Origin of the sequence: Acinetobacter sp. YH18001, assembly GCF_013416975.1 — a bacterium.
GTDB lineage: Bacteria > Pseudomonadota > Gammaproteobacteria > Pseudomonadales > Moraxellaceae > Acinetobacter > Acinetobacter pseudolwoffii.
The window spans coordinates 1-57,671 of the sequence record NZ_VPEU01000011.1 but is presented as its reverse complement, the minus strand read 5'-3'; the positions used below and the strand labels follow the sequence as shown (position 1 = coordinate 57,671).

The 57,671-nt window shown below is 45.4% G+C and carries 49 protein-coding genes and 5 tRNA genes (1 of these 54 running past the window's edge); 28 read left to right on the top strand and 26 right to left on the bottom strand.

All coding sequences use genetic code 11. The features are described 5' to 3' along the window. The 4 genes in view from mnmC to FTV48_RS05785 are tightly spaced (at most 39 nt apart) and all read right to left on the bottom strand, a layout consistent with a single transcriptional unit that may run on beyond the window. On the bottom strand, window positions 1–1,834 hold the 5' portion of the coding sequence (gene mnmC, locus FTV48_RS05800) for an FAD-dependent 5-carboxymethylaminomethyl-2-thiouridine(34) oxidoreductase MnmC (RefSeq protein WP_179999661.1). The gene continues 77 nt to the left of window position 1, outside the view; 1,834 of the gene's 1,911 nt are visible here — the first part of the coding sequence; its start codon is at window positions 1,832–1,834; its stop codon lies off the left edge, out of view. 39 nt (window positions 1,835–1,873) lie between these two features. Next, complete coding sequence (locus FTV48_RS05795; protein ID WP_074383532.1) at window positions 1,874–2,380, bottom strand: hypothetical protein; 507 nt, start codon at window positions 2,378–2,380, stop codon at window positions 1,874–1,876. Window positions 2,381–2,385: 5 nt separating this feature from the next. Continuing rightward, window positions 2,386–2,688 carry a YciI family protein gene (locus tag FTV48_RS05790; RefSeq protein ID WP_005098111.1) on the bottom strand — a complete coding sequence of 101 codons (303 nt, stop codon included), beginning with the start codon at window positions 2,686–2,688 and terminating at the stop codon, window positions 2,386–2,388. 28 nt (window positions 2,689–2,716) lie between these two features. Then, window positions 2,717–3,328 (bottom strand): septation protein IspZ, encoded by a 612-nt coding sequence (locus FTV48_RS05785; protein ID WP_005168649.1) that lies wholly within the window; start codon window positions 3,326–3,328, stop codon window positions 2,717–2,719. 44 nt (window positions 3,329–3,372) lie between these two features. Between FTV48_RS05785 and FTV48_RS05780 the strand changes: the two genes are divergently transcribed. Continuing rightward, window positions 3,373–4,227, top strand: coding sequence for a PHP domain-containing protein (locus FTV48_RS05780; protein WP_005098107.1), 855 nt, complete (start codon window positions 3,373–3,375; stop codon window positions 4,225–4,227). Between the two features lie 74 nt (window positions 4,228–4,301). On the opposite strand, the gene FTV48_RS05775 is transcribed toward FTV48_RS05780, so the two are convergent. Together FTV48_RS05775 and radC are read right to left on the bottom strand one after the other, a co-directional pair. Beyond that, entirely contained in the window at window positions 4,302–5,213 is a 912-nt protein-coding gene (locus FTV48_RS05775; RefSeq protein ID WP_004281608.1) for a bestrophin family protein, read from the bottom strand. A 65-nt stretch (window positions 5,214–5,278) separates the two neighbouring features. Then, complete coding sequence (radC, locus tag FTV48_RS05770) at window positions 5,279–5,980, bottom strand: DNA repair protein RadC (protein ID WP_159516650.1); 702 nt, start codon at window positions 5,978–5,980, stop codon at window positions 5,279–5,281. Window positions 5,981–6,093: 113 nt separating this feature from the next. Here radC and coaBC point away from each other — a divergent pair, with 113 nt between their 5' ends. Together coaBC and FTV48_RS05760 are read left to right on the top strand one after the other, a co-directional pair. Further along, window positions 6,094–7,368 (top strand): bifunctional phosphopantothenoylcysteine decarboxylase/phosphopantothenate--cysteine ligase CoaBC, encoded by a 1,275-nt coding sequence (gene coaBC, locus FTV48_RS05765; RefSeq protein ID WP_179999659.1) that lies wholly within the window; start codon window positions 6,094–6,096, stop codon window positions 7,366–7,368. A gap of 231 nt (window positions 7,369–7,599) precedes the next feature. Continuing rightward, entirely contained in the window at window positions 7,600–8,112 is a 513-nt protein-coding gene (locus FTV48_RS05760) for a hypothetical protein (protein WP_179999658.1), read from the top strand. A gap of 75 nt (window positions 8,113–8,187) precedes the next feature. Here the strand turns inward: FTV48_RS05760 and dusA are convergent, their stop codons facing one another. Further along, the gene (gene dusA / locus FTV48_RS05755) at window positions 8,188–9,213 is read right to left on the bottom strand and encodes a tRNA dihydrouridine(20/20a) synthase DusA (protein ID WP_100535415.1); all 1,026 of its coding nucleotides are present in this window, start codon (window positions 9,211–9,213) and stop codon (window positions 8,188–8,190) included. A gap of 271 nt (window positions 9,214–9,484) precedes the next feature. Here dusA and FTV48_RS05750 point away from each other — a divergent pair, with 271 nt between their 5' ends. Further along, entirely contained in the window at window positions 9,485–10,129 is a 645-nt protein-coding gene (locus FTV48_RS05750; protein ID WP_179999656.1) for a hypothetical protein, read from the top strand. Between the two features lie 14 nt (window positions 10,130–10,143). On the opposite strand, the gene FTV48_RS05745 is transcribed toward FTV48_RS05750, so the two are convergent. Together FTV48_RS05745 and FTV48_RS05740 are read right to left on the bottom strand one after the other, a co-directional pair. Then, window positions 10,144–11,331: an MFS transporter gene (locus FTV48_RS05745; protein WP_005098097.1), complete on the bottom strand. Its 1,188-nt coding sequence runs from the start codon at window positions 11,329–11,331 to the stop codon at window positions 10,144–10,146. 759 nt (window positions 11,332–12,090) lie between these two features. Continuing rightward, window positions 12,091–12,234 (bottom strand): hypothetical protein, encoded by a 144-nt coding sequence (locus FTV48_RS05740; protein WP_228127723.1) that lies wholly within the window; start codon window positions 12,232–12,234, stop codon window positions 12,091–12,093. A gap of 69 nt (window positions 12,235–12,303) precedes the next feature. Here FTV48_RS05740 and FTV48_RS05735 point away from each other — a divergent pair, with 69 nt between their 5' ends. From FTV48_RS05735 to FTV48_RS05725, 3 genes are read left to right on the top strand one after another with little or no spacing between them, the layout of a single operon-like run. Further along, window positions 12,304–13,431, top strand: coding sequence for a Re/Si-specific NAD(P)(+) transhydrogenase subunit alpha (locus FTV48_RS05735; RefSeq protein ID WP_179999655.1), 1,128 nt, complete (start codon window positions 12,304–12,306; stop codon window positions 13,429–13,431). Between the two features lie 11 nt (window positions 13,432–13,442). After that, window positions 13,443–13,766 (top strand): proton-translocating transhydrogenase family protein, encoded by a 324-nt coding sequence (locus FTV48_RS05730; protein ID WP_004281642.1) that lies wholly within the window; start codon window positions 13,443–13,445, stop codon window positions 13,764–13,766. Between the two features lie 3 nt (window positions 13,767–13,769). After that, window positions 13,770–15,215: an NAD(P)(+) transhydrogenase (Re/Si-specific) subunit beta gene (locus FTV48_RS05725; RefSeq protein ID WP_005098093.1), complete on the top strand. Its 1,446-nt coding sequence runs from the start codon at window positions 13,770–13,772 to the stop codon at window positions 15,213–15,215. Between the two features lie 272 nt (window positions 15,216–15,487). On the opposite strand, the gene rsfS is transcribed toward FTV48_RS05725, so the two are convergent. From rsfS to FTV48_RS05700, 5 genes are all read right to left on the bottom strand, one after another. After that, a complete protein-coding gene (gene rsfS / locus FTV48_RS05720; protein WP_071851619.1) occupies window positions 15,488–15,895 on the bottom strand; it encodes a ribosome silencing factor in 408 nt (135 codons plus the stop codon). Window positions 15,896–15,976: 81 nt separating this feature from the next. Continuing rightward, window positions 15,977–16,765 (bottom strand): hydroxypyruvate isomerase family protein, encoded by a 789-nt coding sequence (locus tag FTV48_RS05715; protein WP_159138804.1) that lies wholly within the window; start codon window positions 16,763–16,765, stop codon window positions 15,977–15,979. 40 nt (window positions 16,766–16,805) lie between these two features. Further along, window positions 16,806–17,675, bottom strand: a complete 870-nt coding sequence (locus FTV48_RS05710; protein WP_179999653.1) for an NAD(P)-dependent oxidoreductase — start codon at window positions 17,673–17,675, stop codon at window positions 16,806–16,808. 36 nt (window positions 17,676–17,711) lie between these two features. Beyond that, window positions 17,712–18,500: a crotonase/enoyl-CoA hydratase family protein gene (locus tag FTV48_RS05705; protein ID WP_179999651.1), complete on the bottom strand. Its 789-nt coding sequence runs from the start codon at window positions 18,498–18,500 to the stop codon at window positions 17,712–17,714. 105 nt (window positions 18,501–18,605) lie between these two features. Beyond that, a complete protein-coding gene (locus FTV48_RS05700; RefSeq protein WP_179999649.1) occupies window positions 18,606–21,413 on the bottom strand; it encodes an ATP-binding protein in 2,808 nt (935 codons plus the stop codon). A 366-nt stretch (window positions 21,414–21,779) separates the two neighbouring features. On the opposite strand from FTV48_RS05700, the gene cysM reads away from it, so the two are divergent. The 5 genes from cysM to FTV48_RS05675 all read left to right on the top strand — a co-directional run bounded on the left by cysM (window position 21,780) and on the right by FTV48_RS05675 (window position 28,037). Further along, window positions 21,780–22,709: a cysteine synthase CysM gene (gene cysM, locus FTV48_RS05695; protein WP_005098086.1), complete on the top strand. Its 930-nt coding sequence runs from the start codon at window positions 21,780–21,782 to the stop codon at window positions 22,707–22,709. An 18-nt stretch (window positions 22,710–22,727) separates the two neighbouring features. Beyond that, complete coding sequence (locus tag FTV48_RS05690) at window positions 22,728–23,546, top strand: 3'-5' exonuclease (RefSeq protein ID WP_005098085.1); 819 nt, start codon at window positions 22,728–22,730, stop codon at window positions 23,544–23,546. Between the two features lie 6 nt (window positions 23,547–23,552). Further along, entirely contained in the window at window positions 23,553–24,929 is a 1,377-nt protein-coding gene (gene rlmD, locus FTV48_RS05685) for a 23S rRNA (uracil(1939)-C(5))-methyltransferase RlmD (protein ID WP_005098083.1), read from the top strand. Window positions 24,930–24,973: 44 nt separating this feature from the next. After that, window positions 24,974–27,283 carry a bifunctional (p)ppGpp synthetase/guanosine-3',5'-bis(diphosphate) 3'-pyrophosphohydrolase gene (locus FTV48_RS05680; protein WP_005098082.1) on the top strand — a complete coding sequence of 770 codons (2,310 nt, stop codon included), beginning with the start codon at window positions 24,974–24,976 and terminating at the stop codon, window positions 27,281–27,283. Window positions 27,284–27,383: 100 nt separating this feature from the next. Further along, window positions 27,384–28,037 (top strand): hypothetical protein, encoded by a 654-nt coding sequence (locus FTV48_RS05675; protein ID WP_179999647.1) that lies wholly within the window; start codon window positions 27,384–27,386, stop codon window positions 28,035–28,037. Between the two features lie 47 nt (window positions 28,038–28,084). On the opposite strand, the gene secF is transcribed toward FTV48_RS05675, so the two are convergent. The 8 genes from secF to queA all read right to left on the bottom strand — a co-directional run bounded on the left by secF (window position 28,085) and on the right by queA (window position 36,367). After that, window positions 28,085–29,059, bottom strand: a complete 975-nt coding sequence (gene secF, locus FTV48_RS05670) for a protein translocase subunit SecF (RefSeq protein WP_171255744.1) — start codon at window positions 29,057–29,059, stop codon at window positions 28,085–28,087. Window positions 29,060–29,067: 8 nt separating this feature from the next. After that, a complete protein-coding gene (gene secD / locus FTV48_RS05665; RefSeq protein WP_005168609.1) occupies window positions 29,068–30,966 on the bottom strand; it encodes a protein translocase subunit SecD in 1,899 nt (632 codons plus the stop codon). A 51-nt stretch (window positions 30,967–31,017) separates the two neighbouring features. Next, a complete protein-coding gene (gene yajC, locus FTV48_RS05660; RefSeq protein ID WP_005098077.1) occupies window positions 31,018–31,347 on the bottom strand; it encodes a preprotein translocase subunit YajC in 330 nt (109 codons plus the stop codon). A gap of 101 nt (window positions 31,348–31,448) precedes the next feature. Further along, window positions 31,449–32,579, bottom strand: a complete 1,131-nt coding sequence (gene tgt, locus FTV48_RS05655; protein ID WP_005098076.1) for a tRNA guanosine(34) transglycosylase Tgt — start codon at window positions 32,577–32,579, stop codon at window positions 31,449–31,451. Window positions 32,580–32,698: 119 nt separating this feature from the next. Further along, window positions 32,699–33,550, bottom strand: coding sequence for a DUF4303 domain-containing protein (locus FTV48_RS05650; RefSeq protein ID WP_179999645.1), 852 nt, complete (start codon window positions 33,548–33,550; stop codon window positions 32,699–32,701). Window positions 33,551–33,661: 111 nt separating this feature from the next. Then, the gene (locus tag FTV48_RS05645) at window positions 33,662–34,231 is read right to left on the bottom strand and encodes a LemA family protein (protein ID WP_005098074.1); all 570 of its coding nucleotides are present in this window, start codon (window positions 34,229–34,231) and stop codon (window positions 33,662–33,664) included. 57 nt (window positions 34,232–34,288) lie between these two features. After that, entirely contained in the window at window positions 34,289–35,317 is a 1,029-nt protein-coding gene (locus tag FTV48_RS05640; RefSeq protein ID WP_179999643.1) for a hypothetical protein, read from the bottom strand. A 15-nt stretch (window positions 35,318–35,332) separates the two neighbouring features. Next, a complete protein-coding gene (gene queA, locus FTV48_RS05635; RefSeq protein WP_179999641.1) occupies window positions 35,333–36,367 on the bottom strand; it encodes a tRNA preQ1(34) S-adenosylmethionine ribosyltransferase-isomerase QueA in 1,035 nt (344 codons plus the stop codon). Between the two features lie 167 nt (window positions 36,368–36,534). Between queA and FTV48_RS05630 the strand changes: the two genes are divergently transcribed. Next, window positions 36,535–36,621 (top strand) — tRNA-Leu (locus FTV48_RS05630). A gap of 252 nt (window positions 36,622–36,873) precedes the next feature. Here the strand turns inward: FTV48_RS05630 and FTV48_RS05625 are convergent. Then, window positions 36,874–39,105, bottom strand: a complete 2,232-nt coding sequence (locus tag FTV48_RS05625; protein WP_005168597.1) for an NADP-dependent isocitrate dehydrogenase — start codon at window positions 39,103–39,105, stop codon at window positions 36,874–36,876. 486 nt (window positions 39,106–39,591) lie between these two features. On the opposite strand from FTV48_RS05625, the gene FTV48_RS05620 reads away from it, so the two are divergent. Together FTV48_RS05620 and FTV48_RS05615 are read left to right on the top strand one after the other, a co-directional pair. Beyond that, on the top strand, window positions 39,592–40,101 hold the full coding sequence (locus tag FTV48_RS05620) for a DUF1543 domain-containing protein (RefSeq protein WP_005098068.1): 510 nt from the start codon (window positions 39,592–39,594) through the stop codon (window positions 40,099–40,101). A gap of 136 nt (window positions 40,102–40,237) precedes the next feature. After that, a complete protein-coding gene (locus FTV48_RS05615; protein WP_005168593.1) occupies window positions 40,238–41,230 on the top strand; it encodes a DUF2804 domain-containing protein in 993 nt (330 codons plus the stop codon). Window positions 41,231–41,291: 61 nt separating this feature from the next. Here the strand turns inward: FTV48_RS05615 and FTV48_RS05610 are convergent, their stop codons facing one another. Next, window positions 41,292–42,170: a metal-dependent hydrolase gene (locus tag FTV48_RS05610; RefSeq protein ID WP_100329829.1), complete on the bottom strand. Its 879-nt coding sequence runs from the start codon at window positions 42,168–42,170 to the stop codon at window positions 41,292–41,294. 142 nt (window positions 42,171–42,312) lie between these two features. Here FTV48_RS05610 and FTV48_RS05605 point away from each other — a divergent pair, with 142 nt between their 5' ends. Beyond that, on the top strand, window positions 42,313–43,350 hold the full coding sequence (locus tag FTV48_RS05605) for an AraC family transcriptional regulator (protein WP_179999640.1): 1,038 nt from the start codon (window positions 42,313–42,315) through the stop codon (window positions 43,348–43,350). A gap of 48 nt (window positions 43,351–43,398) precedes the next feature. On the opposite strand, the gene FTV48_RS05600 is transcribed toward FTV48_RS05605, so the two are convergent. Continuing rightward, entirely contained in the window at window positions 43,399–44,733 is a 1,335-nt protein-coding gene (locus tag FTV48_RS05600; RefSeq protein WP_005098063.1) for a Na+/H+ antiporter NhaC family protein, read from the bottom strand. 365 nt (window positions 44,734–45,098) lie between these two features. Between FTV48_RS05600 and trpA the strand changes: the two genes are divergently transcribed. From trpA to FTV48_RS05580, 4 genes are read left to right on the top strand one after another with little or no spacing between them, the layout of a single operon-like run. Further along, window positions 45,099–45,899 (top strand): tryptophan synthase subunit alpha, encoded by an 801-nt coding sequence (trpA, locus tag FTV48_RS05595; RefSeq protein WP_005098062.1) that lies wholly within the window; start codon window positions 45,099–45,101, stop codon window positions 45,897–45,899. A gap of 1 nt (window position 45,900) precedes the next feature. After that, a complete protein-coding gene (gene accD, locus FTV48_RS05590; protein WP_034608357.1) occupies window positions 45,901–46,797 on the top strand; it encodes an acetyl-CoA carboxylase, carboxyltransferase subunit beta in 897 nt (298 codons plus the stop codon). Further along, window positions 46,794–48,077 carry a bifunctional tetrahydrofolate synthase/dihydrofolate synthase gene (folC, locus tag FTV48_RS05585; RefSeq protein WP_159516632.1) on the top strand — a complete coding sequence of 428 codons (1,284 nt, stop codon included), beginning with the start codon at window positions 46,794–46,796 and terminating at the stop codon, window positions 48,075–48,077. Before accD ends, folC begins: the two co-directional genes overlap by 4 nt. Next, the gene (locus FTV48_RS05580) at window positions 48,068–49,117 is read left to right on the top strand and encodes an SPOR domain-containing protein (protein WP_373683527.1); all 1,050 of its coding nucleotides are present in this window, start codon (window positions 48,068–48,070) and stop codon (window positions 49,115–49,117) included. The genes folC and FTV48_RS05580 overlap by 10 nt, the downstream gene beginning before the upstream one ends. 396 nt (window positions 49,118–49,513) lie before the next feature. Here FTV48_RS05580 and FTV48_RS05575 read toward each other — a convergent pair whose 3' ends face one another. Next, window positions 49,514–50,149: a peroxiredoxin gene (locus FTV48_RS05575; protein WP_179999638.1), complete on the bottom strand. Its 636-nt coding sequence runs from the start codon at window positions 50,147–50,149 to the stop codon at window positions 49,514–49,516. Window positions 50,150–50,482: 333 nt separating this feature from the next. Between FTV48_RS05575 and secA the strand changes: the two genes are divergently transcribed. From secA to FTV48_RS05535, 8 genes are all read left to right on the top strand, one after another. Then, window positions 50,483–53,209: a preprotein translocase subunit SecA gene (secA, locus tag FTV48_RS05570; protein WP_100357980.1), complete on the top strand. Its 2,727-nt coding sequence runs from the start codon at window positions 50,483–50,485 to the stop codon at window positions 53,207–53,209. Between the two features lie 137 nt (window positions 53,210–53,346). Beyond that, window positions 53,347–53,700 (top strand): hypothetical protein, encoded by a 354-nt coding sequence (locus tag FTV48_RS05565; RefSeq protein WP_179999636.1) that lies wholly within the window; start codon window positions 53,347–53,349, stop codon window positions 53,698–53,700. Between the two features lie 158 nt (window positions 53,701–53,858). Continuing rightward, on the top strand, window positions 53,859–55,079 hold the full coding sequence (argJ, locus tag FTV48_RS05560; RefSeq protein ID WP_074383508.1) for a bifunctional glutamate N-acetyltransferase/amino-acid acetyltransferase ArgJ: 1,221 nt from the start codon (window positions 53,859–53,861) through the stop codon (window positions 55,077–55,079). A gap of 152 nt (window positions 55,080–55,231) precedes the next feature. Beyond that, window positions 55,232–56,299, top strand: a complete 1,068-nt coding sequence (gene nadA / locus FTV48_RS05555; RefSeq protein WP_179999634.1) for a quinolinate synthase NadA — start codon at window positions 55,232–55,234, stop codon at window positions 56,297–56,299. 151 nt (window positions 56,300–56,450) lie between these two features. Further along, window positions 56,451–56,527, top strand: a tRNA-Pro gene (locus FTV48_RS05550). A gap of 34 nt (window positions 56,528–56,561) precedes the next feature. Beyond that, a tRNA-Arg gene (locus FTV48_RS05545) sits at window positions 56,562–56,638 on the top strand. Between the two features lie 33 nt (window positions 56,639–56,671). Next, a tRNA-His gene (locus tag FTV48_RS05540) sits at window positions 56,672–56,747 on the top strand. 17 nt (window positions 56,748–56,764) lie between these two features. Beyond that, window positions 56,765–56,841 (top strand) — tRNA-Pro (locus FTV48_RS05535). Window positions 56,842–57,671 lie beyond the last annotated feature (830 nt).

The following is a 57,671-nucleotide window of genomic DNA, read 5'->3' as shown; positions in this document are numbered from 1 at the left end:
GTTTTTTAACCAGACTTGCCGGAATAGGACAGGCTTCACCCAGAATCTGGGCGGCCAGAATTTCACTACAAAGGGGTGCAAATAAAAAGCCTTTGGAGCCTAGACCGGCAAAACTATAAATTTCCTGTTCAGGCTGCATTTTACCGAGTAAAGGAAAGTAATCCTGACTTTGGGCACGTAGCGATGCACGGCCTTGCCAGGTGTCCATCGGTGCTAATGACGCGGCATAATCTGGAAAGACGCTCTGGAGCAGCTCATGATTATGTGCATGATCTTCTGGGAGCACCTCTGTATCCTCCCGGCCGGGATGGAAAGATGCACCGAGAATTAAATGTGTATCATCCAGTTGCATACAATACCCACCGTAGTTATAAGCAGTGTCTTTGCTTAAAGGCTGAGCGCTATTGTTTAGCCAGCTCACTTGTCCACGAATTGGCTTGAGTGCCGGATAATGCTCAAAGAATTGTGCTGTCTCGCGCGCGCTACAAACCAGCGCATGATCAAACTGACCCAAACAATTTTCATTTTCAAAAAGTTCGGGTTGAGATAGCTGCTTAATTTTGGTGATTTTTGCTTGGATATATTTAATATTCGGATGCTGTAAAATTTCATCACGCAATTGATGCGGAGAAATAGTTCCTGCTGCTAAAAGTTTTAAACTTGAATATTCAGTATGCAGTTTCTGCTCATCCGCCGTTTGCACTGAAAGAATATGTGCTGGATATTCATTTGCCAGACTTAAAAGAGTTTCAGGATGTTTGAGTGCCAATTGACTAACCTGAATCGGTCGAAAGGCTTTGAATTTTGCATAATGAGTCAGGGCATGTTGCCAAGCCAAGGTCATTAAATGTTCTGCACTCTGCTCAATCGGGCAGAGTTTTGGGTTCAGGAGCGCAAGCGGATTACCAGAGCCACCAGCAAGTGGCGCTGATTGATCGTAAATCGTGACTTGGTGGCCACGCTGCACAAAGGCCCAGGCAGCACTTAAACCTGCGATTCCGGCACCAATAACCGCAATCTGGCGTACGTTAAATTCAAGCTCAGGATTTAATGCTGTTTTTTTTTGAGTAATATCCTGATCTGCACCCGAATTGGCTGGTTCAGATAGCTTCCAGATGGCTTTGAGCATTTCACGTTTATGCCCAAAACCTCTTGGACGTGAAATGGAAATCCCATGATTCTTTAGGCCACGTTTCAGGACACCTGCGACACTAAAAGAAGCGAAAGTGGTGCCGATCTCGGATAAACGCACAATATTATTTAAAACATTTTCTTCCCACATGTCTGGATTACAAGACGGCGCAAAACCATCCAGAAACCATGCATTCACAGGTGCGGTTTTTTCCATGATGGGAAATACATCATGGGCATCTCCAAGCCAAAGATCCAGACTGAAACGTTGTTCAGGAAAGCTTAAACGGTGGCAGCCTGCAATTGGCATCGGATATTGGGAAATCAGTTGATCTGCTAATGGCTTGAGTTCAGGCCAGACATTTAAAGCGCGAATCAGATCGGGTTTAGAGAGCGGAAATTTCTCCACTGAAATCGCATGCAAATGACTGTGATTGTCCGGACGGGTCTGCTGCCAGAGCTGCCATAACGCCAGAATATTCAATCCTGTGCCAAAGCCGGTTTCGCCCACACAAAAATATTCAAACGGTTTTAAGTCAGTCAGGCGGGTCGGCAGTTCATTGCCATTTAAAAAAACATGGCGGGTTTCCAGCAAACCATTGTCTTTAGAAAAATAAACATCGCCAAACTGTTTAGAGACAGGCACTTCAATGCCATCCACCAAGTGCCAATCGAGATCGGCGGTTTGAATTGCATGCGACAAAACGACTACAACCTTAAATAAGTCCGAAAGGGGAATAGATTACCATTGACGGCGACGCTTGGTATAAACGTAACTGGCAATCAGAAAGCCCAGCAAAACGCCCACGGCCAATGTGGCAGCGCCATACAGGAACATCTGTGCACTGCGTTCGCTTTGTAAAACCTGTACTTGCACGCCAAGATTGTCATTTCTGAGCTGTAGTTCCTGATTTTGTGCTAACGCTTCCAGATTGGCTTTTTCCAGCTGTTGCAGACGCGTCGCCTGATCTTTCACCAAGGCTTTTACTTTGGCATCTTGCTGAGCTTTATTTCTGGCGAGTTCTTCAGCAGTCAGTGGCTTATTTCCAGTTGCCGGAAGGGCTTGAGATGCTGTTGCAGCCACAGGGATAATTGCAGGTTTTGGCGTAGCAGTGGGGGTTGCGACCGCAGCTTGTACAGCAGCAGCGGCGACACTGTTTGGTGTTGTCTGAACTGTGGCAACTTCTACTGCCCATACAGAATGAAAGGTACAACAGAGGCCAATAACACTGGCAAGAACAACACGCATAAACCTTATCCTTGAGGGAATGCTTTGTTAAACGGTTTCACATCAATCTGTGCATATACACCTTCTTTCAGGAAGGGTTCATCTTCTAGCCAGGTATCCAGGTCTTCACGGCTGTCAAAATCGACAATGATGGTACTGCCATAAAAGCCGGCTTGTGGATTACTCGGATCTTTCGGCATCGCGCCTGCAACAATCAGACGGCCTTCATCATTCAGCTTTTGCAAGCGGGCAAGATGTTGTGGACGAATGGCAAGACGTTTCTCCACTGTACCTTCCTGATCGGTACAGCTAACGACAAATAACGGCATGATGATTCTCAATCGTTTGTAGTTGGATTTATTCAGCAGTCTTAAAGTATTTACGCAATACAATAAACTGGATAATGATAAAGGAAAACATCACGATCATGTCACCGAATGCCGTAAATTCGCCCCAATATTTTCCATCCAGCCACAAGTAGGCAAAGAAGGTATGTAAAAATGACATCAGTGCAAACATGGCGACCCAGGCATAGTTCAGTTTGATCCAGCCTTTTTCACTTAAGTTGAAAACCGGGCCAAACAGACGCTGAATCAGTGGCTTTTTATCTTTACTAAACCAAGGCGACAGCAGGAATACGCCCGCAAAGACCAGATTCAGCAATACCGCCTTTAAACGGATATAGAAATCGTCGCTCAGCATCAGAGTGATCCCACCAAAAATCACGGTCATAAACAGCACAATCCATTGCTGCTTATCCAAGCGGAATTTTTGCATGACAAATAACGCACCATAGACCACCAGCATAGCAATAATCAGACCAGTGGTTGCCACAAGAATATTATTATTGTCGACACCCCCCGCAGAACCGATCAATTGCAAAAGTTGATGGTCAGTGTCTTTTGGATCTACAGTTTTATATAAATAAAAGAAAATAATGAGTGGCACAAAGTCTAAAAGTGCTTTCATGTTAGAGTATCTAAATCTGATTAAATAAATGTCATAGTATAGAGATGCACGGCGTAGATTTACATACACATAGCAATATTTCTGATGGAACTTTAACTCCACAGCAATTGGTCGAGGCTGCCGTAGAGAAATCGGTGCATACTTTGGCATTGACAGATCACGACACTATGGATGGCCTGGAACTGGCACAAGAAGCCGCTAAAAATCATGAGATTAAGATCATTTCTGGGGTGGAAATCTCCAGCCAGTGGTCACGTCCAGCCACCAAGAAAAATTATGGCGTGCATATTGTTGCACTGAATATGCAAAATCCTGAGCCTTTACAAAAAGCCCTCAATCAGCAGAAGAAAATCCGGGCGGAACGCTCGAAACAGATCTGTGACTTACTGATTCCTTTAATTGGTCAGGATATTTATGCCGATGTACTGGTCAAAGTCGATAATATCCCTGATCGGGTAACACGGACGCATATTGCCAAAACCTTAGTAGAAAAAGGTATTGTGACTCGCCCGCAACAGGCTTTTGATAAGTACATCAAGGAAGGCAAGAAAGCCTATGTCAAATTTGATGGCTTGAGTCTTGAAGACACGGTTCAGGTGATTCATGAAAGTGGCGGTTTTGCAGTGCTGGCACATCCGACCAAATATGACCTATCTGCGACCAACATTCGTTACCTGATCGAGATCTTTGCCAAGTTTGGTGGCGACGCCGTTGAACTGCCGCCAGCGGTAGATCCAAGTTCCACTCGCCAGATGGTCGATCGGATGATTGCGGAGCATCGTCTGAAAGTTTCGATTGGCAGTGACTTTCATGGCGACCATATGCCATGGATCAGACTCGGGAATGTGCCGAGCCTAAAACCGGGACAAGTCGGGATTTGGGAGAGTTTTGTTGATTGAGTGCTTTACTCGAACTTTGTTCTTGCAAAGCAGAAGTGCCTTTTGCTGATAGAAAAGGGCAAGAGAAGAATAAATTACAGTAGGTTATGATCTTTGGCCTGAATCGGTGGTGGGGTTGGTTTGCCCAGCGTGCCTAAGAGTTCAATTTCAATTGTACGCACCATTGAGTCCAGTGGCAAATCATTACTTTGCGTGCCAAAAGGTTCTTCAATTTCTGAGCTTAAGGCATCTAGTCCTAAAAAGGTATAAGCCAAAATTCCGACCAGCAAAGGCGTAAATAAACCCAATGTTGAACCCAGGCTAAAAGGCAAAATAAAACAGAAAAAATAGACGGTACGATTCAGCAAGACCGAATAGGCAAAAGGCAAAGGCGTTGTCGCAATCCGGTCACAACCAGTCTGGACAATACTTAGTTCTGCCACATGATTATTCATCTGCATATAGATGATGTCTGAGATTTCACCTTCTTTGAGTGCCTGCATTAACTCCCATTGAATCAGGCTTAAGGTATATTGCGGCGCGTTGGCCTGTTGATAGAGCTGGGTCACCGCTTGCTGGCTCATGCCGCTGGTTTCAACCAGTTCGGTCGGATTGGCTGTTTGATGGCGTAGCCGGTCACGGAGAACATTGGCAAAGACAATCACATGCTGAATCACACGCTCACGGCGACCTTGGGACAGCATCCTGCAATCCCGGTCAAAATGACGTGAATTGGCAATCAAAATACCCCAAAGTTTGCGCGCTTCCCACCAGCGGTCATAACAGGCCGAGTTCTTAAATCCGAGAAAGATCGACAGCACGACTCCAATCAGGGTAAATCCGACCAGGGGTAATTCTGGAAAATGAAAATAGCCAATATGTGATAAGCCACCAATGATAGCTGACATCAGCATCACCACGCCTAAAGGTGGTAAAACTTTAGGTAAAATCGTCCCCCGCCAGGAAAACAGCAGTTTAAAAACAGTCGGCTGGTCACGTACGATCATTTATTGGAATCATCACAATTTTTTTCATGATCTTGTGGAGTTGTGCCTGCTTTGTCAAGTGCTATTCAATACTGCATTTCCGGTTTGATGAGTTGCTGCTCAGCAAAGGAAAAACTGCCTTCCAAAGCAATGATGCAATGGTCGATTAAATGGATATCCACCAGCTGGCAAGCCTGTTGAATCTGACGGGTCAATGCCAGGTCGGCCTTGGATGGAGAGGGCCGACCCAGCGGATGATTATGCGCAATGACAATCGAGGTCGCCTGCTGGCTAATCGCATAACGTAGCAATTGATTAATAGAAATATCACATGCATTGATGGACCCATAAAACAGTTTTTTAAAGGCAATTTTTCTTAAACTGGCATCCAGACACAGCACGGCAAACACTTCTTGAGTTTCACCGAGCAGTTCAAAACGTAAATAATCTCTCAGCCGTTTGGAATTATTGAGCTCCAGTGCATCCTGTTTCAGATGTTCGGAAATATAACGCCGTCCGAGTTCCTTGACGGCCATGAGTTGGGTATATTTACTGATGCCCATGCCATGAAACTGGCTGACTTCCTGTAAAGGTGCATCCAGTAAGGCAGTGAGATGACCGAAATGCTGAATCAAGAGTCGGGCAAGTTCGACTGCGGAATGTTGCTGGGAGCCCGAACGAAGAAAGATGGCCAGTAGCTCGGCATCGGACAGACTTTCTGCGCCATATTGAATTAAGCGTTCTCGCGGCCGTTCTTGTTCCGGCCAGTTTTTAATAGAAAATTGCATAGTTATTAGACTTATTTATTATGAATTATCAGTTTTCCCGCAAGCCGATCTCTTGGGAATGCGGTTATTTAATGCTATTGTGAGCCCCACTGCAACAGAAAGGTAGCCTGTTTGTGAGCTTCGACGTAAGTGTAATTCCTCATAAAAATATCATTTTAGCTGTGACTGGCGGCATTGCTGCCTATAAAAGTGCGATTCTGGTTCGTCGTCTGAAAGATGCTGGATTTAATGTGCGGGTGGTGATGACCCAAGGGGCACAGGCTTTTATTACACCTTTAACGTTTCAAGCCTTATCAGGCAATCCGGTCCATACGGCATTACTGGATCCTGAAGCGGAAGCAGGTATGGGGCATATCGAGCTGGCACGTTGGGCGGATCTGTTACTGGTTGCACCTGCAAGTTGTGACACCTTGGCAAAGTTTGCAGCAGGTCTAGCAGATGATTTGCTCAGTACTTTATATCTGGCGACCAAGGCCCCGGTCTGGGTGGCGCCTGCCATGAACCAGCAAATGTGGGCAGCTAAGCCAACACAACGCAACTTGGCCACTTTAATTGAAGATAGTGTGCATGTGATCATGCCGGATGCCGGATCTCAAGCCTGTGGCGATGTGGGTTTAGGCCGTATGCCTGAGCCGGAAGATCTGGCACGACAAGTCACAGAATATTTCCATCAAGCACAGCGTGCGATCGCAGAAAAATTTGGTCAGCTTGCGGGTAAACGTGTCACCATCACCGCCGGTCCAACCCGTGAAGCGATTGATCCGGTACGTTATATTTCCAATCACAGTACCGGTAAAATGGGCTTTGCTCTGGCAGCTGCCTGTTATGCCGCTGGGGCAGATGTGACCCTGATTGCAGGGCCAGTGACTCTGGATACACCAAATGGTGTCAAACGCAAAAATGTCAGTTCTGCCGTAAAAATGCTCAATGAAAGCATGCAGATGCTGGAAGATGGCTGTGATATTTTTATTGCAACTGCTGCGGTGGCGGATTACCGCGTGGCGGAAGTTGCAGAACACAAAATTAAAAAATCTGGCGATGAGCTGAATGTGGCGCTTGTGAAAAATCCGGATATTGTTGCGACCATCGCCCAGCAAGAGAAACGTCCGTTTATGGTCGGTTTTGCGGCGGAAACCCGCAATATTGAAGAATATGCCGCGGGCAAACTGGTCGCGAAAAAACTGGATATGATTGCCTGCAATGATGTCTCACGTGCCGATATCGGTTTTGCGTCGGATGAAAATGCCATGACCGTATTTTTTGCCGAACAGTATCAGATGGATAAGCGTGATCTGGAAAAAGCCTCCAAGCAGGAAATTGCCCAGCAGCTGATCGAAGCGATTCATGATGCCTTGCATCGTGATCCATCCAGTGATGACGATTTTTAAAAGAATCTTCACAAAAAAAAAGCCCTGTTAGACTCAGGGCTTTTTTATGAGTAAATTTTTATCATTTATTCAAAAAGCTGTAGAAATCTTAAATAATTTAGTCATGATTCATGCACTGCTTATTTCTTGTTTTTTCAAAAAAGCATAAAATAGGTCACAGAATAAGCAAGCATAACAATACTGCATATATCAGCTATAAGCAGGAACAGGAAAGAAAAAGAAGGAGGCGCTATGAGAACAATCATTGTGTTATGGATGATCGCCTGTCTGGCTGGATGCAGTTACTTTGTCTCGATGGATGAATTGGCCAGAAATATTCAAGCGCAGATGCAACAGGAATTTAATTCCAATCAGGATTATCAGCGCTATCGTTTTACTGTGCAGAGGGTCAAAATTGTCCAGCGGCAGGGCAATCAATTTAAAGCGATTTCTCATCTGAATTATCAGGGGGAGGCATATCCGGTCAATGTCAAAATCTTTAAGGTCGATGGAGGCTATAGGTGGGCGATCGAAGAGGATGCCTTTGCTTTTATTGATGAAATTGAAATAGAGCAATACCGGCAGCAACTGGATCGGGAGTTACAGCAGCTGGCTGCAGCCTTAGATGACCCGGAACCTGTAGATGAGTCAAAAGAACATGAGCGCGGTTCTCTGGTCACACCCATTGCCGAGCCAGAATTTCAAGGTGTTTCTTATCAGGAAGAACCGGTTCCGGTCGGTAATATCACCGCATATACTCAATAACGTCTTCGCTCATCTCTATAAAAAAGCACCGATCATCGGTGCTTTTTTATATCGATTAGACTTTTAAATTCGTATTTAGGATTCAACTTGCTGATGTTCACGCACATAGTCTTCAGTACGTTGCATTGCTTCTTGAATATTAAACAGCGCAGTTTCCACATCTTTCAAGGTTTTGGCATTGCCACCGCTTAGTGCCTGACGCCATTTACGTGCACCCGGCAAGTTCTGGAACAGTCCTAAAATATGACGGCTAATAATTGACAATGGTGCACCTTCTGCCATGCGCTGGGCAATATAAGGCAGCATTTGTTGCATGATCTCGAAACGATCAGGTGCATCCAGATTCCACAATTGGCCCAGTTCAGCCAATAAGTACGGATTATGATAGGCTTCGCGACCAATCATCACGCCATCGACATGTTTGAGATGTTCCAGCGTTTCGGCATAGGTCTTGATCCCGCCATTGATTTCAATCAGCAGATCAGGACGATCCTGCTTCAGGCGATAAACATCTTCATAACGCAGGGGCGGCACATCGCGGTTTTCTTTAGGCGATAGACCTTTTAATAAGGCAATTCGCGCGTGTACGATAAAATTATTGCAGCCGGTTTTGGCCACGGTATCGACAAAATGCAGCATTTCTTCATAAGACTGCATATCATCAATCCCGATCCGGTGTTTTACAGTCACTGGAATATCCACCGCATGCTGCATTTCAGCAATACATTCTGCGACTAAATCGGGTTCAGCCATGAGGCAGGCCCCAATTTTATTATTCTGTACCCGGTCACTCGGGCAACCCACATTTAAATTGACTTCGTTATAACCCCAATCCTGTGCCATCTTGGTACAGGTCGCGAGATCTTTAGGATTCGAGCCACCAAGTTGTAGCACGATCGGCTGTTCTTCGGTGTTAAAGTCCAAATGCCGTTTGGCATCCCCATAAATGATGGCACCTGTGGTGACCATTTCAGTGTACATAATCACATTTGGGTTAAACAGACGGGCAAAGAAGCGATAGTCTTTGGTGGTCCAATCCATCATCGGGGCAACACTGATTCGTGGTTGAAGTTTATTTTCAATGGTGGTCAGATCAGTCATTCAAAATTACGCCTTAACGAAATGGAAGAAGAAGGGATGAATAAATCGCCCAAAGATTATTTTTTGCCCAAGCCCGCTAGGCCAATATTGCAAAAAAAGAGGGCGTAATACTAGCATAAAATCAGCAGAACAACCCGGCGAACTTGAGTCAAGCCAGTAAGTCCAGGACATGAAAAAAGAAATAAAATTAGAATTCCAAGTCATTCCAGAATGGTATATTTTGATAGTAGAAACACCAATATAAAAAATGATAGAAATAAGGAGAATAATTATGCTGTTATTGGAGGAGATTTATAAAAGCCATAAAGCACAAAATTCAGCACATTTTAACTTAAAAATTCATCGTGGCTTAGGCTGGTTTAAAAAAGCGCTAGACTTGGATCAAGATCTGGATTTTAAATTCATCAGTCTATGGATTGGTTTTCAGGCTATTTATGCAGAAGAGGATGATCGGGTTCAGGGAAAGGATAAGCTGCGTCAATTTCTAGAAATACTTTGCCAAAATGATCTGGACCAGAAGATTAATCATATTGTCTGGGAAAAGTACAGTCAGCCAATCCACTCACTCTTAGTGAACCCCTATATGGAACAAAGTTTTTGGGATTATCGTCACCAGAAAATTAGTCTGGAAAGCTGTAATGCTGAACTGGAAACACAGAAAAAAATCATACAGCATGCTTTAAATGAGCGAAATTCTGTCGAAATTTTAGTCGGGGTGTTTCGTCGTTTATATACATTACATCATCAGCTCATGCAGGGCGGAGTTACCTATCATAGTTCCCTGAATCACAAGTCACTCGAGGAAAGCTGCCGGATTCTGGCCGCTTTGCTGCCGGTCTTTATCTGTATTTTATTGGAAAATTCAGTTGCTCTAGATTTAAATAAACCTTTCTATCCAGCGGCTCAAGTCAGCTAAGTATAGTTAAGCATCTAGGCTGCTGTCCGGGCGTGATGCCATTGATCCAGTAAGGCGAATAGGGTAGCGCCTAGGGCCAGCCCGAGTCCTGCCATACAGGTCATGCTCCAGCCCCCATGATGCCAGGCATAAACCCCTAAGGCTGAACCACAGGCACCGCCAATAAAGTACAGGGTCATATACAGTGAATTGACCCGTGATTTGGCATCCGGGCGCAGGCGGAAAATCACATTCTGATTACAGCTATGCGTAATCGCCAACCCCAGATTAATCAGTCCATAGCCCAGAATATAGCTCAGCAGCGATACCGCACCAAAATATAGGAACAGCCAGCTCCCAATCAGGATCGAACAGCCAATCCAGCTCAAGGTTTTGATATGGCCCCGATCGGCCCATTTACCAATGAATTGAGTCGACAATGCGCCAAAGACGCCGACCAGTGTCACCAGACCGACCATGACATCAGACAGCTGGAAAGGTTCTTGGGTCAGCAGCAGGGCAATGGTCGAGAACAGCATGCTCATGGCGGCAAAAGCACAGGCACCGGTAAGAGAGCGCAAGACCAATCGTGGTTCATGTTTTAATAAGCTCGCCATAGATTTGAAAATCGCTGCATAGCTGATTCTTAGGCGTGGCAGACTCGGTAATTTTCCTCGCAGATAAAAACTTAAAGCCAGCATGCTGATGCCACTGACGATATAGATCATTTTCCAGTGAAACAGGTCGGACAATAATCCCGCAATACTGGTCGAGAGCAGAATACCGACCAGCAAGCCGCTCATCAGGAAACCCACTACTTCTCCAGTTTTTTCCGGTTTGACTGCCATGGTGGCCAAGGGAATCAGAATCTGTGCAGCCACGGAAAACAGTCCGGCAATGATGGTGCCAACCCACAGCATCGGCAGGTTTATCGCACTGGCACAAATAAATAAACCTGCAGCTGCACCCAGCATGAGAAAGGGAATCAGCTTGGTTTTATTCAGCATATCGCCCAAAGGTACAATAAACAGCAGGCCTAATGCATAAGAGATTTGAGCAAAGGTAACGGTGAGTGCCACTTGTGATTCCGGCACCTGATAATATTGCTGAATCGATGAAATCAGTGGCTGGCAATAATAGTTGGCGCCGGCACATAAACCACAGGCAATCGCCATCAGCCATAATAAGGGCTTGTTTTGACTGATATCGAGGGGCGTGTTCATAGCAGCAACCTTATCTAAGCCGAGGAGAATTTAAAACAAGCAGCGCATTGATGCAGGAATGAAAGGCACTATAAGTGAGAACTTTAGGCTTTAAAAGTAGAAAAATATTATAATGACTCAATGAAAAGATCTTAGATCGCAAGGACTACACAAGACTTGAATTAGAAAACCAGTCAGGAATGATCAGGTTGCCAGATTTTTGATCAATAGCTGGCTTTATTACAACGCATAGGACAAAGAAAGAACGGAAAATCCCCTGAAAATGAAAAAAATTAAATAATGGCTCTCATTTTATGCGCAGATATGGTGCATAAACTTTATTTTAGTCACTTATTCGGTTTATGACATTAATATAATAAATGGTCAGCAAGATTTTTGTTCCTCTTGGTCTGATCATTTTAGAGATAATTGATCCTTAGACCCACAGATCTCGTTGTGTCACATCCATCAATTCAACCCTAGCTCGATGGGTGTTAAATCATAACTAAATTGAATAAAAGGTATTACTTTACAGATCAGATAGCTTATCGGGAATAAGTTCTTTATTTGTCAATAAAGTCAAATTTAGAAAACTTGGAAAGCTAAAGTGCCGCTGTCCTTAGCAGAGAGACCTATTCAGAAACGGGTAGCCTAAAGAACCAAAACAGGAATTTTGGTCAGAAAGATCAATGTAACAAAAGAAATCTCAAGTAGGCGGCTTATCAGCCGAGCGCATTTTCAGGTTTTCATTCAGGTAAATGAATATCGTTTATAAAATAATCAAATATAAATATTTGGCGTATGTAAGCCACGCACCAGTACAGCAACATTTTTATGAATCATCAGTTCAATATATAGGCATTTATTAAATAAATAGTAGGTAGTAATTTCAAACAGTTTGATTAGAATCCAAAAATTCAACAAGAACACATCCTGAGGGGAAGCATCGTTTAAGCGATGTTTACTTAAGAAAAATTAGCTTGAGGAACGCTCATGCAGATCGGAATTCCAGCCGAAACTGTTGTCGGTGAAAATCGCGTCGCTGCGACGCCAGAGACAGTAAAGAAATTGATCAGCGCAGGACATAGCGTGATTATCGAACGTAGTGCAGGGCTTAAAGCTGCCTATATCGATAGTGCCTATGAACAAGTTGGTGCCAAAATTACGGATGATGCCTACATCGGCAGTCAATTGATTTTAAAAGTTCGTGCACCGAAAGGTGAGGAAATTCAAAAACTCAATCCGAACACCGCCATCGTAGCGATGTTTGATCCTTACCGTAATACTGAGCTTGACCAATTTGCGGCACAGAACGTGTCTGCATTTGCATTGGAACTTTTGCCACGGACCTTGTCTCGTGCGCAGAATATGGATGTCTTGTCTTCTCAAGCCAACCTTGCAGGATACAAGTCAGTCCTTCTGGCTGCGGCTGAATACCAGCGCATGTTCCCGATGCTAATGACGGCTGCGGGGACGGTCAAACCGGCCCGTGTGGTGATCATGGGCGTCGGGGTCGCGGGTCTGCAAGCCATTGCCACTGCAAAACGCTTAGGCGCTATTGTGGAAGCCACAGACTTGCGTCCAACAGCAAAAGACCAAGTGGAATCATTGGGCGGTAAATGGCTGGACGTGCCGATGTCTGCCGAAGAGCAGCAAAAAGCGGCGGATGCGGCCAAGAATGGTTATGGCTGGATGCCGGGTGAGGAATACATCCGCGATCAGGCTGCCATTGTGGATAAAGCCGTATCAAATGCTGACATTGTGATTACCACAGCGCTTTTACCCGGCCGTGATGCACCGCGTTTAATCCGTGCTGAAACAGTTGCGAAAATGAAACCGGGTTCAGTCATTTTAGATATGGCAGTGGAATCTGGCGGTAACGTTGAAGGTTCGAAATGCGGTGAAACCGTGCATACCGGCAATGGTGTCAAAATTCTCGGTATTCCCAATATTCCTTCGACAGTCTCGACTGAAGCATCGGCTTTATATGCACGTAACGTGTTTAATTTTGTCGAAACGCTGTTTGATGCCGACAAGAATTTTGTCCTGAATCCAGAAGAAGAAATTCAAAAAGCCCTACTTGTCACTCATGCCGGCCAAGTGCTGCTAAAACGTGGTTAAGGAGAAGACTCATGGTTGAAACAATTACGATTTTTGTCCTTGCCATTTTCGTAGGTTACTACGTGGTGTGGGGTGTAACACCAGCATTGCATACGCCGTTGATGGCGGTCACCAATGCCTTGTCATCGATCATTATTGTCGGTGCAATGATCCAGACTGTTGGTCTGCCGGTGATCGGTGTTGAAGGCAGCGTGGATTTCCAGACCATTAACGTGGTGAGCGTACTTGGCGCGATTGCGGTGTTCCTGGCGAGCATTAACATTTTCGGTGGCTTTGCCGTGACTGCACGTATGCTGGAAATGTTTAAACCTAAGCAAAAGAAAAAAGAGGGTTAATCCATGGAAATGATTCGAGAATATGCGGATTGGTTCTACCTGATTGGTGCCGTTCTTTTTATCCTGACGCTACGTGGTTTATCAGGTCCTAAAACTGCAATTCAAGGTAACCGTTACGGTATGATCGCCATGGCGATTGCAGTATTGACCACCTTCTTTGTTGCAGATAATCCTGTGGTGTGGATGATTGTGGGCGCAATGGTAGCAGGTGCGGTGGTGGGTATTGCCCGTGCGCGTACTGTCCCTATGACCCAAATGCCAGAAACTGTGGCGCTGATGCACTCATTGGTGGGTCTGGCTGCGGTCTTGATTGCGATTGCTGCAATTATTCATAACAACAAACTGATTGAACTCGGTCCAGACCTTTTGGCGGCCAATGGTGTCAATTTCCATGAAATGAGCCGTGTTCATTTATTTGAACTGTTCGTGGGTTGTTTTGTCGGTGCAATTACCTTTACAGCATCAGTCTTTGCTTATGGAAAACTGGCTGCGAAGAAATGGGCAAAAACCATTTCTGGCGCATGGGTAAAACCTGTTCAGGCCATCATCTTTATTGCCATGTTGGTGTTTGGTTTCATGTTCTTCTCAACAGGGAATATGACCGCATTCTGGGCAATGACAGCACTTGCACTGGTCTTTGGCTGGGTATGGATTGCACCTGTCGGCGGTGGTGATATGCCGGTGGTGGTCTCGCTACTCAACTCATTCTCTGGTTGGGCTGCAGCCGGGATTGGTTTCACGCTTGAAAACAACATGCTGATTGTGGCAGGTTCACTGGTCGGTTCTTCAGGTGCGATTCTGTCTTATATCATGTGTAAAGCCATGAACCGTTCAATCATCAACGTTCTGTTTGGTGGCGCAATGGGCGGTACAGCTGCGCCGACAGCAGGTGCGGGTGAGCAGGTACAACGTAACCACCGTTCTGGTTCAGCAGATGATGCGGGCTTCCTCATGTCAAATGCGGACAGCGTGGTGATTGTACCGGGTTATGGAATGGCGCAAGGTCGTGCACAGAATGCGGTCAAAGAACTTGCGAACATCTTAAAAGAGCAGGGCGTAACCGTACGTTTTGCAATTCATCCGGTGGCAGGTCGTATGCCAGGTCATATGAACGTATTGCTGGCTGAAGCTGATGTGCCGTATGAAGATATTTTAGAGATGGATGAGATCAACTCTGACTTCCCGGCAACGGATGTGGTGCTGGTGATTGGTGCAAACGACGTTGTCAACCCAGCAGCCAAAGATGATCCAACATCGCCGATTTATGGCATGCCGATTCTGGAAGCGCATAAAGCACGTACTATTATGGTAATCAAACGTTCAATGGCGACCGGTTATGCAGGTCTGGACAATGACTTGTTCTATAACGACAAGACCATGATGATCTTCGGTGATGCCAAGAAAGTGGTGGAAGATATGACCAAAGCGATTAATGGTACGGGTCACTAATCATTTAAATCCCCCTAAGTCCCCCTTTAATAAAGGGGGATTTTTTATTTTATATTTTATATTTTATATTTTGGAAAAAAGATGATTGAGCGGTCATCGAACGTCTATGTTTATGATGAATTTATCCTAAAATACCCATCAAATCGGTGCATAAGACAAGATGAAAATTAAAAAAAATAGCTGTAGCTTGAGTTGTATTAACGCTTATAAAGTCCGATGAACAGGCAATAAAAAAGCGACCTATACAGGTCGCTTTTTTGAATATTCGGTTTTTACGCTACAGAGTCAGTATCTGCAGGATTGCGCCATAAGCTTTCTAGGTCATAGAATTTACGCGCTGTTGGAAGCATACAATGAACCACTACATAACCGAGGTCGATGAGGATCCATTCAGCATCACGTTCGCCTTCAATACCAAGCGGACGGAAGCCAGCTTTACGTGCTTCTTCAGCAACGTTATTGGCCAGTGATTTGATATGACGTGTCGATGTGCCGCTTGCAATGACCATAGCATCAGCCACATTACTGATACCGCTGACATCAAGCTCAACAATTTCTTTTGCTTTTACATCTTCAAGTGCAGCATGTACGACTTTTAAGCAGTCCTGTACAGCTTGAGAATTTGAATTCATAGTAAGATCGTGAGAATTAGAAGCGCTGGGCGATGGTTCTAAATTCATGGGGTGTGTAATTTCCTAACAATTATGCATGGTCTAATATAGCGGTTTTAGTGCTGAATTTCAAATGAAGCCGCAGTCCACTCAGTCATGCTCCGGAAAGAACTCAGCTTTCCAGACAAAGGAGTCATTGGAATGCTGCATCGGCTTATATTCGGCAGCGACATAAGCTTGATATTGACTATGTTTTAACCACTGAAATATATCATGATATTGAATAGACGCCGTATTGGGTTGATGTCGTCCCGGACAATCCGCAAACTGGATATGACCAATCAGGTGAATATTTTCTTTTAAATTTTCCAGTACATCTTCGCCCATCATCGCCATGTGATAGCAGTCATACTGCATTTTTAAGGCCGGATGATTGACCGCTTCCAGCATTTCCTGAGCTTGTGCAACATTTTGAATCAAAAAACGTGGCATATCGGTGCCATTGACCATTTCAAAGACCGGTTCAATTTGATGCTCGAGCAGCATTGAACAGGCTATTTTCAGATTACTTGCCAGCGTATTCAGGCAGGGCAACAGGTCACAATCCAGAGGCTGTTTGCCTGCCAGAATATTGACCCGAGGTACATTTAAGGCCGTAGCATACTGGATAGCTTGTTCAACAGCATGACGGAACTCGATTTCCCGCCCCGGGATACCGGCCAGGCCATGGCCGCCCTGCATTAAATCACCGGCAGGCACATTAATCAGGCATAAGTTCAGTTGATGGATGCTGAGCTGATTTTGAATCTGGCCAATCGTCAATTCATAAGGAAACTGGATTTCGACATGATTAAAGCCCTGTGCTCGAGCCAGTGCGAAGCGTTCGATGAGTGGCACTTCGGTAAAAATCATCGACAGGTTAACGGCGAGTTTAATCATGTATTTTCCTTATACATTCAGGGTATTACAAAAGTAAAAATTATGCGTGCTTGAGCTGTTGAATCACAGTGGCCAGATCGGCCTCGGCAAAGCCCTGGGCCTGATGGATTTGCAGCTGTGATAAGGCCTGAGTCGCGACCGGAACATTCAGGTCAAAGCTTTGGGCCAGTTGCACGGCATTGTTCAGATCTTTAGATAAGGTCTGCACTTTCCATTGCACCGGTTCGAAAGTTTGTGTGGCCATACGTGGCGCCAGAATCTGGAAAGGTTTGGAATCGGCAAAACCACCCGCCAAGGCAGGTGCCAGTAGGCGTGTATCTACACCTGCAAGGCCCGCCAATGCCACTGCTTCCGCGATCAGGGTACTATTGGCTGCGACAATGAGCTGATTACAAATTTTGGTCGCCTGACCAGTACCGGTGTCGCCCATACGGGTAACGCGCTGTGAAAGTGCTGCATAAATTGGGTCAAGATGTTCAATCATTGTGGCATCACCACCGGCAAAAATCACCAGACTGCCTTGTTCAGCACCTGCGGTACCGCCTGAAACTGGGGAGTCAATCCAGTTCACCTGTCTGGTCTGTGCTTGTGCTGCAAGCGCGTGGGTTTGCTGCACCGAAAGGCTGGAAAAATCCACAATGATTTGATCGGCAACCAAATACGGCACGATCTGCTCAAAGACCGATTGCACCGCCTGATCATCTGCCAAGCAAGTCAAAATCACTGGATAATCCGCAATCTGATTCAAAGACAGCGCAGTTGCACCCAAGTCGATTAAGGGATGGCAAGCCGCCGAGGTACGGTTCCATACCGCGACCTGAAAACCTGCCTGTAGTAGACGGGTCGCCATCCGGCGTCCCATCAGGCCCATACCCAAAAAGGCAATCTTAGTATCACGATTTAACTGCATGCTTTTTCTTATTCCTTGCTTGGACTCTAACTCGATTTAGTTATATTGGCGTGGCACGAACTGGACTTCCGGATTCTTGTCCTTTTTGCGAGCCAGCTGACTGTTTTTACCTAGCAATAATTTGAGCTGCCAGATTTTTTCCATACGTAAAGATTTATTTGGGCGATGCTGCATGGCATCCAGTACAAACTTAGAGGCCATCAGGGCATCCGGAGAGCGTTGCAGCATTTCCTCAGCCAATGCTTGTGCGCGTGCCAGTGGTTCTTGATCCACATGGGTAACCAGACCAATCTCTTTGGCATAGGCACCGTCAAAAATCCGGGCAGTCAAGGTCAGCTCTTTGGCCAGATCAATCCCAATCAGGCCTTTCAGCGAACGGCTGAGTCCCATATCTGGTACCAGTCCCCAACGGGTTTCCATAATCGACATTTTGGTATCAGGATGTGCAATACGGATATCTGCGGCCAGAGCAAGCTGCATACCAGCGCCAAAACAGAAGCCCTGCATCGCAGCGATCACCGGCACCGGTAATTCCTGCCAGACCAGAAAGGCTTTCTGGAACAGGCTCTGACCCGGACGGATTAACTCCCAGGCCGCATAGGCACGATTTTTAGGATTATTTAAATCGGCCAGATCAATGCCGGCACTAAACACCTGCGCTTCACCGGTTAAAATGACGCAACGGATACTTTTATCTTTTTCGATTTTCTGCGCAGTCGCAACCAGTTCACGCAGCAGGGCAAAGCTCATGGCATTGCGTTTATCCGGGCGATTCAGTGTAACTGTGGCAATGCCGTTATTTTTTTCCAAGCGCACGAGTGACATGGCATTCTTCCTTATTTTTCCTGAGCCGAGCATAGCATGCGGCCTATGAGCTTGCATGACAGCTCAGTCATACTTTCTAAGTCACGGACTGAGCAGCTTCAAGTTTTAATTCAAATGTTGTTTCAGAATTTGCTGGGCGGCCTGTTCAACTTGTTCGACCACGGCTTTAAGTTCATCAAAATGTTTCAGCACGTCTTGAACAAAGTTTTCGTCGGCCTTGCGACGTTCTTTGCGCAGGGTTGAAACGAACTGTTCAAATCTGCCCGTGACTTTCTGTAAAGTTGGTGCGCCGACATAGCGGGTTGCACCATATAAACGATGCAAGACATGTTCCAGTTGCGGGAAATCTTCCAGCTCAATTAACTGCTGCATTTCAGTGAGTTCATCGGCAAAACTGTCGACCAGCATGCGCAACAGGTCTACTGCCAGATCTTCCTTATTGGCTGCCAGTTGCAGGCTTTGCTGCCAGTCCAGAATATTCGGATCCAGTGCATCAATCACATGGGCGCGTTCCAGCACTGGAAGCCGTTTAAAATGTTCGGTGGTCCAGTGGGTCAGAATCTGCACAATCTGCTCGATCTGGATCGGCTTGGTGACATAATCATCCATGCCATTTTGCAGCAGCTTATGTTTTTCATCTGACAGCGCATGTGCAGTCAGGGCAATAATCGGCAGTCGGTTATGGTTTTCAAAGGTCGATTCCAGTGAGCGAATCGCACGTGTGGTATCAATTCCCGACATCACCGGCATCTGAATATCCATAAAGACCAGATCAAAAGCTGGCTGTTTCTGCTCATAACGGCGCTGGATGATATCAATCGCTTCCTGTCCGCTCAGGGCTTTGCTGGTGGTGACATTCAGTTCAGCGAGTAATGCTTCCAGAACAATCAGGTTGGGCAAATGATCATCGACGGCCAGAATATGCAGACCCTGACCATTAAAGTCTTCATGCTGTTCCTGATCGAAGACCGGTTGATTGCCCAGCAGCTGAATCAAGGCACTGCGGCTGAGTGGCTGATGCAGAGCACGGGCACGATGGTCGTTCAGCATGCTTGGATCGAGTTGCATCTGATAACCATATACGGCCAAATGACCCTGATAACGCGAGCGGATCTCGCGTAACAGGACTTCGCTGTCGCCACTATGATCGACGATGAGCCAGGTGTTTTCAGAGTTCTGTAGATGATTCAGGCGGCTAAACAGATCCAGAATCGATGCGCATTCAATATGCTTGACCTGATAATTTTCCAGATAATGACGCAAGACGTTCGCGGTTGCCGGATGGGCCAGATAAGACACCACCGTCAATTCATTGAAATCTGGATGTTCAATTACAGTATCTTCATCGACCAGGAACTGCGCAGTAAACCAGAAGGTCGAGCCTTTTTCGGTTGGGGCACGTTCCTGATTATCTTCAAAACCAATCTGGCCATGCATCAGGCTGACCAGCTGTTTGGAAATGGCCAGCCCCAGTCCTGTACCGCCAAACTGACGGGTGACCGAGGTATCGCCCTGTGAGAAAGACTCGAATAATTTTTTACGATCGGTACCACTCAGGCCAATGCCGCTGTCCTGTACACTAAAATGCAAGACACATCGATCGATCCCCTCATGTTCCATACGTGCCCGCACGATGATTTCGCCATCCGGCGTGAATTTGATCGCATTGGAAATCAGGTTGGTCAGAATCTGCTTAAAGCGTAGCGCATCGCCAATCACATGTTTCGGTACGCTATCTGCGTAGTAGAAGGCCATATCAATATGTTTTTGTGCCGCCAGGGGTGAGAGCATGTCCATCACATCAAAAATGGCTTCTTCCAGATCGAAAGCTGCGGTTTCCAGTTCCAGTTTGCCGGCATCAATTTTGGAAAAATCCAGCACATCATTAATCAGCGCCAGTAAATGTGCGGAAGATTTACGAATGGTCTGCAAATATAGACTTTGCTCATTGCTGAGATTGCCCTGACGCAAGAGCAGATGAATAAAGCCATCAATACTGTTGAGTGGGGTACGCAGTTCATGGGAAATATTGGCCAGAAACACCGACTTGGCCTGGTTGGCTGAAATCGCCTGGTCACGTGCCTGACGGTAAGTAATATTCTGTACTTCGAGCGTATCTAAAGTACGACGTAAATCATCTTCAGTCTGTTCAGTATGTTCGCGCAGTTCCAGAAAACTAAAATGCAGACGTTTTACCACATTGGCAATATCCCGTTGCAGTAAACGCAGCTCTCCGGTGCTGTTAATCACCATATGCTGGCCGAGGGTATCGGCATTCAGGCGTTGCAACTGCATGCGAATTTCATACATCGGTGCAATCCAGCGCCGTGAGTAAAAGTTCAGACAGAGTAATAACAATAATAAGGTTAATAGCCCCGTTGCAATCAATACGATCAATACCCGGTAGCGGGCAATGGCGAGCGGCTGATTATCCAGTTCAATTGCCAGCCAGCCTTTAGAGAAACTGTTTTCATTCACTTTAATGGCATAAATATGATTATCTTTATGCAGAATCGGGCCAATAAAGTTACCGCTTTTATCAAAATCGGGCCAAGCGGCCTGTTCCTGAAAGCCGATACCTAAACGATTCTTGCCACTGTCATCCAGAATGGCTGCCCGAACCAGATGTTTTTCATTGAGCATATTCTGCATGGCATTGTGGGCCTGATCATATTGCCAGGGATACAGGCTTAAAATATCCAGTGCATACTCAGACGTGCCTTGAAAACGCGTCATAATGGCAATTGCCATCTGCTTTTGCTGGGCACGTGCGGCATTCGAGGTTTCAGTCAACACCAGCATCGCGCCAACACAGGCCAAAATAGTAATCGGCACAAAAATCAGCGCAATCAACTGTCCATAGGCGTGATTTAAGTGTAGGCGTTTAAACAGCTTTTTATTGATCGTTGACATGATTTAAGCAGTATTTTCTTTATGTCTGGCATATTAGCATGCTTTAAATCGACAGTTAAAATTTAAGCATTATTTTTATAAGGGTTCAGATCAACCTCTAAAAATACAAGAGATTTCAGTTAAATGATTGCTGAAATACAGTGAAAAGCGGGCGATGAAGACTTCAGTCGTCTGAAAATCCGGGGCTGAAAATAACGCTTTTATATTCACAGCTGAGCTGCTTGATCTTGCTAAATCACAGGGAAATGAAGTTTATAGCGGGATACTGAGTCCGTTTTAGAGAGTTTCCTGAAAAAGCAGTGCTAAATGGATGCAGGGAAAAGCATTTTTTCATACAATAGCCGCACCTCGATATAGGTGCACACAATGAGTAATACCACCCCCGATTTTCAAGCAGATGAATTTTTGTTAGACCACTATGTCGGCAAAACGCCACTGGTGCGTTTACAGCGTCTGGTAAGTCACACTCAAGCTACAGTACTCGCGAAACTCGAAGGCAATAATCCGGCAGGATCGGTCAAAGACCGTCCGGCCTATAATATGATCATGCAGGCCGAGAAGCGTGGACAGATCAAGCCGGGTGATACCCTGATTGAAGCAACGAGCGGAAATACGGGGATTGCATTGGCGATGGTCGCAGCGATGCGTGGCTATAAAATGAAGCTGATCATGCCGAACAATATGAGTCAGGAACGTAAGGATGCGATGCGTGCTTATGGTGCCGAGCTGATTGAAGTCACCAAAGAACAAGGCATGGAAGGTGCACGTGATCTGGCCGCTCAAATGCAAAATGATGGCGTGGGTCTGGTACTGAACCAGTTTGGTAATCCGGATAATGTCGAAGCACATTATCTGACTACAGGTCCTGAAATCTGGCAGCAAACCGGTGGCAAGATTACCCACTTTGTCAGTTCTATGGGTACAACCGGCACTATTATGGGTGTCTCGAAATATCTGAAGGAAATGAATCCAGAGATTCAGATCGTGGGTTTACAGCCATCTGATGGTTCAAGCATTGCCGGAATCCGTCGCTGGCCGGAAGAATATCTGCCGACTATTTTTGACCGCAGTCGCGTGGATCGTATTATTGATATTCCACAAATTGAAGCTGAAAAAACCATGCGCAAGCTGGCGCAGAAAGAAGGCATCAGTGCTGGTACTTCATCTGGTGGTGCAGTGTGGGCTTCCATCAAGCTGGCGGAAGAACATCCGGATGCCGTCATTGTGTGTATTATTTGTGACCGTGGTGACCGTTACTTGTCTACAGGGTTATTCTCTGTGCAAGATTCTGAATAATTATTTGAGCACTGTGTTATGCGCCTGCCTGTTTTAACTTTCGATATTGAAACCCAAACCGATCTCAAATCAGGCGCGCATTTATTTGGTCTGGACCTGCCTGAAGCAGATCTGGATCAGGCCTTGACCAAACTGCGCCGTCAGGATTCAGGCTCTGATTTTCAGCGTCCGCCCTTGCATGAAATTGTCTGTATTTCCGGTTTATGGATCGATGAGCAGGGCATGAAGCTGTTTTCCTTTAGCCGGGAACAGCATTCTGAAGCGGAAATTTTAAGAAAATTCTTATCGATTTTTGATAAGCGTCATCCGACGCTGGTCAGCTGGAATGGTTCACAGTTTGATTTACCGGTGATTTTATACCGTGCCATGTATCATGGACTCTCTGCACCGAGTCTATTCGATCAGGGCGAAATTGACACGCAAAAGCGTTATAATAACTACCAGAATCGTTACCATCATCGTCATGTCGACTTAATGGATGTGATGGCCATGTTCCATGCGCGTCATTTCCAGAAGCTGGACGATGTTGCACATTTGCTGGGTTATCCGGGTAAACGCGGTGACGGGGCCTATCGGGTTCCTGAATATGTCCGCAATCAGCAATGGACCGAACTGACCTCTTATTGTGAAGGCGATGTGCTGAATACCTGGCTGGTCTATATCCGCTGGCTGTTGTTAAAAGGACAGCTGTTATTGCCGGATTATCAGCATTTGCTGCACAGTACGATTCAATATTTGCATACCCAACCGCAGCATGCGGACTTTTTATCGGTTTGGCGTGAAACGTCACAAAGAACTGACTTTACCCGTTTTGATTTTCCAACTCCCACATCCTAGGTTTTCATGAAGCATCGAGCACACACACGTCCTACCCAGCAACCCGAGTACATTTTTCAGGTTGAGTCACTTTCGCATGAGGGACGTGGCATCGCTCATTATGGTTCACACCCGGATCATCCACCGCATAAACACGGCAAGAAAGTCTTTATCCGTTATGCCTTGCCCGGTGAAACCGTGCGTGCTCGCATTACCCGTGAAGTTAAAAAACTGGAAGAAGCTGACAGTCTTGAATTACTCAGCGAAGCTTCCGAAATTCGCGTCAAGCCGATCTGTGCACATTTTGGGGTCTGTGGCGGCTGTAATATGCAGCATATCGCAGCCGATGCACAGATTGAACTAAAACAGAATGTGCTGAAATCGCATTTACAGCATTTTGCTGGCATCCAGCCTGTGCAGTGGCTTGCACCGCTACGTTCCGAGCGTGAAGATTATCGCCGTAAAGCCCGGATCGGAGTGCGTTATCTGCCGGCTAAAGACACATTGGTGGTAGGTTTTCGTGAGAATCAAAGCAATAAATTAACCTCGATTGATCGCTGCATGATTCTGGATCGTGAATTTGGATCGCTTACAAGCCTTAAACAATTGCTGCAAAGTCTCAATGGCAAGGCTGACATTGGTCATATAGAATTGGCCATGGGGGATCAGGATATTGCCTTACTGGTGCGTGAAACTGCAAAATTATCAGTGGCTGATGTCAACCAATTGCGCGAATTTACGTTACAGAAAGGCTGGCAACTGTATGTGCAGCCTGCCGGCAAAGATACACTCTCGCGAATTGATGCTCCAGATGCCGCGGCGCGCTTGCACTATAGTCTTGATGACTTTGATGTGAAATTCGGTTTTAATCCTGTGGACTTCACTCAGGTGAATTCGACTATCAATCCGCAAATGGTAGCGCTGGCATGTAATTTGCTACAGTTGCAACAGGGTGAGCGGGTTCTGGATCTATTTTGTGGATTAGGAAATTTTTCTCTAGCACTGGCACGCTGTGTAGGCACATCCGGTCAGGTGATTGCGGTGGAAGGGAGTGAAGAAATGGTGCAACGCGGTGCGGAAAATGCCAAAAATAATGGTATTGCCCAAGTTGCTTTTTATTCACAAGATTTAACCAAAGATTTCTCGCACCAGACTTGGGCAAATCAAGGTTTTGATGCATTATTGATTGACCCGCCACGTGCTGGCGCAGAAGAAGTTATGCATTATCTTCCTCAGTTTGGCGCAAAAAGAATCGTTTATGTGTCATGTAATCCTGCGACACTCGCAAGAGATGCAGGGCTCTTGGTACAACAGGGTTATCGCCTCACTCAAGCCGGAGTGATGGATATGTTCACGCATACTGGGCATGTTGAATCGATTGCATTGTTCGAAAAAGAAAATTAAATGAACGATTGAAGAAATGATGTATTTACAAGTAGGAGAAGGGTATGGTCACAGTACGTGAGCAACTCCCTGGACGACTCAATGAGTTGTCACAGGAGACGACTGTAGAACATGCCGAACAAGCACACCACGATCTGACTGAGTGGTTGGATCGGGTTCGTGGCATATTAGATGGGGCACCTTTACAGCAGCTCGAAGAAGTCGCCCACTTAACATTAGAAAGAGAGCTGCAAAGTACGGTTCAGCATCGTTCCAATACCTTTTATACCGGTATTGAGATGGCGGATATTTTGGCACATCTGCATGTCGATGAAGATACCCTGTCCGCGGCCATGCTCTATCGTTCGGTGCGTGAAGGCGTCATGCCACTGACTGAAGTGTTAGAGAAGTTTGGCGAGCAAGTGCATAGCCTGGTCAAGGGCACGCTGGCCATGGGTAAACTGTCTGAACTGATCGAAAAAAATAAACGTCTGGAAGACCATTTCGACAATAATCAGCGTGAACATCTGTCCGGCATTTATAAAATGCTGATTTCAGTGACTGAAGATGTGCGTGTGGTTCTGGTGAAGTTGGCAGAGCGTACCTATGCCTTGCGTGAGCTGACCAATTCCTCGCGTGAGCGTCAGGAACGGGTTGCCCGAGAAATTCTGACGATCTACTCACCACTGGCGCACCGTTTAGGCATCGCCCAGTTAAAGTGGGAACTGGAAGACCTGGCCTTCCGTTATCTTGCGCCAGAACGTTATAAAGAAATTGCTTCTTTACTGAATGAAAAACGTTTAGAGCGAGAGCAATATATTCAATTCGTGATTGATAAATTACGCAATGAATTATCTGAATATGGCATCGAAGCTGAAATTAACGGACGCGTAAAACACATTTATTCGATTTATCGAAAAATGAAAAGCAAGAGCCTGAGTTTTGACCAGCTCTATGATATTCGTGCCTTAAGGGTATTGGTCAAGAGCGTACCGGAGTGTTACCACAGTTTAGGGATTGTACATCAGATCTGGCGACATATTCCGCATCAGTTTGATGACTATATCACCAATCCAAAAGCCAATGGCTATCGTTCCCTGCATACGGCTGTAATTGCCGAGAACAAATCACTTGAAGTGCAGATTCGTACTTACAGCATGCATGAAGAAGCAGAGCTGGGGGTGTGTTCGCACTTTAATTATAAAGAAGGCTCGAAAACCACCGATCATTCTTTTAACCATCGTTTGCATTCCTTACGCGCAGTTCTCGAGCATTATCAGGAACGCAATGAGTCCAGTGCACATAAAGAAGCAGAAGATGAAATCGAAAACTTCGAACATATTCAAGACTTCGAAGGCTTCGAAAAAATTTATGTGTTTAGTCGTGATGGTGATATCAAAGAGTTGCCGCGTGATTCAACTGTGCTCGACTTTGCTTATCATGTGCATACCGAAGTTGGTAACAAATGCTATGCCGCGCGTGTCAATCAGCGCTATGTGCCACTGACCTACACCCTGAAAACCGGTGAACAGGTTGAGATTCTGACCAAAAAAGACCGGGAACCTAATCGGGACTGGTTGGTTAATTCGCTAGGTTATATCAAAACGGCCCGAGCGAGAGACAAGCTGCGTCACTGGTTCCGTCAGCAGGATCGCAGCAAGAACCTGGAAGTTGGCCGTGAAGTACTGAACAAAGAATTGTCACGTCTGGCAATTCACCCGAAATCGATTGATCTGAGTGATTATTGCAACCACTTCAATGTCAAAACCGGTGATGACATTCTGGTGAATCTGGTCAATGGTGATATCAGCCTGCATGCCCTGATTAATCAGGTGAACCGTCACATGCATCTGGATCAGGACGAACCTGAACTGGTGCTGAAACCTGCCTTGAATCCGCGTGCCAGTCATACACTGTCAGCGCACGGGATTCTGATCGACGGTCTGGATAACGTGGAACTGCATGTCGCGCAATGTTGCCAACCGGTGCATGGTGAGTCGATCGCTGGCTATATCACTCTGAATCGTGGAGTGAGCATTCATAAGGTCGCTTGTCCGGACTATGTTCGCATGATCACTCAAGAGCCTGAACGTGCTGTAGAAGCTGATTGGGAAATGCAGCCGACTCGCGGTCAGAGCGTACAGATTGTAGTGGAAGCTTATGATCGACGCGGCTTGCTGAAGGATCTGACTCAAGTCATTTTCTCGGATCAGATCAATATCCGTCAGGTGAATACCATTTCGGAAGCGGACGGGATTGCCAATATGAAGCTGCTGATTGAAGTCAAAGGTCTGGCACAACTTTCCAAACTGCTGGCCCGTCTTGAGCAGCAACCGGGAATTATCAGTGCACGCCGTCTGGTACAGGGCACTTAATTCCCGTTATGTAAGTTTAAAAAGCCTGCAATTTAATTGTGGGCTTTTTTATTGTAAGGTATTTGAATCACATGCATAAAAAATAGACCAGAAACCCAAGATGAGTGCGACCGAAATATTTGAACGTAGACGGAATAATCTGGCCAAGGTGATTGATCTGCTGATCGAGACCCAGCAATTTAAAACCGGCAAAGAGATCTGTGAACATTTTGGCTTATCTGCTTCATATATTGCGCAATTGCTGAATAGCAAACGCCAGATCGGGGAGAAGGCGGCAAGGGAACTGGAACAGCAGCTTGGCTTAGCCCGTTTAATTCTGGATCAGACGGTCGAGCCGAAGATTGAACTTGCTACAGCTATAGAACAGGTCGCTTTGTTTCAGATGCAGGTGGTACAGCAGCAGGCCTTTAAACTCAATCCCATAGATTCTACGGTTTCGTTCAATCCGGATATTTTTCATCTGCAAGCACAGCATTATGCGATTCAGGTGGCAGAGCGCTATTATTTTCCCAGTCTGAAACCGGACTGGTGGCTGGTTTGTGATAAAGAGTTGCCAGTTTTTGGGATGTGCTGTGTGTATCTGGCCAACGGCTTGCAGCTCATTTTAGAAGAGTTGGGCGAAGCTCAGGATGTTTATGAATTTCGAAGTCTGGATGAAAATCGGAAAGTCATTTTCCAAAAAACAGATATTGAAAAAATCCATCCAGTGATTGCGATTCTGCCGGCTACTTCAACATTCAAACAGCAGAAATAATTCAGCCCATCCTAGGACGGGCTGAACGATGAAAATGAAATATCAGATTAGGGAATCTGGTTTTCGTCTTCAAATTCTGGCTTGACTTGTACGATAAAGTCCTGACGGTTTAAACCACGCCAAAGTGCAAATCCAGTCCCGATATAGATTGAAGAGTAGGTACCGACAAAAACGCCGACAAACATCGCAATCGAGAACCATTTCAGGCCATCACCACCCATGAGCATCATTGCAACAACAACCAGCAATAGCGTCATAGAGGTATGAATGGTACGGCGTAAGGTTTCGGTCAGGGCAATGTTAATCACTTCAAGCGGTTCTGCACCCCGAATCTTACGGAAGTTCTCACGGATACGGTCAGAGACCACGATATTATCGTTCAGTGAGAAACCAATGATCGCAAGGAGTGCCGCAAGTACCGTCAGGTCAAATGGCCACTGCGTCATGGCAAAAATCCCGAGGGTCACCACGATGTCATGGAATAGCGACAGTACTGCACCGATCGCCAGTTTGAGCTCAAAGCGGATGGTGACATAGACCAGCATCAGCAAGAGTGCCAGTGCCACCGCGCCACCAGAGCGGACATACAGCTCATTACCCACCTGTCCGCCGACTACATCAAGCTTCGGTACCTCTGCCGCATTATTTGGCAGCTGAACCGCTGCTGTGACCGCTTTAGTCAGGTCTTCAGCTTCAATGTCTTCCTGAACGGGCATACGTACCATCAGGTCGCGTTCTGAACCTAAAGTCTGCACCACGGCATCGTTGAAGCCAGCCTGGCTCAGTGCCTTGGAAACATCCTCCGGTTTGACCGGATTGGTATAGTTCAGCTCGGCTGCCACACCACCGGTAAAGTCCAGACCCAGGTTCAGACCTTTAGTGGCAATAAAGAACAGACTCGCAACCGTTAAGAAGATAGACAACAATGCCGCAGGCAAAGCAATCTTCATAAACGGAATGACGCGTTCGTCTTCAGGGCGACCATACTGTTTCTGATTCAGTTGAGTATTTTCAGTCATCATCGATCTCCTTAAATGCTCAACTTTTTCAAGTTACGTTTTTTGCCATAAATGATCTGTACCACGGCACGGGTTACTGTAATGGCAGTAAACATCGAGCAGACGATACCAATCATCAGGGTCACGGCAAAGCCTTTGATCGGACCTGTACCAATCGCGAACAGAATGAATGCAACCAGGAAGGTGGTGAGGTTCGAGTCAAAAATGGTGTTATAGGCTCGATCATAACCCGCCACGATCGCCTGTTTCGGCGAGGCACCCCATTTCATCTCTTCCCGTATTCGTTCACAGATCAGTACGTTGGCATCGACCGCCATACCGATGGTAATCACGATACCGGCAATACCAGGAAGGGTCAGAGAAGCACCAATCCATGACATGACGGTAAGAAGCATGGCCAGGTTAAAGACCAGAGCAAAGTTGGCAATCACACCAAACAGACGGAAGAATACCACCATCCAGATCGCCACCAGAATGAAGCCGATTTGCGTTGAAAGTACCCCTTTGTCGATGTTTTCCTGACCCAGACTTGGACCAATCACACGTTCTTCGACAAAGTACATTGGTGCAGCCAAAGCACCTGCACGTAGCATCAAGGCAAGTTCAGCAGCTTCCTGCGGAGAATCCAGACCAGTAATACGGAACTGAGAGCCGAGTACCGCCTGAATAGTTGCAGCATTAATCACGACAGATTCAGTATATGGGGTACGAACTTCAGTTTGAGTACCGGTCGCAGGGTCTTCCACATAGCTAATGCGCTGTTTGTTCTCGATGAACAGTACCGCCATACGTTTGCCAACCGCATTACGGGTCGCATCCGACATCAGTTTGCCGCCTGCGCTGTCTAGCGTAATGTTGACTTCAGCACCGCCGGTGTCCTGACTAAAGCCAGAAGATGCATTCTGAACACGTTCACCAGTCAAGATCCGGTTGCGGTTCAAAAGCAGCTGACGACCACTGTCCAGGGATTCATAAGCGAATACTTCTGTACCTGGTGGCAATGTGCCAGTCGCCTGACCGGTATATGGATCAATATATTGATCATTCAGGTCAGAAACCAGACGAAACTCAAGGTTTGCGGTACGACCCAAGACACGTTTTGCTTCTGCAGTATCCTGTACACCCGGCAATTCAACCACAATACGGTTGCTGCCCTGGGTTTGCACCAGTGCTTCTGCCACACCTAACTCGTTAATACGGTTACGTAACGTGGTCAAGTTCTGGTTGACTGCATAAGACTCGATTTCTTGCTTACGTACATCAGTATAAGTCAAACGTAAAGTCGAACCGGTATCAGTCGCAACAGCCTGCTGGGTAAACTCATTGCCATTACGGCGCAAGAAGTCCATCGCTGCAGCACGATCATCATTGCTGGCAAACTGCACCACAATGGTGTTGCTGCTTAAGTTCAGGCTATTAAATTTCAGGTTGTTATCACGCAACTGACGACGTAGGTCTGTCGCAGAGGTTTCCATGCGCTGCGCAATCGCTTTGTCCATGTCCACTTCGAGTAAGAAGTGAACACCGCCACGTAAATCCAGACCCAGCTTCATTGGCTTGGCACCAATTTTTTGCAGCCATTCCGGCGTGGTCGGGGCAAGGTTCAATGCAACCACGTAATCATCACCTAATCCGCGACGTAAAGCTTCTTTGGCTTTAAGTTGCAATTCACTTGAATCTACACGTAATAAGGCAGCATTGTTGCTAAAGCTATTGTCATGGGTGGCAATATTTTCAGTTGTTAAAATTTGCTCTGCTTTTTGTACGATGCTTGCATCAATTTGAGTACCGGCTTTGGCACCCGAAATCTGTACAGCAGGTTCATCTGGATACAAACTTGGCAGGGCATATAAGGTACTGATGACTAGTACAACTAGAATCAGTACATATTTCCATGCTGGGTAACGCATTTATTTTCTTCTTAAAATGAAAAAGTCGTGCAAGGGCACGACTATTTTTGATTAAAGGTTATTTAAAGTGCCTTCAGGAAGGACTGAAATCACACTCGCACGCTGAACTTTAACTTCTACGCCACGGTTCAATTCAACCACTGCGAAGTCACCTTCAATCTTGGTGATTTTGCCCATTAATCCGCCTGCAAAAACGACTTCACTGCCAACACCAAGGCTTTCAACCAAAGCACGATGTTCTTTGGCACGTTTAGATTGAGGGCGCCAGATCAAAAAATAGAAGATTGCAATAAAAACCGCAATCATCAAAAGGTTCGCCATCATGCTGGGTTGTTGTGCAGCTTCACCTGCAGCGTGAGCAGTCGAAATAAAAAGGCTCATTACATTTTCCTAAAATAAAAAAACTGGTGATCAACTTGATAATAAATTGACATATTCTTGCAATTTACATTGTCTTTTTCCTCAGCGCAAATGCTGATGGATTAATCTTGCGGGCAAGGGGGTACTTCCAGGCCACGACGGGCATAAAAGTCCTGCACAAACGCATCAAATGTACCGTTGTCCAAGGCATCACGCATGGATTCAGTCAAGCGCAGGTAATAACGCAAGTTATGAATGGTACCGAGCATCGAACCGAGCATTTCCCCACATTTTTCGAGGTGGAATAAATAAGCACGAGTGAAGTTGGTACAGGTATAGCAATCGCAATGTGGATCAAGCGGGCTTTGATCGTGACGATATTTCGCATTACGGATCCGTACCAGACCATCTGTGACAAAATAATGACCATTACGTGCATTTCGGGTTGGCATCACGCAGTCAAACATATCGACACCACGGCGCACCGCTTCCACAATATCTTCAGGTTTGCCGACACCCATCAAATAGCGCGGTTTATCTGCCGGCATTTGTTCTGGAAGATAATCCAGTACCTTGATCATTTCCTCTTTAGGCTCGCCAACGGACAGACCGCCAATCGCGTAACCATCAAAGTCAATATCCAGCAGGCCTTTTAACGATTCTTCACGTAAGTCTTCATACATGCCACCCTGAATAATCCCAAACAGTGCATTACGGTTTTTCAGAACCTCATGATGTTGGGTTTTACAGCGCTTCGCCCAGCGCAAAGACAGTTGCAAGGATTTTTGCGCTTCTTCATGCGTCGCAGGGTAGGGCGTACATTCATCAAAAATCATCACAATGTCAGAGTTCAGCGTGTGCTGAATGTCCATTGAAATTTCAGGCGATAAAAATACTTTTGAACCATCGATGGGTGAGCGGAAGGTGACACCTTCTTCTTTAATTTTACGCATTGCGCCCAGACTGAACACCTGGAAGCCGCCGGAATCGGTCAAAATGGGATTATTCCACTTCATAAATTCGTGCAGGCCACCATGTTCACGAATCACATCGAGTCCTGGACGTAAATACAAATGGAAGGTATTGCCCAAAATGACTTGAGACTTGATCTCTTTAATATCACGCGGCAACAGGCCTTTCACCGTACCGTAAGTGCCGACAGGCATAAACATCGGGGTTTCAACCACACCATGTTCAAGCGTTAAACGACCACGACGGGCGCGACCCGACTGACCTAATTTTTCAAACTTCATAGGAGTTCCACATCCAGGCGAAAAAACAGTTCGCTGCTAGTTCATAGCTAAAGGGCGCTATTTTCCTTGATTCTTACGCTAAACGCCAGCATTGTAGAGCATTCGCTCTGTAATTTTATTTATCGTTGAATAAATGCAAGATCAGGTGAAATAGTCGAATTTGCAGAAAACTGTTGCAAGCGCTGCTGGATATCTTCCCGGCTAAGAGCACAGCTGCCATCCGGCTCAGAGGCCATGGCAGCGATATGCTGGATCAGTTTCTGGATATAGATATTGCTGTCGATAAAGTAGGATTCCAAGGTCAGCAAATAGGCATCGTGCGCCACTTGCAGATAATCATAAGGCTCCATCACCAGCATTTGTTCCAGATCAATCAGAATGTCCTTGTCATTTTGCGAGAGTTTTAATCGCTTGCTGATTTCAGAAAAAGGCTGGGCATGTCGGGAGACTAAAAAGTTTTGCAATAAGGCGCTTTCTGGGTTGATTTCCAGTGCAGATCGGCGCTCAAATTCGACTTGGTTTGGCAGGCTCAGGAAAAAAATTATATTGCCCAGATCCAGACCATAGGCTTCGGAGAGGCGATATTTGGCCTGTTTGAACGTTTGCAGTAATAAGTCCAGATGTGTTGTGTGGAGCTGTTGCTGTCCCAATAGCGGATGACCAAAACTATGCTGGGTTTTAAAATAATCGGCCAGCAAAGTTTTGAACGGGATCAGTCCGGAGTCGGGCGCAGCTTGTGCCCGATAACGCCATTTTGCGACATTCCAGCGATCTTGTTTAGCCAGATATTGCCGCTGATCTTCCGGATCTTTAAAAATACTGCACTCAGTCGAAATAGCCAGATCATCCAGCAGTAAAAATTCGTCAAAGACCAGACTACAGGCATAGATTCCATCGTCCTGATAATGGTCATAAAGCGGATAAAATTCTTCCACCAGCGTCTGCTCTAAGCGCTCTACATAATTCAGCATAATTTTTATTCTTTATTTTATTGGTTTTATAAAGGTGTAGCTTCATCCTGGGTCATTTTATTATAAGTTGAGTACGCCAGGATGAGAAAGTCGATCAGATGAGATAGTTGCTCAGTGAAAATTTGGACGATAGTCAAAACTCTGGGTTGCGCTCTGATCGCGAAAAGGGCGAACTGCTTTTTTTCCTAACAGCATATTATTAATCACATTGTGTGGGAAAATCTGGATCTGGTTATTGAACAGTTCCACATTGCGATTATAAATGGTAATTGCCGCACCGACATTTTCATTCTGTTCTTCAATTTCAGCCATCATTTTCAGATAAATGTCATTGGCTTTTAGCTCGGGATAGTTTTCAACCACTACATTGAGGCTATGCATGAGTTGTTTGTTCAGGCTTTCAATGCGCTGTAACTGAGAAATGTCGGCATCGTTGATATTTAAATTCATGATGTTCTGACGCAGTTCGGTGACTTTTTCCAGTGTGCCTTTTTCAAAAGAAGAATATTGCTCGACCAGCGGCTGCAGTCCATCCAGAATTTTCAGTTTCTGCCGTTCATAACTGGCAACATCCGACCAGGCGCGAATCGTCGCGTTGTGATGACGGACAATACTGTTGCGGATCATAATGATCAGCACAATCAGCGCAATAATGATCAAACATAAAACCAAAAATCCCATGCGAGATATCCCCAATTCATATTTATATTCTGAAAATATTGATTTAAAAAAAAGCAGTTATTTTAAAAACTGCACAAGATCATGTTGTAACTGTTCGAGTTGTCTTAATTTAAACGTTCTGAGATGGCCGCGCAATGTCGAAATATCATTGATATGACGATGCTTGCTCGATACCTGAAATAAATCATGAGGCCCCAGATAGCAGAGCATCCGATTTTCCGGATGAAACAGTAAATCCCCCTGACGCTGTGCAAAAAAATCGGCCAGACGCAGTACAAAACCCGGACTGAGTAATTTGGCGGTTTGCATCGGATCACTGCCATAAAAGCTTAAGCGTTGATTGGTACGAATATCGCTACTATGCCAGGGATGGCTATAAGGATAATAAAATTTACGTCGAGAAGTCGTGACCGCCAGTCCCTGAATCTGGATATCAAATACAAATACGCCCCACAGGTCTTTGTGAACCTGCATTAATTTGACCGGCTGCCCTTGCTTGTTGCGAACCTGTACTTCATCAATATAATGATATTGAAACAGCAGCACTTGATGTTGCTGGCCGTTTTCATCTTCCCATACCGTGCTGGCATAACGTGTAATCTCATTACTCAAAGAACCTTGATTGAATAAGGGGAATAAACGTTTTAAATGTCCAATAAAATGCAGGGGATTTAAAGGAATTGAAATATGCTGTGGCTGTTGCTGAAAGGCAAGCTGATATTTTTTGGCCAGTGCTACATCTTCCAGAAAACCAATAACTTCATCTAGTGGTTGTTGCTGCTCATAGCAAAGATAGGCCCAGAACAGCAGCAGGCCGCCCAGAAAAACGCCACTTTGAATCCAGATATTTTCCGGTGCAATAAAAATGCTGACGATGAGCAACAAACCAATACCAGCCAGCGCCAATGGCAGATTATTTTCAAATTTTAGCGTTATCGGGCCATTCCAGGGATGCAATCCGTCAAGCAGGTCTTGATGACTCTTGGCTTGACGGCCCAAATCCCACAGCCGGGCGATATTCTGAAACACCACTGCATTTTTCTTGCGGCGAATATGAATGGACTGTTGTACAGACTCGATCGGCATGGGCAGCTATTCTCGCTATTGTGCCTGATCAATCAGCATGGCATCGCCATAACTGAAGAAGCGATAGTGGCTGTCTACTGCATGCTTGTAAGCATTCAGAATGTTGTCACGATTGGATAGGGCAGAAACCAGCATCAGCAGGGTCGATTCCGGTAAATGGAAATTGGTAATCAGACGATCGACCACTTTGAACTGATAACCCGGATAAATGAAAATCTGGGTATCACCGGTCCAGCCTTTCAGCTCACCGCCATTGGCCTGCGCCGCACTTTCTGTGGCACGGGTAGCCGTTGTACCAACGGCAATGACTTTATTGCCACGCGCTTTAGTTGTTTTGATGAGTTCCATCGACTCATCGGACACCTGGCACCATTCGCTGTGCATGATGTGATTTTCAATATCGGTAGTGCGGACTGGTAAGAATGTACCTGCGCCCACATGTAGTGTGACAAAGGTGGTTTGAATTCCTTTGGCTGCTAACTTTTTCAATAAGTCTTCATCGAAATGCAGAGAAGCCGTAGGTGCTGCGACACTGGCCAGCTTGGTTGGATCATTAAACACAGTTTGATAACGTTCGGTATCAATTTCTTCTGCTTCACGGTTGAAATAGGGCGGAATAGGGAGGGCGCCATATTTGTCTAAGATATCTAAAATCGGCTGTGAAAATTCCACAATAAACAGGTTTTCATGACGACCTTGCACGGTCACTTTTACTGCATCTGGGCCAATAAACAGTTCTGCACCGGCTTTCGGTGAGTTGCTGGCCTTAATATGACAATGTGCAATAAACTGATCCATCATGCGCTCAACCAGTACTTCTACCGCGCCGCCTGAGGCACGTTTGCCTTTTAGACGTGCTTTCATGACTTTGGTGTCGTTCAATACCAGTAAGTCGCCGTCTTCAAGTAAGTCCAGAATATCGGTAAATTGATGGTCGTGATATTGACCTTGGGCATCGAGGTGCAGCAGGCGAGAGGCACTGCGTGTTTCCAGAGGATAGCGAGCAATCAGCTCATCGGGGAGATCAAAATTAAAATCAGAAAGTTGCATGATGATTTACGCTAAAAAAACTGCGGCTAGTATAAACTTTTTTCTTTTTTATGGCGGGAATTGCTCGATTTTAAAACGAAAAAATGCCATTTGTTTTAAAAATAAACAAATGTAAATATTCTGCGTTGACAGTGCCGAGAAATCGCGTATTATACCTTTCATCCACTCCCGAGGTGGTGAAATTGGTAGACGCGGCGGACTCAAAATCCGCTGTCAGAGATGACGTGTCGGTTCGAGTCCGACCCTCGGGACCAAAATTCTAGAAAACCCCAAGCACATTCAGTCTTGGGGTTTTTTATTGTCTGTATATTTAAAAGTATTTATTTTCATCATTTCTTAAAATGGTTTTTGACTGAATTTGAGTGGTTTTGTCAGTAAGATGATGATTTATATCTATAGCGAAAAATAGATTAATTGAATAACTTTGATACATCAATCAGACATAAAAAACCGGCGCCTAGACGCCGGTTTTTCTACATCACTGACTGAGTCAGTTCTGCAAAAGCTTAGATCGTAGCAAGTGCTGCATTCAAAGTAGCACTTGGACGCATCACTGCATTTACTTTCTCTTGATCAACAGCGTAGTAACCACCGATGTCTACTGATTTGCCTTGAACTTCAGCAAGCTCAGTAACGATTTTTTCTTCATTTTCAGCTAAAGTTTTTGCAAGTGGTGCAAATTTCGCTTTCAATTCAGCATTTTCGTCTTGAGCAGCAAGTTCTTCAGCCCAGAACTTCGCCAGGTAGAAATGGCTACCACGGTTGTCGAGTTCGCCAGTACGACGAGAAGGTGACTTGTCGTTATCTAGCAATTTGCCAGTTGCACGGTCTAAAGTTTTAGCAAGTAACTTGATGTTGTCATTGCCTTCTTTAATACCCATTTCTTCTAGAGAAACTGCAAGCGCCATGAATTCACCGAGTGAATCCCAGCGTAAGTGGTTTTCTTCAACTAACTGCTGTACGTGTTTAGGCGCAGAACCGCCTGCACCTGTTTCATACATGCCGCCACCCGCCATTAACGGCACGATTGACAACATTTTCGCAGATGTACCCAATTCCATGATCGGGAACAAGTCAGTCAGGTAGTCACGCAGGATGTTACCTGTTACAGAAATGGTATCTAGACCGCGCGCAACACGTTCAAGCGTATAACGCATTGCACGTACTTGTGACATGATCTGGATATCAAGACCGGCAGTGTCGTGATCTTTCAGGTATTTTTCAACTTTCTTGATCAGTTCATTTTCGTGTGGACGGTACGGGTCAAGCCAGAAGATTGCCGGCATGCCGGAGTTACGCGCGCGAGTTACCGCAAGTTTCACCCAGTCGCGGATCGGTGCGTCTTTCACCTGACACATACGCCAGATATCGCCTTCTTCCACGTTTTGTGACATCAACACTTCGCCAGTTTCAAGATCAACGATGTTAGCAATACCCGCTTCAGAGATCTCGAAAGTTTTGTCGTGTGAACCGTATTCTTCCGCTTTTTGTGCCATCAAACCAACGTTCGGTACTGTACCCATTGTACGTGGATCAAAATTGCCATTCCACTTACAGAAGTTGATCATTTCCTGGTAAATACGTGCGAATGTTGATTCAGGCATGACGGCTTTACAGTCATAAGGTTTGCCATCAGCGCCCCACATTTTACCGCCACCACGGATCATTGCAGGCATAGAAGCATCTACAATCACGTCGTTTGGTGAATGGAAGTTCGTGATGCCTTTGGCAGAATCAACCATCGCAAGCGCAGGACGGTGTTCTTGGCAAGCATGTAGATCTGCAATGATTTCTTCACGTACAGAGGTTGGTAGAGTTTCGATCTTTTCATAAAGACCAGCCATACCGTTGTTTACGTTCACGCCAAGCTCATCAAATAACTTGCCGTGTTTTTCAAATGCGTCTTTGTAGTAAATTCTCACACAGTGACCGAATACGATCGGGTGTGAAACTTTCATCATGGTTGCTTTCACGTGAAGTGAGAACAAGATGCCAGCTTCTTTACAATCATCTAATTCTTTTTCATAGAAATCGCAAAGCGCTTTTTTGCTCATGAACATTGAATCAATGATTTCGCCATCTTGAAGCGCAACTTTTGGCTTAAGAACGATGGTTTCACCAGACTTGGTGATCAATTCCATTTTCACATTACGTGCACGGTCTAAAGTCATCGACTTTTCGCCATGGTAGAAGTCGCCTTCGTCCATGTGTGAAACGTGAGTTTGAGACCACTGTTTCCACTCGCTCATAGAGTGCGGGTGTTTTTTCACATAGTTTTTAACGGCAGCAGGTGCACGACGGTCTGAGTTACCTTCACGTAGTACCGGGTTTACTGCTGAACCAAGACATTTGCTATAACGTGCCTTGATTGCTTTTTCTTCTTCAGTGGCCGGGTTTTCAGGATAGTCAGGAAGGGCATAGCCTTTAGACTGGAGTTCCTTGATACACGCTGTTAGCTGGCCAACAGAAGCACTGATATTTGGGAGTTTGATAATGTTCGTGTCTGGATCTTGTGTAAGACGACCTAGCTCAGCTAGAGTGTCAGGCACCTTTTGCTCTTCGCTTAGGTAATCTGTAAATTCAGAGAGCACGCGCACAGCTACAGAGATGTCACTTTTGACGATCTCAACGCCAGCTGGCTTAGTAAAGGTCTCAATGATCGGCAGCAGAGAATAAGTCGCCAGTAATGGCGCCTCGTCGGTCAGTGTGTAAATGATAGTTGACTTTCCACCAGCCATATATAGCCCCTTGCGTTGGATTGAGTTTCTGAGGACCGAACTTTTGGTCCAGCCTCATTGAACCGATTTGCTTAAATAAAAACATTGAGAGTATCGTCTTTCAGCGCATTTCAGTCAACGAAATATGCTTTTAGATTGAAATTTGGGCGAAAATTTGTACAGATTTGTATGGTTTAGCTGTGTTTGTATTTTGTACAAAAAAATAATTTTCGGCGCTTAGAAATCATTGTGGTGCTGGAAGGAAATTTTATGCTACCAGATTGTATTCACTGAAGATGAGTTTTTGAGCATTGGGCGGGATCGTGATGATCTCGAAATACAAATAAATGTTGAGTAAGCAGATACTATTTCGGGACAATTTCTTAGGGTCAATTGAGGAAATTTGTCTTGACGAATCATCACCTCAATATCATGGAATTACTTTGCGATATACTTCTAAGCATTGATCAAATCATTCTTAAAATTGCAGCGAAATAAGGAAATCGAATGCCCAGTTTATTTATTGTGATGCTTGGTGGCCGTCATGCCCGTGCCAATACAGAAGTTCATGATGTGGTACTGGCAGTAGGCGAAACTCTGGAAGAAACCTATCCTCAACTGAAAAATGCCTGGTTTGCCGAGCAAAAAGGGCTGCATATTGATGCTTGGGCGCAAATTAATGGACTGGAGTTCGAGGGCAAAAATTATCACGTTCAATTTAGCGATGCTGCCCCGAATCAGGCTGCCGAAAAGCTTTGGCTGATTAATTTAGGTGGTTATGATGCACGTGAATTTGGTGAGCTGCACCGTTATGTGCTGGTGGTGGCACAGAATGCCATGGTGGCAAAACAGCGCGGTAAAGCTTATTTCGCCAAGCACTGGCAAAAACAGCATACTGACCGGGTGCTGGATGTCGATGATTGCATTGCGATTGATCAGGTGTATGGCCGATATGTACAGCTGGTGGAGGGACATTTTAGTGCGAATCGCTGGGAAAATACCTATCTTACGATTTAAAACTGAAGCATAGGGCTATAGCGTGGCTGAGGGTCAGGATTCGACGAGTGACTTAAAAAAAATCTTTATCAAAGTTCAATAATCTGCATAATACCGGAAAGGAAAAACAGCTTTTGACTGAGATGGAACATCTTAAATGGATTTAATTCAGGCAAATGGACAACCGCACTATGGACGTTTCAAGGAACTTCCAAAAAGTATTGACTATCAGGCATATCAATACAAGAACCCTTATGGTCAGGTGCTGTCAGGCTGGCGTAAGCATCTAAAATATAAGAAATTCAAATTTTGTAGTATTCAGCACGAACATTATACCATTGGGCTGGCGATTGCCGATATTGCATGGGCAGGGCACAGTTTTGTCTATGTCTACAACCATATGACCAATGACGTTCTGGAATGGAATGCGATTAATTTCCTGTCTCGCCATACTGTGCTGGATGAACAACCATTATTCAATCACAGTTATTTTCATAAATCGCCTTTTCAGGTCGATATTCAGCATGCCAACGGTGTGCGCTATATCAATGTCAGTAAATACGGCGAAATTCAGCTCAGTGCACGAATCTTTTGTGCAGGAACCGATCCTTTAAGTATGTGTAGCCCAACTGGTATCAACGGTTGGACTTATACGCAAAAGCTCACGACCTTAGGTTGCGAAGGCTATTTTTTAAATAAACAAAAACAAAAGATTCAATTTAACGAACGAACTTTTGCCTTGCTGGATGACACCTGTGGCTTTTTACGTCCAGAAACTGCCTGGTTTTGGTTGTCGTGTAACTTTTGGGATGCGACCAATCAGCGGATTGGAATTAATTTAGCATCCGGTGTTAACGAAAGCTTTGGTAATGAAAACTGTTTATGGATCAACGGAAAAATTTATCCATTGGCTGATGTGCTCTTTCAGCAGGAATCCGAAACTCAATGGACGATTCAATCGCTAGATGAAAAGCTAAATCTGACTGTAAGCACAGGCTGGCGACGTTATGAAAATCTGAATTTGCGTCTGGTCGGCAGCCAGTTTAGCCAGTGGCAGGCCAAAGTCTGTGGCACCATTCAGCAGGATGATCAGGAAATTATTTTACTGAATGAATATGCCTTGCTTGAGCAGCATTATGCCAAATGGTAAATCAGCTTAAATCAAAAAGCCTTCAATTTTGAAGGCTTTTTGATTTAAGCGATGCTCACGTTTAGTCTTTCGCGGCCTGCCAGAAGGCTTCACCGGCTTGAATCGGATCGCCGGTTTCATTTAGGGTGTTGATCCAGACCTCGTATTGGGCAATCACTGGGTGCTGACTCGGATGAAAGTCTTTTTTAAACCAGTCTCGATACTGTTTGCCCATTCGGGTCAATGTGCCTTTTGGGCCAAAAAACCAGGGTAAGCTCTTGATATTCATCTGCAAGCGTTGCAAGAGGCTAAAGCCATCATGTTTCAGCATGACATTGGCACGGTAGACGGTAAAACTAAACATTAAAATGGTCGTGCTGACTAAGGTGGCTCGACGGGTAAATTCTGGGGTTTTAGCCACATTTTTCATCACATCAAAAGCTACATCGCGGTGTTCCATTTCCTCAATGGCATGCCAGGCCAATAATGCCCGTACAAAAGGATGGGCATCTTTCAGGGTCTGTTTTTGTCCATAAAAAGTTTCTGCCATAAGCGCCGTTAAATGCTCTGCCGCAGCGGTAATGGCAATATTAAACTGGGGTGAGCGGTGCTTCAGATCATAATTGAAAATTTTATTTAAACGTTCAATAAATTGGTCTACAGGCATGCCTTGCTCGCGCATCAACTGATTCATTTTGTCATGCGCGATGCCGTGCTGGGCTTCCTGGCGGATAAAATCCGCGACACGTTGTTGCAGCTCCGGGTCCTGGATCTGATCGCGGAACAGGCGGACACTCTGAATAAAATAGCGCTCGCCGTCTGGAAAGGTCAGGCTTAGGGCATCGAACATGCGTGTCATAAAGGGATCGCCGCCGAACCAGTAACGTGGAATTTCATCCAGTTTAAAATCAAGTTGGGTGCGAACCACAGGCTGTAGGGCGGATTTTAATATGGCGTTCATCTTGTAGATTCTTTTTTGTGACGATGCTGACAGTATGTCGGCGAATCTCGCCATTGTTTTGACAGAGCTTGCCAATTTTTATACATTTTATGCCAAATGAAAATAAAACTGGTCAGATTAGAGCTGCCAGCGAGAATCGCACATGCAAGACATAAAAATATCCAATGGTTATCTTCAGCTCTGGGCGACTTATTTGCGTGATGTGGGGATTGAACCCTTAACTGCCGACTTTCTGCAAGATGTGCATGACTCGCTTGTGACCCTCATCGATCAGCCTTTTGATACACAAGTACCTTTGGAATTGTTGAATCATATTATTTTAACTACTCGGCAACATCTGAACTGTCCGCAGCTGATTTTTGAAATCGTGCAGGTCATTCGTCCTGAGCATTTTGGTGTACTGGGTTATATGGTTTCACGTAGCAGTAGTGTCGCGGAAATGATCGGCTATAGCATGCGCTTTCAGCGGCTGGTGATTGATGGCAGTGAATTCGTGCCTTTACAGTTGAAGCAGCATGAACACAGTATTGAATTATTTTGGGCCTATCTGGATGAAAAATATAATCTGCTCAATGAGCTGACCATGGCCGCGATGGTGCAATTGGGACGCGTCATTTTGCAGGATCATCAACTGTTACTGCGTTGTGTGCGTTTTGCCCATGCGCCTGATATGGCGAAAATGCATTATCAAAAGTTTTTTGCCAGTGAGGTGAGATTTTCTCAGGACTATTATGGCATAGAGTTAGATTTACAAGGGCTGGCACATGGGCCTGAGCAGGCAGATCCGATGCTGTTGCAGTTGCTGGTGCATCAGGCGGAACAGGCGATTGCAGCAAAAGTACCTGTTGAAAATACCTTGCAGCAAGCACAGCAAATCATTGCCGAACAGTTGCGAACCAGGCAACAGGCGATCAAAATTGAGCAGCTTGCCCAGCAGTTGTGGATGTCGACCCGAAGCTTGCAACGCTTATTCAGCATATATCAAACTTCATTTAAAAAACTGCTGCAACAGCAGCGCATCAAACGCTGTGAGATTTTGTTACAGCAGGGGCTTAGTCTGAGCGAGATTGCTGAAGCGCTGGATTATTCCGACCAGTCGGCCTTGGCCCGCGCCTATAAAGCAGCCACCGGACAGACTTTGTTCCAGCGCAAGAAACAGTTAAAGCATGCACAGCAATAAAAAAGCGACCCAATCAGATCGCTTTTTGATGTGAGGATGATACAGAGATTAAGCGGTTGCTTTAAGGTTGGGGAATCTCAACGCAATCGCAGCAATTGCGAAGATGGCCAGAATCCAGCAATAGTACAAGCCGCCAATCAGTTCAACCGGTGAGATTTTTGCAATCGAGCAGGCGAGGAGCAACTGTGCACCATAAGGAATCAGACCTTGTACCACGCAGGAGAAAATATCCATCAGTGCTGCAGAACGCTTGGGATCCACGCCGTATTCTTTGGCGACTTCACGTGCCATATCACCCGACAGAATAATTGCGACGGTATTATTGGCCACAAAGATATTTGAAAATACCACCAGAAAGCTGATCCCGATTTCGCCGGCCCTTTGCTGCCCAACTTTAAACAGACGGGTCAGGCTATAAATGCGCTCGATTAGCCAGCGTAAACCACCTTCACGTTGCATGATCGCTGACAGACCCCCCAGAAACATGGACAGTAATGCCACTTCAAACATGCCGACAAAGCCGTCATAAATCGAAGTATTCAGCTTGAGCAGGTTAAATTCAGGCGTCGCAAACAGACCGAACAGACCCGAAAGCAAAACACCAATGGTCAGTACTGCGAGGACATGCAGGCGACTAAAAGCCAAAACAAAGACCGCAATATAAGGTAAGACCAGTAACCAGTTAAAATCTTTATATTCTACGGGGCTGGAGCTGCCTGTACTTAAAATATAAATCACAATGGTGCTGATAGAGGCCGGTACAGCAATCCAGACATTGACTTTAAACTTGTCACGTAATTGCACCCGCTGGCTGGTGGTGGCTGCAATGGTGGTATCTGAAATCATGGAAAGGTTGTCACCGAACATGGCACCGCCTACGACTGCACCAATGGCGTAGATCACATTAATATCGGTGACCTGGGTAAAACCAAAGGCAATCGGGGCACAAGCTGCAATGGTGCCCATGGAGGTGCCCATCGCCGTGGCAATAAATGCCGAGATGATAAACAGCATCGGCAAGATAAATTCAGGCGGAATAATCGACAGGCCCAGTTGTACCGTGGCATCCACACTGCCAATCGCACTGCTGACACTGGCAAAGGCACCGGCCAGCATAAACACCATAAACATCAAAATTAAGTTCGGATGACTGGCCCCTTTTAGAAAGGCTTCAATGCCCTGATTGAGTTTGCCGCGATACACCAATGCAGCCAAAATAATCGCAGGCAGGGCAGCAACAGGCGCTTTCACCTGATAGAACGCAAATTCGGTTCCAATCAGGGAATGATAGATCCCGCTACCCAAAAATAGGGTTAAAAATACAATAAGCGGCAGCAGTGCAATGGCGCGTGCCTGCACTGTAGCCTCAGAATCAGTCTGCATAGGAGATAAAAAAGTAAGAGAATAGGACTAGTATAAAGCAGGTTTTGCAATTTCAGAAAACTTTAAATGAATGCGCTAACATCTGCATTTTTATTAATTTTTGCATGATAAAAATAAGTTTATCTAAATATTCAGGATTTTAGCTAATAGCAAAATTAGGCATCTTTGATCATTGTGAAAAAAATCAAAATAATCGTAAATAGACCCTTCCGAATTGTTTTGAAATCTTCGTACAGGAAATGAAATACTCGAGGTCGGTATCGCAGACTGTTCATTGGACAAAAAATAGCGTTACAATGCGACGTCTTGTATTTTTACATAGTCAATGCCTCAAGTTTGAAACACGTTAAGGAAAGCTCAGCCCTATGTCACGTTTAGCCACACGATTTGAACAACTTAAATCTCAACAGCGTAAAGCTTTAGTTTCTTATGTGATGGCTGGTGATCCGCATCCAGAGGTCACTGTACCTTTGCTCCATGCAATGGTAGAGGCGGGTGTCGATGTGATTGAGCTGGGTCTTCCTTTCTCAGACCCGATGGCAGATGGTCCCGTAATTGCTTTAGCGGCTGAACGTGCGCTGGCAGGCGGAACCAATACTTTGGACGCACTGCACATGGTGAAAGAATTTCGCTTGAAAGATCGCGAAACACCTGTGGTGCTGATGGGTTATCTGAATCCGGTCGAAGTGATTGGCTATGAAAAGTTTGTGGCTTATGCTTACGAATGTGGAGTAGATGGCGTGCTGCTGGTGGACTTACCGCCAGAGGAAGCACAAAGTCTGGGTGAAGTACTAGAAAAATATGACATGGATCAGATTTTCCTGCTGGCACCCACTTCAACCGATGCACGTATTCAACACGTAGCGAAACAGGCCACTGGCTTTATTTACTATGTATCCTTGAAAGGCGTGACCGGTGCAGCAACTTTAGATGTCTCTGAAGCCGCTGCCCGCATTCAAAAGATTAAAGCTGTGACTGATGTTCCTGTAGGCGTAGGTTTCGGTATCAGCGATGCTGCATCTGCGAAAGCGATGGGTGTTGCTGCCGATGCAGTTATTGTGGGAAGTGCGTTTGTAAAGCAGTTTGCAACGCTTGCACCAGAACAAGCCGTTATTGCGACGGTGAATAAAGTCAAGGAGCTTCGAGCAGCGCTCGATGAGTTATAGTATGAGTCAACCCGTGAAATCAGGCAAAATTCTGAGCCCATCGACCCCATGGACGGAACGCATTGTTCCAGGCATTCATGTACCCGATGAGCAAACGATCTACAAAGCGACATTTACCGAGCCTACGGTCGAGTGTCCTGAATGTCATGCTTTGGTGACCCGTACCGCGATGTCATTCAATGCCTATGTTTGTCCGCAGTGTGATGAGCATTTACGCATGAAAGCCCGTGATCGCCTGAACTGGTTCTTTGACCAGGTACAGACTGAACTGGGTCAGGAGTTTAAGGCTAAAGATCCGTTAAAGTTTGTCGATAGTAAAGCTTATCCAGAGCGTATGGCAGAAGCACAAAAGAAAACCGGCGAAACCGAAGCGTTGGTCGTGATTCAGGGTCTGCTCAAAGACGTCCCAATGATTGCCTGTGCATTTGAATTCGATTTCATGGGCGGCTCTATGGGAACAGTGGTCGGTGACCGTTTTGTTCAGGCGGCAGAGCGTGCGATTGAAGCCCGTCAGCCCTTGATCTGCTTTGCTGCTTCAGGCGGTGCACGTATGCAGGAAGGCATGTTGTCCTTGATGCAAATGGCACGTACTTCGGCTGCTATCCAGCGTTTAAAAGAAGCAGGCCTGCCTTATGTGGTGGTATTGACGCATCCGGTATACGGTGGTGTCACTGCATCACTGGCGATGCTGGGTGATGTACATCTGGCTGAACCGAAGGCGATGATTGGCTTTGCCGGTAAACGAGTGATCGAACAAACTGTCCGTGAAAAACTGGAAGAACCGTTCCAGCGCGCGGAATATTTGCTTGATCATGGGGTAATCGATCAGATTGTTCACCGTCACGCATTACGTGATACAGTTTACCGTATTGTTACGAAATTGATGAACCTGCATTGAACACAGCACCGCTAGCAACAGATTCTTTAAGTACATGGCTCGATTATTGGAGCCATGTTCACGTTACGGGTATTGATTTAGGTCTGGAACGGGTTATTCCGGTGGCTGAAAAGCTCGGTGTGACACATCCGGCGGCCAAAGTGCTGACGGTGGCTGGAACCAATGGTAAGGGTTCAACCACCACCACACTGGCTGCGATTTTGAATGCACAAGGCTTCAAGGTCGGACTGTATCAATCTCCACACGTGTATCGTTTCAATGAGCGGGTAAAACTGCGCGGCATTGAAGTTGAAGATCAGTTGTTGGTGGATGCTTTTGTTCAGGTGGATCAGGCTCGTCGCGAATGTGATTTGAGCCTGTCTTTCTTTGAAGCGACCACTTTGGCCGCTTTTGTGATTTTTAAAGATCAGTTATGTGATGTCTGGGTGCTGGAAGTCGGTCTGGGCGGTCGTCTGGATGTGGTTAATGTGGTTAATCCGGATGTAGCAGTGATTACCAATATTGGTCTGGATCATACCGATTGGCTCGGTGATAGCATCGAGAAAATTGCCTTTGAAAAAGCCGGAATTATCCGGCCGAATATTCCGGTGGTATTTGGTGGACAGCAACAGATTCCACAAGCCATTTTAGCTAAAACTCAGCAATGCAACGCGCCCCTATATGCGGTGAATCGTGATTATTTCTATGAAGCATGTGCAGATGGCCAGTCTTGGGCCTTTGCCTCTTCGGGTACGACCTTAAAACTTCCAACAGGTTCACTGGCGCTAGATAATATTTCTACCGCTGTGGCTGCAATTTTGCTGAGCGGTTTAACGGTCAGTCAGGATGTGATGGCACAAGGGATTCAAACGGCAAAGTTGCCGGGACGTTTTGAAGTCTGTCAAATCCAGAATAAAACCGTGATTTTTGATGCCGGACATAACCCGCATGGGGTCGAGTTTCTGCTGAAACAGTTGCGAAACTATTTAAATTACAATCAAAACTATAAAAATATCGTTTGTGTGTTTTCAATGTTGGCAGATAAAGATATAAATTCTGTCACCAAGTTATTGAAAGACACGGTTCAATTGTGGAAAATTGCACCATTATCCGTCCCACGTGCGGCAGAGCTCACAATTTTAGCTGAGGCTCTAGGCGGTGAGGCGGTAGAACAATTTGACAATGTGAAATTAGCTTTTAAATCAGCACTGGATCAAACAGATAATAATCAGCTGATTTTGGTATGTGGATCATTTCATACCTTAGAAGCGGTATGGGAGTATTTGGAAGAATGTCAATGAATAACAAACAGCGCTGGATGGGCGGTGTTGTTTTACTCGGTGGTGGTGTTTTATTGGCAGCATTACTCCTGAAAGGTCAAGATGAAATCAAGCAGGATCGTCAGCAGAAACCGGCACAGGTTGCGGAAGTGGAAACTAAGGATGCAGTGAATCATTCGCTGGGTTCCTTGACGGTCGATGTGGAAACAGAAAAGCGTTTACTTGAACAGCAACGCCGTGATCGGGAAAAATCTGTGGCAGAGCAGGAGGCTCGTGCGGCTGAATTTTTAGCGATGCAGCAGCAGGCAGAAGCAGATGCGGCGCGTAAAGCGGCTGAAGAATATGCTGCACTTAATGCGCATCGTATGGGACAGCAAAGCTCGGATAATATTCCACCAGAACTGGTCGAAGACGAACAGGCCAAACAGAAACGCTTGGCTGAAGAAAAGGCTGCACAAGACAAAAAGCTAGCCCTGCAGAAGCTTGAGCAGCAAAAAGCCAACAGTTCAACTGAAGCGGCCAAGAAAGAAGCGGAGCGTAAAGCCGCTGAAAGCAAAGCGGCTGAAGAAAAACGTAAATTGGAGCAACAGCAAAAAGCCGAAGCAGAACGTAAGACGGCTGAGGCAAAACGTAAGGCTGAGGAAGAGCGTAAGGCAGCCGAGAAGAAAGAAGCTGAACGTAAAGCCGCCGAAGAAAAACGTAAAGCCGAAGACAAACGTAAGGCTGAAGAAGCCAAGAAAAAGGCAGCAGAAGACGCCAAAAAGAAAGCAGAAGCTGAGCAGGCACGTAAATTGCTGGAAGGTGAAAGTGACAAGCAGTGGATGGTGCAGGTCGCACTGGCAGCCAATGAAGCCAATGCAGATGCGGTTGCGGCAAAACTGCGTGCCAAGGGTTATAAAGTGACCAAGAGTCCAACCTCTAAAGGGATTCGTATCATGGTCGGTCCATCAAAGGATCGGGAAACTGCTGATGCTTCGCGTAAAAAAATCGCTGCAGATGACAGTCTGAATATGAAATCTGCCTGGGTGATTGACTGGGTGCCTTTAGATAAGCGTAACTAAGACAGCGTATTACTGTACTTTGGTTTAAAATGGATTCAGGTTATGCCTAGATCCATTTTTATTGGGGAGCAAAAATTAAAAAGGTGACAAAACTCTCAGGATTAAAAAAGCCTATCTAAAGATAGGCTGGTGATGAACTTCGAAACCGGCACGTCATTCGGGTTAGAAATTCAGTTTTAATCTTGCTGCTTTTTATATAGATACATCAACGTTAAGAGTGGATGTACTTATACATATTCTTTATGAACAGAGCAGTGCTCTGCTTATCTATTACTGCGCACTTCACTTGTGTTGCGCAAAATTAAAAAGGAATCGTTTTAATTTGTTGCTTGAAGCATAGCTTCTCGTCTTCTTGCGGAATATATTCCTCAGGGCGAAGCAGTGCCTTGCTGATCCTCACTCAGGATGTGGCGTTAAGCGCAGGTAAGGCGTGACCGCGGTATACCCTTTAGGAAAACGTTGTGCAATTTCAGTCTCATCTTTTAGCGATGGCACAATCACCACATCATCGCCATGCTGCCAATTGGCAGGTGTTGCGACTTTATGGCTGTCGGTGAGTTGCAATGAATCCACCACACGCAAGATTTCATGGAAATTACGACCCGTCGATGCCGGATAGGTAATAATCAAACGGACTTTTTTGTTTGGATCGATGACCACCAAAGAGCGAACTGTGAGCGTTTCACTGGCATTCGGGTGAATAAAGTCATATAGTTCAGACACTTTACGATTCTGATCGGCAATGATCGGAAAATTGACCGTGGTATTTTGCGTTTCATTGATGTCTTTAATCCAGCCATGATGTGATTCAACATCATCAACCGATAAGGCAATGGCTTTGACACCACGTTTTTCAAATTCATCTTTCAACTTTGCGGTATAACCAAGTTCAGTAGTACATACCGGCGTATAGTCCGCCGGATGTGAAAATAAAATGCCCCAGCTATCGCCCAGAAAATCATAAAAATTAATCAGGCCTTCACTGGATTGCTGTTCAAAATTCGGTGCGGTGTCGCCTAGACGTAAACTCATCTTTTTGCCTCAATTGGTCTTTTAATGTAGAGATGAGATTTAATATGAACTAATTTTTTTATGATTAAAAATAGTGTTTTTAGCTTTCTTTATGAATAAATAGCATAAGTGATTTGTTTTATCTATCTAGAATCAAACAAATCAGTCGTCTAATTGACTATATTGCACAGCTAAAGTTTGCTACATTACTTTGCCTTAGATCTCGGGGCTAGAACTCAGGATCAGATTTTTTTCAGCGGTTTTATAGCAAAACCCTTGTAGTTCAAATTTCTAGCACCATAATAACGACTAAGAACATATTCATTTGACAAGCAAGATTTAGAGAGTCTATTCATGTTGGCAAGTCTGATCGGAGGAATCTTCGGTACCAAAAATGAGCGCGAACTCAAACGCATGCGTAAAATCGTAGACAAGATTAATGTGCTCGAGCCGACGATATCTACCCTTAGCGATGCAGACTTATCTGCAAAAACTGAAGAATTCAAACAACGATATAATAAGGGTGAAAACCTCGATAAATTATTGCCTGAAGCATTTGCAGTCTGTCGTGAAGCCGCCAAGCGGGTCATGGGCATGCGTCATTATGACGTGCAGCTGATCGGTGGTATTACCTTGCACGAAGGTAAAATTGCAGAGATGCGTACCGGTGAGGGTAAAACCCTGATGGGTACCTTGGCCTGTTACCTGAATGCCATCAGCGGTCAGGGTGTGCATGTCATTACCGTGAACGATTACCTGGCACAACGTGATGCCGAGCTCAACCGTCCATTATTTGAATTTTTGGGTTTAAGCATCGGGATTATTTATTCCATGCAAAATCCGATGGAAAAAGCGGAAGCTTATCGTGCCGATATTACCTACGGTACCAATAACGAATTTGGCTTTGATTACCTGCGTGACAACATGGTGTTCTCGCTGGCTGAGAAAAAGCAGCGTGGTTTAACCTATGCGATTATTGATGAGGTCGATTCGATCCTGATTGATGAAGCACGTACTCCGCTGATTATTTCCGGTCAAAGTGAAGATTCTTCACAGCTTTATGCAGCCATTAATAATATTCCACCAAAATTACAGGCACAGAAAGAAGAGAAAGTGCCGGATGGCGGTCACTTCTGGATTGATGAAAAACAGCGTTCAGTTGAAATTACTGAAGTGGGTTTTGAAACCATTGAAAGTGAACTGATTGAAATGGGCTTGTTGGCAGAAGGCGAGAGCTTGTATTCAGCGTCGAACCTGAATCTGTTGCATCATGTGACTGCGGCAATTCGTGCCCATTATTTATATCAACGTAACGTGCAATACATCATCAATGATGGTGAAGTGATTATCGTCGATGAAAATACCGGTCGTACCATGCCGGGCCGTCGCTGGTCTGAAGGTTTGCATCAGGCGGTAGAAGCCAAAGAAGGTCTGGAAATTCAACCAGAGAACCAGACCCTGGCAACCACAACCTTCCAGAACTATTTCCGTCTGTATAAAAAATTATCGGGTATGACCGGTACCGCTGATACTGAAGCCGCGGAAATGAAAGAAATTTATGGTCTGGATGTGGTGCTGATTCCGACCCATCGTCCAATGATCCGTGATGACCAGAACGATTTAATCTATTTAAATCGTGAAGGCAAATATAACGCGATTATTCAAGAAATTCAGCGTGTGCATGAAGCCGGTGTTGCGCCAATCTTGATTGGTACGGCAACCATCGAAGCATCTGAGATTCTATCCGATAAGCTGAAAGCTGCGGGCATTACCCACGAAGTACTGAATGCCAAACAGCACGAACGTGAAGCGGATATTATTGCGCAAGCTGGTGCGCCGCGTGCCGTAACCATTGCCACCAACATGGCGGGGCGTGGTACCGATATTCTGCTGGGTGGTAACTGGAAAGCATTGCTGGCCAAAATTGAAAATCCGACAAGCGATGACGAAGCGCGTCTGAAAGCGGAATGGGATGTTAATCATCAATCTGTTCTGGATTCGGGTGGCTTGCATATTATCGGTTCTGAACGTCATGAATCACGCCGTATCGATAACCAGTTGCGTGGTCGTGCAGGCCGTCAGGGGGATCCGGGTGTATCGCGTTTCTACCTGTCGCTTGAAGATGACTTGATGCGTATTTTCGCCGGTGACCGTGTGGTGGGTATGATGCGTGCCATGGGCTTGCAGGAAGATGAAGCGATTGAACACAAAATGGTGTCTCGCTCGATTGAGAATGCACAGCGTAAAGTCGAAGCACGTAACTTCGATATTCGTAAGAACTTGCTGAAATACGATGACGTGAATAACGAACAGCGTAAGATTATTTATAGTCAGCGTGATGACATTCTGGCAGAAAATTCGCTGCAAGATTATATTGAAGAAATGATCCGTGAAGTGATGCAGGGTGTAATTGCCAATTATATTCCGCCTGAGTCGATTCATGACCAGTGGGATATTGAAGGTCTGGAATTGGCCTTGCGTGAAGACATGTCACTGGATCTTCCTATCGCACAATGGCTGGAACAGGACCGTCGTCTCGATGAAGAGGCATTGGTGGTGCGTATTAGCGATGAAGTACTGAATCGTTACCGTTCACGTCGTGAACAAATGGGTGCGGAATCTGCAGCATCGCTTGAACGTCACTTTATGCTGAATTCTCTGGATCGTCACTGGAAAGAACATCTGGCAGCGATGGATTACTTGCGTCAGGGCATCCATTTACGTGGCTATGCACAGAAAAATCCAGAGCAGGAATATAAAAAAGAAGCCTATAACCTGTTTGTGAATATGCTGGGTGTCATCAAATCGGATGTCGTTACAGATTTATCGCGTATTCATGTTCCAACACCTGAAGAGCTGGCTGAAATGGAAGCGCAGCAGCAGGCACAGGCTGAGGCAATGCGTTTGCAGTTATCTCATGATGAGTTCGACGGTTTACTGGCAGATGAACATGAAAATACGACTGAACAAAATGCTGAGGCAAGTCCGGTAGCGCCAGTCTTTGAAGCGCCGGCAAGCCGTAATGCACCTTGTCCATGTGGTTCAGGCCTGAAATATAAACAGTGTCATGGCAGAATCTAAGCGATATTGAAAATCAGAGCCACATGGCTCTGATTTTTTATGTATAAAGATTTTTCAGAAACTGAATACTATTTGCAGTCCTGCGGATTAAATGGTATTTAATGGCTCATTCAACACCGAAAAGTGGAATAACCTGAATGAAAAAAGTATTAAAAACGCTCATGATTGCCGCTTTGGCCATGCCTGCTTTAAGTTCTGCAGAAACTGCAGCCACCACGACACTTGATAAAGTTCAGCAAGCAGTGGGTTCTACTACAGCTCAAGTACAACGTACAGATGAACAAGTGACCGTGGCCAGCCCGCGTACCGGGATTCGTTATACCTTTGCCAATCAGAATCGCCCGATTGTGTTGCAGACCGCTGCGATCGCACCGGCCAATGCGGCCAATGCAGATCGTATTGTGGCATCTAATCCGGCACTTTCTGCCGCGAGTCAGCAGCAAGCGAAGCAGGCTTTATTAAATGAAGCAGGGCAACTTGCGAAAAATTAAAATCTCCGATTTTTTAAAATGCAGAAACCAGTCTTGATGACTGGTTTTTTATTGTGAAAATCCATCATAAATCTCAAGCTGACTCAGGCTTTGGCTCGATTTTTTGTTGCAGATCAACTAAGCTGTATTTTTCTGAAACTTCAATATTGGACTTTAAAATGGCAGTTGGTGACGTATCTATGCCACAGATGCATGTGGTGAAAGGGGTTAAAATTGGTTCGGCTGAAGCCTATGTGCGCTATCAGAACCGACGTGACCTGGTGATATTTGAACTGGCTGCAGGCTCTAATGTTGCAGGGGTATTTACTCAAAATGCCTTCTGTGCAGCCCCTGTGCATGTATCTAAAGCGCATTTACAGGTAGGGAATCCGCGTTACCTGGTGATCAATACCGGCAATGCCAATGCAGGAACCGGCCCTACAGGCATGGCAAATGCAGAAGCCACCTGTGCCAAGCTGGCTGAACTGGCAGGGGTACAGGCTGCTGAAGTTTTACCATTCTCTACGGGTGTCATTGGCGAGCAATTGCCAATGGAGCGTTTGCTCAGCGGTTTACAACCTGCGCTAGACTCATTGCGTGATGATGCCTGGGTCGATGCTGCAACGGGAATCATGACCACAGACACTACACCGAAAGGCGCTTCAGAGCAGTTCGAGCTGGATGGTGCCACCTATACCATGACCGGTATTTCCAAGGGTGCCGGCATGATTCGTCCAAATATGGCGACTATGCTGGGTTATGTGGCAACCGATGCTCCAATCAGCCGTGAACTGGTTCAGCAGTTATTAACAGAAACAGTAAATGTGTCGTTTAACCGCATTACCATCGATGGTGATACTTCAACCAATGATTCCTGCATCTTGATTGCCACAGGTCAAGGCGGGGGGGCTGAAATTACTTCGACTGAAGATCCACGTTATGCAGTCGTGCTTGATGTGTTAATGCGTACCATGAAACGCTTGGCGCAACTGATTGTGCGTGATGGTGAAGGTGCCACCAAATTTATTACAGTTGCGGTAGAAGGTGGTGCTAATATTCAGGAATGCTGTGATGTGGCTTATAGCATTGCACATTCGCCATTGGTTAAAACTGCGATTTTTGCTTCTGATCCAAACTGGGGGCGTATTCTGGCAGCGATTGGTTATGCTGGTGTGCCGAATTTAGACGTTGCAAAAATTCAGGTTTGGTTAGATGATGTACAAATCTGTAAAGATGGTGGTGCGGCGGCAGACTATACTGAAGCAGCTGGTGCAGGTGTGATGGCCCAAGCTGAAATGACGATTCGTGTTGATCTTGGACGTGGTACAGCGAAAGACACGGTCTATACCTGTGACCTGTCTTATGATTACGTCAAGATTAATGCAGATTATCGTTCATAATTCAGATCGTTTCTAAAGCCTCCGTTGTGGGGCTTTTTTTATATCTTATGATTTTTAATGACTGGTCAAAAATGGCATTTTGCCAATTGTGATTAGGGTGTAGGGTAAATGTCCGTGTCATAACGGATAATTAGGGTAGAGTAAGAGTTGTTATGAATAGTGCGACCAAATTAATAGCCAATGAAGCAAAGTCGATTGTGCAGGCGCATTTAGATCGTTTAGGCGTTCCTCAAGAACATCAAATGAGCCAGCAGGAAAAATTAGACAAATTTGCACAAATCAAGGCTGAACTGGAAAAACAGGATGCCGTTTTGGTGGCGCATTATTATTGCGATCCTGAAGTGCAAGAACTGGCTGAGTTGACCGGTGGTTGTGTTTCGGATTCTCTGGAAATGGCACGTTTTGGTCGCGATCATCCAGCCTCTACGTTGGTGGTGGCAGGAGTGAAATTTATGGGTGAAACCTCAAAAATTTTATCTCCAGATAAAACCGTGCTGATGCCAACCCTGGAAGCAACCTGTTCACTGGATCTTGGTTGTCCGGTTGATGAATTTACAGCTTTTTGCGATGCGCACCCCGATCATACCGTGGTGGTGTATGCCAATACTTCCGCAGCGGTGAAAGCGCGTGCCGATTGGGTAGTGACTTCTAGCTGTGCAGTGGAAATTATTGAACATCTGGATAGTCTCGGTGAAAAAATTATCTGGGCGCCGGATCAGCACTTGGGCCGATATATCCAAAGCAAAACCGGTGCAGAAATGTTGCTCTGGGATGGTGCCTGTATCGTGCATGAAGAATTCCGTTCACGCGGTATTGTCAATATGAAAGCACTCTATCCAGATGCTGCGGTGTTGGTACATCCGGAATCCCCCATGTCTGTAGTCGAGATTGCCGATGCAGTAGGCAGTACCTCGCAACTGATTAAAGCCGCACAGACTTTGCCACATCAGCGTTTAATTGTGGCTACGGATCGTGGTATCTTCTATAAAATGCAGCAAGCAGTTCCCGATAAAGTCCTGATTGAGGCACCAACTGCGGGGGAAGGGGCAACCTGTCGTTCTTGTGCGCATTGTCCGTGGATGGCAATGAATGAGCTGGATGGTATTTTGCATGTATTACAGCATAAGGATCAGGAAGTACATGTCGATCCTGTACTGGCTGAACGCGCAAAACTGCCTCTAGATCGCATGTTGAATTTTAGTGCCGGACTAAAACGTTAAAATTTGTATAAAAAATGTCTGAAGCGCTTGATAAATAAACGCTTGGCGCGTTTTTTAGGTTTTTTTTTAAGATAGGTGTTGACGTCTCCGGGCGTCACGCCTAGAATGCACACCGTACCGAACGATGTTCGATACGAAAGCTGAGATGAATCGGAGCATAGCACAGCCTGGTAGTGCACCTGGTTTGGGACCAGGGGGTCGTAGGTTCGAATCCTACTGCTCCGACCAATTCTTCAAGGCAAATGATGTTTGCATCAGTAACGCGCTTGTAGCTCAGTTGGATAGAGCATCCGCCTTCTAAGCGGATGGTCACAGGTTCGAATCCTGTCAGGCGCGCCATTTGGTCGCTTGATGTTAAGAATCAAAATGATGGTGGATGTAGCTCAGTTGGTAGAGCCCTGGATTGTGATTCCAGTTGTCGCGGGTTCGAATCCCGTCATTCACCCCAACTTTTAAAGTTGAAATCGGAGCATAGCACAGCCTGGTAGTGCACCTGGTTTGGGACCAGGGGGTCGTAGGTTCGAATCCTACTGCTCCGACCATCTCCTTAAAGATGGTCGAGATAAAAGATACCGCGTTAAGCGGTTTTTTTATGCCTAAAATTTAATAAGTATAAAAAATACACAATATTATTTATAGTCGCCTTTTTAATAATTGTTTATGTAATCACTTGTATCTCTATATCAATTTATTTTTCACTCAATATAGCTATGCAGGTGAGATGGGTTTTTTATTTTATGTCTTTTGCTGAAGAAGGATTATGATGCGTTTAAGGATGGAGGAATATTGAGGCATTCTCATTTTCATACTATTTTATTTTGGTGAAGTGTATGAGTTCCTCAGCATTTATATAAAAGGGAAATATAAATAATTTATCAGTCTTGATATCTATATTTTTCTTGCTAAAGAAAAGATAAATTAAAATATAAATCTGAAATCCACCAGAAATAGCTTTTATAAGTAAATAAACACTATAAACCTCCTTGGAATGTATATTTTTTACTCAGGAAATAGGAAAACCTGCATTTTTTGTAGAATAAATAAACAGTCGTTAGTTTTTTGCTGAATTATTTAGAAATAGGGGTTGTGTTGGGTGTGAAATGCTGTAGAATGCACATCCATCGGCAGTGATGAAGATTAAAACTTCTGATAAAACAGTGACTTAGTTAAAATTGATTGAGTTAGGTTTTAGAAAGAAAGTTTAAAAATAATGTTCATGACTGGTTGACTTTCTAGAGATAGAGAGTAATATAGCCGACCTAGCTTGCTGGTGACGAATCAGCAAGAAGATCATTAAGAGCTTATGAAGAACAACTTGTGTGGATTTTTACTGGTTGATCGATCGAAATTATTTTCATTGATTGATGGTAGA

Excerpts from the sequence above, each read along its gene's own strand:
- FTV48_RS05610 (WP_100329829.1), bottom strand. The coding sequence starts at position 42,170 with ATGAACGCCATATTAAAATCCGCCCTACAGCCTGTGGTTCGCACCCAA.
- rsfS (WP_071851619.1), bottom strand. The coding sequence starts at position 15,895 with ATGAATTTAGAACCATCGCCCAGCGCTTCTAATTCTCACGATCTTACT.
- FTV48_RS05700 (WP_179999649.1), bottom strand. The coding sequence starts at position 21,413 with ATGTCAACGATCAATAAAAAGCTGTTTAAACGCCTACACTTAAATCAC.
- radC (WP_159516650.1), bottom strand. The coding sequence starts at position 5,980 with ATGCAATTTTCTATTAAAAACTGGCCGGAACAAGAACGGCCGCGAGAA.
- FTV48_RS05690 (WP_005098085.1), top strand. The coding sequence starts at position 22,728 with ATGCGCCTGCCTGTTTTAACTTTCGATATTGAAACCCAAACCGATCTC.
- FTV48_RS05640 (WP_179999643.1), bottom strand. The coding sequence starts at position 35,317 with ATGCCGATCGAGTCTGTACAACAGTCCATTCATATTCGCCGCAAGAAA.
- FTV48_RS05625 (WP_005168597.1), bottom strand. The coding sequence starts at position 39,105 with ATGGCTGGTGGAAAGTCAACTATCATTTACACACTGACCGACGAGGCG.
- FTV48_RS05735 (WP_179999655.1), top strand. The coding sequence starts at position 12,304 with ATGCAGATCGGAATTCCAGCCGAAACTGTTGTCGGTGAAAATCGCGTC.
- secA (WP_100357980.1), top strand. The coding sequence starts at position 50,483 with ATGTTGGCAAGTCTGATCGGAGGAATCTTCGGTACCAAAAATGAGCGC.
- FTV48_RS05600 (WP_005098063.1), bottom strand. The coding sequence starts at position 44,733 with ATGCAGACTGATTCTGAGGCTACAGTGCAGGCACGCGCCATTGCACTG.
- FTV48_RS05780 (WP_005098107.1), top strand. The coding sequence starts at position 3,373 with ATGCACGGCGTAGATTTACATACACATAGCAATATTTCTGATGGAACT.
- nadA (WP_179999634.1), top strand. The coding sequence starts at position 55,232 with ATGAATAGTGCGACCAAATTAATAGCCAATGAAGCAAAGTCGATTGTG.
- cysM (WP_005098086.1), top strand. The coding sequence starts at position 21,780 with ATGAGTAATACCACCCCCGATTTTCAAGCAGATGAATTTTTGTTAGAC.
- accD (WP_034608357.1), top strand. The coding sequence starts at position 45,901 with ATGAGTCAACCCGTGAAATCAGGCAAAATTCTGAGCCCATCGACCCCA.
- FTV48_RS05725 (WP_005098093.1), top strand. The coding sequence starts at position 13,770 with ATGGAAATGATTCGAGAATATGCGGATTGGTTCTACCTGATTGGTGCC.
- FTV48_RS05575 (WP_179999638.1), bottom strand. The coding sequence starts at position 50,149 with ATGAGTTTACGTCTAGGCGACACCGCACCGAATTTTGAACAGCAATCC.
- FTV48_RS05795 (WP_074383532.1), bottom strand. The coding sequence starts at position 2,380 with ATGCGTGTTGTTCTTGCCAGTGTTATTGGCCTCTGTTGTACCTTTCAT.
- FTV48_RS05615 (WP_005168593.1), top strand. The coding sequence starts at position 40,238 with ATGGATTTAATTCAGGCAAATGGACAACCGCACTATGGACGTTTCAAG.
- trpA (WP_005098062.1), top strand. The coding sequence starts at position 45,099 with ATGTCACGTTTAGCCACACGATTTGAACAACTTAAATCTCAACAGCGT.
- FTV48_RS05580 (WP_373683527.1), top strand. The coding sequence starts at position 48,068 with ATGTCAATGAATAACAAACAGCGCTGGATGGGCGGTGTTGTTTTACTC.
- yajC (WP_005098077.1), bottom strand. The coding sequence starts at position 31,347 with ATGAGCCTTTTTATTTCGACTGCTCACGCTGCAGGTGAAGCTGCACAA.
- secF (WP_171255744.1), bottom strand. The coding sequence starts at position 29,059 with ATGATGACTGAAAATACTCAACTGAATCAGAAACAGTATGGTCGCCCT.
- FTV48_RS05565 (WP_179999636.1), top strand. The coding sequence starts at position 53,347 with ATGAAAAAAGTATTAAAAACGCTCATGATTGCCGCTTTGGCCATGCCT.
- FTV48_RS05715 (WP_159138804.1), bottom strand. The coding sequence starts at position 16,765 with ATGATTAAACTCGCCGTTAACCTGTCGATGATTTTTACCGAAGTGCCA.
- rlmD (WP_005098083.1), top strand. The coding sequence starts at position 23,553 with ATGAAGCATCGAGCACACACACGTCCTACCCAGCAACCCGAGTACATT.
- FTV48_RS05710 (WP_179999653.1), bottom strand. The coding sequence starts at position 17,675 with ATGCAGTTAAATCGTGATACTAAGATTGCCTTTTTGGGTATGGGCCTG.
- tgt (WP_005098076.1), bottom strand. The coding sequence starts at position 32,579 with ATGAAGTTTGAAAAATTAGGTCAGTCGGGTCGCGCCCGTCGTGGTCGT.
- queA (WP_179999641.1), bottom strand. The coding sequence starts at position 36,367 with ATGCAACTTTCTGATTTTAATTTTGATCTCCCCGATGAGCTGATTGCT.
- FTV48_RS05745 (WP_005098097.1), bottom strand. The coding sequence starts at position 11,331 with ATGAACACGCCCCTCGATATCAGTCAAAACAAGCCCTTATTATGGCTG.
- FTV48_RS05775 (WP_004281608.1), bottom strand. The coding sequence starts at position 5,213 with ATGATCGTACGTGACCAGCCGACTGTTTTTAAACTGCTGTTTTCCTGG.
- FTV48_RS05620 (WP_005098068.1), top strand. The coding sequence starts at position 39,592 with ATGCCCAGTTTATTTATTGTGATGCTTGGTGGCCGTCATGCCCGTGCC.
- FTV48_RS05785 (WP_005168649.1), bottom strand. The coding sequence starts at position 3,328 with ATGAAAGCACTTTTAGACTTTGTGCCACTCATTATTTTCTTTTATTTA.
- FTV48_RS05705 (WP_179999651.1), bottom strand. The coding sequence starts at position 18,500 with ATGTCACTCGTGCGCTTGGAAAAAAATAACGGCATTGCCACAGTTACA.
- FTV48_RS05680 (WP_005098082.1), top strand. The coding sequence starts at position 24,974 with ATGGTCACAGTACGTGAGCAACTCCCTGGACGACTCAATGAGTTGTCA.
- FTV48_RS05730 (WP_004281642.1), top strand. The coding sequence starts at position 13,443 with ATGGTTGAAACAATTACGATTTTTGTCCTTGCCATTTTCGTAGGTTAC.
- dusA (WP_100535415.1), bottom strand. The coding sequence starts at position 9,213 with ATGACTGATCTGACCACCATTGAAAATAAACTTCAACCACGAATCAGT.
- FTV48_RS05675 (WP_179999647.1), top strand. The coding sequence starts at position 27,384 with ATGAGTGCGACCGAAATATTTGAACGTAGACGGAATAATCTGGCCAAG.
- FTV48_RS05650 (WP_179999645.1), bottom strand. The coding sequence starts at position 33,550 with ATGCTGAATTATGTAGAGCGCTTAGAGCAGACGCTGGTGGAAGAATTT.
- argJ (WP_074383508.1), top strand. The coding sequence starts at position 53,859 with ATGGCAGTTGGTGACGTATCTATGCCACAGATGCATGTGGTGAAAGGG.
- FTV48_RS05605 (WP_179999640.1), top strand. The coding sequence starts at position 42,313 with ATGCAAGACATAAAAATATCCAATGGTTATCTTCAGCTCTGGGCGACT.
- FTV48_RS05750 (WP_179999656.1), top strand. The coding sequence starts at position 9,485 with ATGCTGTTATTGGAGGAGATTTATAAAAGCCATAAAGCACAAAATTCA.
- secD (WP_005168609.1), bottom strand. The coding sequence starts at position 30,966 with ATGCGTTACCCAGCATGGAAATATGTACTGATTCTAGTTGTACTAGTC.
- FTV48_RS05790 (WP_005098111.1), bottom strand. The coding sequence starts at position 2,688 with ATGCCGTTATTTGTCGTTAGCTGTACCGATCAGGAAGGTACAGTGGAG.
- FTV48_RS05760 (WP_179999658.1), top strand. The coding sequence starts at position 7,600 with ATGAGAACAATCATTGTGTTATGGATGATCGCCTGTCTGGCTGGATGC.
- FTV48_RS05645 (WP_005098074.1), bottom strand. The coding sequence starts at position 34,231 with ATGGGATTTTTGGTTTTATGTTTGATCATTATTGCGCTGATTGTGCTG.